The following is a 57,671-nucleotide window of genomic DNA, read 5'->3' on the forward strand; positions in this document are numbered from 1 at the left end:
AATTTGGTTAAAAAGCTTTTTTCTTATTTCATTATTTCCAATAGCTATGAAAATATCATATTTTGGCAAAGAGCTTTCAAATTTTTTACCCTTAAAATCATCTAAAAAAATACATTCTTTATAGCCCAAATTCGTAGCGACATCAGCACAAACAAGCCCATGTCCGCTCGCACCATAAATGTAAATTTTTTCAGTTCTTGCCATTAAATTTCTCCGTTGTAACATGACCTTCTTTGCTTACTCCGCTTCTTTTTAAAACCTTTAAGGCTGTTAAGAACATGATTTTTAAATCTAGTAGAAAAGAAATATTTTTTACATAATACACATCAAGTTCAAATTTTTTTTGCCAAGAAATCGCATTTCTACCATTTACCTGTGCCCATCCTGTGATACCAGGACGCACTTTATGGCGGAGTTTTTGCTCTTCATTGTAAAGGGGTAAGTATTCTACTAAAAGAGGTCTTGGACCCACAAAACTCATATCACCCTTTAATACATTAAAAAGCTGTAAAAGCTCATCTAAGCTTAAACTTCTAACAATCTTCCCAAAAGCCTTCAAACGCAACTCATCACTTAAGAGCTCGCCCTTTTCATCTCTTTCATCACTCATGGTTTTAAATTTATAAATTTTAAAAATTTTTTCATTTAAACCTGGACGATTTTGAGTAAAAATCACACTACCTTGAGTTATTTTTAAAAGCAAAGCAGTGATTAAAATAAGAGGCGAAAAAAGCACCAAAAGAAACAAAGCCAAAACAAAATCAAAAATTCTTTTTATCCATTTCTCATACATTTTTAATCACCCTATCATAAAGTTCTAAATAACGCTGCGCGATAACATTTTCATCGTATTGTAAAGCATCCTTAGCTGCATTTTTACCTAGATTGATTCTTAAACTTTCATCTTCTAATAAAACTTGTATTTTTTCTATTAAATCTTTACTATCTTTGGTCTTAGCCCAAAGCCCATCATAAGCATTTGAAATTGCCTCAACACAACCCTCACAATCACTTACTACAATAACTTTGCCACAAGCTTTCGCCTCTAAAACACTTACTGGAAATCCTTCTTTATAGCTTGGCAAAACAAAGATATCGCAATTTTGCAAAAGTTCCACTATATCACTTCTAGCACCCAAATAAAAAACCTTGCCTGAATTTAAAAATTCCAAACTCGCACAAGAAGGATTATCATCTCTTCCGCCCACTAAAACAAAATTTGCCCTATCTTTTAAATACTCTGCACTTTCATAAAATTCTTTTACACCTTTATGCCACAAAGCCCTAGCTATCATCAAAACAATAGGCTTTTCATCAATTTTTAAATTTTGCCAAAAAGCTTTTTTAGCTTCTTGCTCCACTCTCATAGGAAAGAATTTTTTAAGATTGATACCCACGGATTTAATCACGCAAATTTTATTTTCCTTAAGTCCTAAATTTCGCATAAAATCCGCATTAGCTTGATTTACAAAGATGAAAGAATCAGCGATTTTAAAACTAAGTTTATAAAGAGTATTGATAACAAAACGCACTAAATTTGCTTTAAAACCCTTGTCTATATAAAAAGATCCAAGTCCCTCAACAAGACCGATTTTATAAGGAATTTTGGCATATTTTGCAGCTATTAAACCAAAGGTATTGCTCTTATGAGCTCCACTTTGCAAAAGATCCAAATTTAAGTTTTTTAAAACATTTTTAAGATGTAAAAAATTTTTAAAAACAATTAAAGGATTTAAACTCGCTCTTGAAAGCTCATAAACAACGATATTTAAATTTAAAGCCTTTAATTTTTCGGTATATTCATCTTGTGGCACTATGACAAAAACCTCATCTCCTCTTGCAATCAAAGCTTTAATTATAGGCAATCTAAAATGATATATACTTGCTCCTGCGTGAGTTAAAAAGCCTACTCTCATTGTAAAAACCTTTAAATTTTGAGTTTAAAAACTTTTGCATCTCTAGCATTAATCACTAAATCATACAAATTTTTATCATAATTTCCAAGGAAAAACATTTGCACATAAGCACTATTAAACATAGTTTTATCCATTAAAATAAACTGAGCATAAGGTATGGTGCTATCTTTAAGATAAAAAATATAAAATTGAGCCATATCATCAATAGGAGTGATTTTATATTCACCTTGTTTGATAGAATTAATCTCTATGATACTATTTACGGATATAGTACTATTATTTATTTTAAAACTTCTAAAATCATCACTTAATGCAATACCATTGCTAAGATAAATTTCTCCATTTTTAACATCAAGTGGATAAGCTGCACTAAAAGTAAAAGGTTTATTTATCTCACCTGTCTCCAAATCCACAAAAGAAAAACTAGCCACAGTTGAAAAAATCAAAGACATTCTAGCTGGCATATAGATATACACATCGCGTGTTTTTGGCGTATTGATTTTAAAATCAGGCTTGGAAAGCGAAGCTAAAAACAAATCCACATTATTTTGATTATAATCTTTCATCATGGCTTGTAAAAGATCATTTTTTAAAATATCATTTAAAGGGGCGTAAAAACTTTTTTCTGTGTATTCTACACTAAGTCTTGCCATATTTGCAGCAGCCACTTGATCTTTACTTAGAACAAAAGATGGGAAAAAATTATCCTTGCCTAAATGCTTACCCCCATCAGCCAAAGTTTTGACATCGCTGTAATACCTAATAGGATATCCATAATCCCACCAAGTTACTACATAATCTTCTCTTTGTGCAATTTTTTTAAGCTCATCTAATTTCGTAGCCTCATTTTGAGAAAAAACAGTTGGTGCTTTATAATTGTTGATATGATAGAACATAGGAATTAAACTTAAAAAAGTAAAAATAAAAACGCCTATATTGGCCCACCAATAGGTATTATTGTTTTTTTGTTTTCTTTCTTGCAAAAGACTCATTAAAAAACCAAATCCAAGTGCTAAAACAGGTACTGCATAAATAGTAAAACGAAGTCCACTCTTAAGTGCTAAAAATCCTAAAGCTAACATCGGCAAAGCCAAAATCATACTTTTATGTTTTCTAACAAGGAAAATAAAGCCGATTAAAGATACAAAAAATACAAGCTCGCTTCCGCTAATCCTTTGCATAAAAATACTTAAATCTATACTTTCTACCTCTTGTATGGTTTGATTTACATTAAAATACATAAAACCTTGAGCCAAATTTGCACTCTCATCGCTTCTAAAAATATAAAATTTAAGTTGATAGAGTATAGGATCAATTCCACCGCTTAGTATCAAAAATACCAAAGTTGCCAAACCTAAAATTCCAAGCAAAGCAAAGCTAAAACGCTTATTTTGCAAAACAAAAAGACTAAAAAGTATGACAATGATGGCGCTTTGATAAAACCAAGCTATATTTGAAAGTGTGATAGAAGCTAGGATAATAGCCATATAAATCGTTTTTTCTTTTATATGAAAAACCAAGGTATAAATAAAGAAAAGTCCTAGTAAAGCAACATTTAAAGTATAGCTTGATGGATACCACCAAAGATAAATTCCTACAAACAAAGGCAGTGTTATTAAAGATAATAAATCTTTTTTCAAAATCAGCCTTATCATAAAGAAAACTATCATCATTGCAAGAACTATAACAAGCATATCAGTATCATAATATCCGCTCATCGTGCGATTATAATAGCTATTAGCTATACTGGCTAGCAATGCTGCAACAAACCCCATTAAAGGGCGTTTGTATTCATTAGCAATCAAAATCAAAGGTATAACCACCAAAGAAGATAAAAAAGTACTGATATATATAAAAATGCTTTCTAAAGAAAAAGGAGTTATTTTATAAAACCAATATGTGAGCGTTGAAAGCGAAGAACCATAATAACTCAAATCATTAGGTTGATGAAAACCCGCTATCATATCTCTTGCACCCTCTGCAAAAGCATATCCATCATTTGAGATAATCATAAGCTCGTTATTGAAAAAATATTCATTAAACTCACTTGCCCAAAAAATCCAATAAAACCTACATAAAACACTAAAGACATACGCTAAAATTATAAAAGCCAATAAAATAAAAGTTGGGTTTTTAAAGTATTCTTTTTTTAACATATCTTATCCTAATAAATATTTTAAAGCATTGCGTGCGATTTTTGCTTTATCAAAATCAAGAGCCCTATCCTTGGCCTTTTTCTTATAAGCTTTTCTTAAATTTTCATCCTCGAGCATTGTTTTTAAGCCCATAAACATAGAATTTTCATTATTTACTTCTACTAAAAGTCCAAATTCATCATCTCCAAAAAGCTCTCTTGCACCACTTCTATGATCAGTGCAAACCACCGCACAGTCACAAGCTAGACTTTCGATTAAAACATTTGAAAAACCCTCAAACACAGAAGCAAAAGCAAAAAATTCACACTTAGACATATATTTGTAAGGATTATTATCAAAGCCCAAAAGCAAAACTTTATCTTCTAAATTCAAGTCTTTAATCAAAGCCAAAAGCTCATCTTTTAGCACTCCCTCGCCTAAAATCACAAGCTTTAAATCTGTTTTTAATCTCGCATAAGCACGGATAAGCAAGGCATGATTTTTACCCTCATCAAGCCTTCCCACGCTTAAAATAAATTTATCCTTTAAGCTTATATCTTCAAGTGCTTTTTGTTCTATTTTTTCCAAATCTATAGCATTGTATAAAATTTCACATTTTGCTTTGTCAATTTTAAAATTACACAATAAATCTTCTAAATTTCCCTTAGAATTAGGCAAAATCAAATCAGCCCTTGGGTAAAGCAAAGTAATCAAAAGTTTATTGGCTAAAGAATTGAAATTGTTTTTAGCATACATCACGCTTGGAGTGGTACATTCGTTGATTACAAGGCGAGTTTTGTTGCCAAATATTTTTGCCATCAATGCAATATAATTAGGCCTATTTAAAAAAACAAATTCTGTATCGATATTTAATTTTTGGCAAAGTTTTTTATATTTTAAAGCTAAAAAAGGAAGTTTTAAAAATTTTAAAATAGGATTTTCACTAGGTTTTGAACGCTCTAAAAAATGGATTTTGCATTCAGAAATTTCATAAGAAATTTTATCATTCATTAAAATCAAATGCACTTCAAATTTCAAACTTAAAATCGGAAGTAAAGTTGCCACTACTCTTTCAGCACCCCCACTTCCTAAAGAATAAATAAAAATCGCTAATTTTTGCATAAAGCCACCCGAATTTTTGATAGTTTTTCAATCATTTTACTTGGAATTATACTTAAAGTAAGTAATATCAAAGCAGGAGCATTGATTTTAATGCTCAAACTTTTAAACAAACAATGATAAAGTGCTTTATAATTTGCACTTAATTTTGCATAATACGCTGCCATTTTATAATAACTCGCACAAGTTTTTCTATAATCATCATCCCCAGAAGCTTTTAACTCATTTTCTAAAATTTTCGCAAGCTCTAAATACCCCAAATGCACCCTATGAGCATTTTTACTCGCTCCTAGCGTGACACTATCTTTTCTAAAAACACGATAAATTCTAAAAGCTTTATGGATATAAAAACTTTTTTCTTCGTATAAATTCACCCAAAGCGTGGCTTCGTTGCCATAAAATTCCTCGTTAAAACGCTTATTTTTAAGCAAAGAAGCCTTAAAAACAGAAAAAAATTCCCCACTAAAACGCTGCATTAAAAAATCTTTCTTAGAAATTTCATCCTCTTTTTGCAAACCTCTACCGCTAAACTCATCACTTAAAATTCCTTCTTTTTCTATAAGGCAATTTCCAAAAACATGAGAATAACCCTCATCTACTTTTTGCATTAAAACACCCAAAGCATAGGGTAAAAGCTCATCATCATCATCTAAAAAGGTTATAAATTCACCACTTGCTTTATCCAAGCCATTGTTTTTATTGCCATTAGGGCCTTGTTTGTAGTTTTGATTTAAAAAATACTTAATGCGTTTATCACTTTTTTGCAAATTCTCTACAACGCTTTTAGTATCATCACTAGAATTATCATCGCTTATAATGATTTCTAAGTCTTTAAAGTCTTGATTTAAGATACTCTGAACTGCCTTTTGAAGTAATGAAGAACGATTAAAAGTAGGAACTATAACAGAAAGTTTAGGCATTTTTAACCTCATCAATAAGCTCAAGCCATTGCTTTTTAATATGAGAAATTTCAAAATCTTCACATCTTTTTTTAGCATTTATAACGATATTTTTTCTTAGTTGCTCATCTTTTAATACAAGCTCAAGCTTTCTAGCCAAAGCTATTTCATCATCACAACCCACTAAAAATCCATCCTTATTATCGTTAATTAAGTCCTTAGCTCCATTATAATAAGAAGTTGAAATTCTACACACTTCAAAATACAAACTCTCGATCAAAACCGTTGGCAAACCCTCAACAAAAGAACAAAGACAAAGTACTTTAGCCTTTTCATAGAGCGCTTTTACATTTTCAACACGCCCTAAAAACTTCACTCTTATGCCTAAAGATTTTGCCTTATATTCAAGCTCTTGTCTTAATTCCCCATCACCAGCCACAACAAATTCATAATCCTCTTGCAATTTTTTATCTAAATGCACTATGGCTTTTAAAAACATTTGAGGGTTTTTATTTTGATCTAAACGACCTATAAAAAGTACCAAATTTTCTTTTTCAAAATGCTCATTTAAAGAAATTTCTGTGCTAAAATGACAAGGATTAGGCAAAAGTTTTACCCTTTTTACAAATTTTTCATAATAAATTTTATCACTACTTCCAAGCACGGTCAAAGCATCGCAAAAAGGATAACTCAAGCGTCTTAAAAAACGCCAAATTTTAGATTTTAAATAAGCTTCATTACTATGTTCGCTTATGATTAATGGGGTTTTTAATCCTATCTTAGCAAAAATACAAGCAATATTTGTCGTATCTAAAAAAGAGATAAAAACATCGCTTTCATTTTCTTTTAAAGCTTTTCTTAATGCCAGATATTTTTTAAAACGGCTTGCGATTTTATGATATAAAGTGTCAAATCTAAATTGCTCTAAAGTTATAAGTTTGATATTTTCTTCAAGTTTATAAAAAGAATCGCCCACATGAAATTTGATGATACTTACTTCATGCTGAGTGCAAAGCGCATTTGCTAAAGTCGCTAAAACACGCTCAGCACCTCCTGAATTTAAAGTGGCTATGATAAAAGTTATTTTCACTTTTTATCCTCCTTAAAAAGTTTGCCATGTTCTAAACGATAGATGCTATCACAACGCGTGATGGTTGAAAGACGGTGCGCAATAATAATCATGGTTTTGTCTTTAGAAATCTTATAAATTTCATCCATAATCCTTGCTTCGCTTTCAGTATCAAGCGCAGAAGTAGCCTCATCAAGAACTAGAATTTCAGGATCTAGGTACAAAGCTCTTGCGATGGCTATACGTTGCTTTTGTCCACCGCTTAAATTACTCCCACCATCGCCTACTTTTGTTTGTACTCCTTGGGGTAAATTTTTCACAAAATGTTCTAAATTAGCTTGCTTAATCACCCTTTGAAGTTTTTCTTCATCTACTTCATCTCCAAAGCTGATATTTTTAGCAATGCTGTCATTAAAAAGATAGATATTTTGCGGGATATAACCTATTTTTTGGCGATAATTCTTAACATTTTTCATATTTAATTCATTTTTATCTACAAGCACCCTACCCTCTCTAGGACTTAAAAGTCCTATGATTATATCCACTAAAGTGCTTTTTCCACAACCACTTTCTCCTATAAATGCGATCTTTTCGCCTTTTTTTATACTTAAATTTAAACAAGTAAATAAATTCTTTTTGTCTTTATATCCAAAACTTAAATTTTCTAGTCTTAATTCTTTATCAAAATCAATTTTTTCTTCACCCAAACTCTCTTCTTTTTGCTTTAAAATTTGATAAATAATATCTAAAGAAGAGCGATAATAAAGTAAATCATGATAGCTTGTAATGATACGATTTGCACTTGGCATCAAGCGATAAAGCGCTAAAACAAAAATGGAAACAGTCGCTAAAATTCCGGATATATCGCTTTGATTTTTAAATACTAAAAAAACCACTATAAAAACAAGTACACAAAAGCCAACCCCTTCAAGATAAATTCTTGGCATGGCACTTACGCTTTCATTGGTGATATTTGCCTTAGCAAAAATCTCGCTTTGAGTTTTAAAAAGATTTAAAACGCCATCTTCTTTGGTTTTGAGCTTTATTAATTTAAAATTATTTAAATTTGTATTAAGAATTTCAAAAAAATTCTTCATCGCTTCTTCGCGTTTAAGACCTGCTTTTTTAACGATAGGACTAAGAACTTTGATCAAGATAAAAGCATTTATAATCATAAAAAGACTTAAAAATAAAGTGATTTTATAATTTACTAAAAGCATGAGAGTGTAAAGTAAAAGCACGACAAAAATTTCACTCATCATCAGCAAAAATGATGAAATCATAGTGCTTAGATTGTAAACTTCTCCGGTAATAGACTTTAGAATTTCGGATTGATTTTTTTGAGTAAAATTTTCATAATCTGTATTTAAAAATTTTGCAAAAACTTTATAAGCGATAGCATGATACCTACCCTTTGAAAAGCGGGCTAAGAGGTGAAAATAATAACTATTTAACAAAGCGCGCAAAACATAAAAGACAATAAGCACAACACCAAAATAAACTATAATCTCAAAAACAGGTAAAGCAAGATAGTCTTTAAGCTGGATTAAATACTTATTTCGATCAAAATAAGAAAAATCACTAGCCAAAGTAATAAAAGGCATCACTAAAGAAATAGCAAAACTTTCTATAAAAGAAATAAAAACCGAAAAAAGCAGTAAAGAGAATAAAAATTTTTTATCCTCTTTACTCAAAATAAAAAATATTTTTTTTAGCACTACTTTTCCCAATCAAATGCAGATTTGCAAATAAGATCCAAATCATCAAATTTAGGCTGCCAAGAAGTAAGATTTCTAATCTTGCTTGCATCAGAAATCAAAACTGAAGGATCACCTGCACGGCGTGGGGCAAGCTCGACTTTAAAATCCACCCCACTTACTCTTTTCATCGCATCAATAACCTCTTTTACACTAAAACCATGACCATAGCCCACATTAAAAATATTGCTTTCATTATTTTCTAGATAATCCAATGCCGCCAAATGAGCACTTGAAATATCATCTACATGGATAAAATCTCTTATACAAGTGCCATCTTTTGTATCATAATCATCACCAAATATAAAAAGCTTATCGCGTTTTCCTGCTGCGCATTCTGCTGCTACTTTGATAAGCAAAGTCGCTTTAGGATAGCGCTGTCCTAATTTATAATCCATACAAGCACCTGCAACATTAAAATATCTTAAAATACAGTATTTAAATTCAGGATGAGCCATATTTGCATCACGCAAAACCTCTTCACTCATAAGCTTGCTGCGTCCATAAGGATTGATAGGTGCTAAAGGACTATTCTCGCTTACAACAGGGGTTGTAGGTTCGCCATAAGTAGCTGCTGTAGAAGAAAAGATAAATTTACCCACCCCTGTTTGGATACAAGTTTGGATTAAATTGGTTGTATTAATCGTGTTATTCATATAGTATTTTAAAGGATTTTGCATGCTTTCAAACACTTCAATACTCGCTGCAAAATGCACCACTGCATCAAATTTTTCCCTTTCAAAAAGTGCTTTTACGCCTTCAAAATCACTTAAATCTTGCTCAAAAAATTTAAATTCTCTTATATTTTGCAAATCATCAATAGCAATTTTAGAACCCTTAGAAAGATTATCTAAAACGCAAATTTCATGATTTGTTTTTAAAAACTGCCTTAAAGTATGAGAGCCGATGTAACCTGCACCACCACTAATAAGAATTTTCATTTTTTACCTCGATGATTTAAAATTAAAAATCAATTTTAATATATTTATTTTAACGATTAAATTTTCATCTTAGAAATTTCATTTTCACAAGCTTTACAAAAAATTTCCACATAGGCACGATTTGCTTTTTTTGCTTTTAAAAATTCACTCATAGAATTTAAAAAATAAGCATAATCCTCATCGCTTACATTACCCTTGATCAATTCGTATTTTAAAAAAAGCATATAGGTGTTTAAAACATCACTTTCGCAATACTCGTGAATTTTTTCAATCTTATCTTCATAATAAAGCTTCATCACCTCATCGCCATGCACATCGTATTTACCTGGTAAATCTGCCATAGCACAAATCGTATCAAGCTTTAAACCCCTTGTCGAACCAAAACTTTCAAACAAATCACAATGTTTTAATTCTGAAAATCTAGTTTTATAATTATTCCACTTATCACTTTGTGTATCAAGATAATTAGCCGCTTTGATATTGTATTTTAAAGCCCTTAAAACAAGTAAAGGCATATCATAATTTTTACCATTAAAACTGACTAATTTTGGCTCGTATTTTTCAATGAAAGCAAAAAAATTATGGATCATTTCTTTTTCATTTTCTCCATCGATTTTATTTACTTTTATAAATTTTCCATAATGATCGCTAATAACTGCGCAAATGCTTACGATCTTATGATAAGGCAAGGGTAAAAACTCACTTCCGCTTTGCTCTTTTTGCCACTCTAGCGCTTTTAAGCTTACTTCTAAATCTTCTCCTTCAAAAGCCAAAGTTTTGTGAATTAAATCCGTATCTGGGATGCTTTCACAATCAAAAATGCAAATATAACCTTCATTTTTCATCATTTTTAACCTTTTTTCAAATAATTTTGCTAAAATCATAGCAAAAATTTAAAAATTTTAGGTTTTAATGAAAATAGCAATCATTCGTTTATCAGCCCTTGGGGATATTATCCAAAGTGCTGTGGTTTTACAATTTATCAAAAAATTTAAAAAAGATATAGAAATTCATTGGTTTGTGGATGAAAAATTTGAAGGCATACTCAAAAATCATCCCCTAATCGATAAACTTTATGCTTTGCCTCTAAAGGACAAAAAAATCATTCAAAGTTTAAAAATACTTTTAGAGGCTAGAAAAAATAATTATAATGCGGTTATGGATCTTCAAGGGCTTGTAAAATCGGCTATTGTGAGTAGAATTTTAAGTAGAAATAATTTTGGTTTTGATAAAAACAGCCTTAAAGAAAGCTTTGCGCATAATTTTTACAACCAAAAATTAAACATAGATTATAATGAAAATGTTTTTGTAAGATATCTGGGTCTAACTTCTTTCATGCTGAATAAGTATTTTGATCCTAAAGATCTAGCTTTTAAAGAAGATGTTTTTAGCGTGGATGAAAAATTAAAACAACTCTTAAGCGAAAAAATGCAACTTACAAAAAATAAAAAAAACATACTCATCCATGTGGGATCAAGTGAAGAAAATAAAATCTATCCTAAAACCAAGCTTGCACTACTTTGCAAACTCATCATCAAAGAATTTCCTGAAATAAAAATTTTCTTAGGCTGGGGCAATCTTAAAGAATATGAATTTGCTAAAGAAGTCATAGAGCTAGGCGCTATAAGTCAAGACAATATAGAAATAGCTCCTAAATTTAGTCTTGAAGAATTGATAGTTTTTACAAAATCCATGGATTTAATCATAGGAAATGATAGCGGCCCAACGCATCTAGCTTTTGCTTTAAATAGGCCTTCTATAACCATCTTTGGTGCAACGCCAAGCTACCGCAATGCTTTTAAAACCAATATCAATAAAATTATCGATACAGGTAAAAAAATCACAAATGCAAAACATCTTGATAAAAGCGACTTTTGTATAAGTACTATCGAAGAAGAGGATATCTTAAAACTTGTCAAGGAACTTTTCGGAGATGAATAAAGATTATCTTTACCTTAGTGCTTATTATATACTTAAATTTTTAGTCTATACTATGCCTCATTTTATTTTAAATTTCCTTGCTTTTTGTGTTTCAAAGATCGTTTTTAAACTCGATAAAAAACATAGAAAAATCATAGATATAAATTTAAAACTTTGCTTTCCCTATAAAGATGAAAATGAAAGAAAAGAACTTGCTTTTAAAATTTATAATAATTTTGCCAAATTTGGATTAGATTGCATTAAAAACCAAAACACAAGTAAAGAAAAAATTTTAGCTAAAGTCGTCTTTGACAATGAAGAAATTTTAACCCAAGCCTTAAAGGAGCAAAAAGGGGTGATTTTCGCTACTGCTCATTATGGAAATTGGGAGCTTTTAAGTCTTGCTTATGCTGCTAAATTTGGAGCGATTTCCATAGTGGGTAAACAACTCAAAAGTCAAAGAATGACCGAACTTTTAGCTAAAAATCGCACTCAATTTGACATAGAACTTATCGATAAAAAAGGTGGACTTAGAAAAATGTTAAGTGCTATTAAAAACAAGCGTGCACTTGGCATACTTACAGATCAAAATTGCACCGATAATGAAGGGGTTAGGCTTGATTTTTTTGGTAAAAGAGTAAATTATCAAGCAGGAGCTAGCATCTTAGCCAAAAAAACAGGGGCTTTGATCATACCTGCTTATATTTATCAAGGAGAGGATGAAAAATTTCACATTAAATTTTTCAAAACCCTTGATCCTTTAAACTCTAGCCTAGAAGAACTTACAAAATACCAAGCAAAAACTTGTGAAGAAATGATCCAATTTAAGCCTGATGAGTATTTTTTCTTTCATCGTCGTTTTGCAAGCTATGATGAAAAACTTTACAAAGGTATCAAATGAATCTTGAAAAAATAAGCGTTATCATCATAGTTAAAAATGCTCAAAATACCCTCTTTGAATGTTTAAATTCTTTAAAAGAATTTGGAGAAATCATACTTTTAAACAATGAAAGCACCGATGATACCTTAAAAATTGCCAAAGAATTTCAAAAAGATTTTACGCATTTATACATTTACGAAAGCAAATTTATAGGCTTTGGAGCTTTAAAAAATCTTGCTTTAAGCCATACTAAAAATGAATGGATTTTAAACATAGATGCGGATGAGATTTTAGAAAACGAAGCCAAAGAAGAATTAAAAAAACTTGAATTTAAAGAGCAAAATATCCTAGCTTTAACGCGCAAAAACCTTTACAAAGGAGAATGGATAAAAGCTTGTGGCTGGTGGCCTGATCATGTTTTAAGAGTGTTTAATAAAAAACATACAAAATTTAATGAAAATTTAGTCCATGAAAGCTTAATCTTACATCCAAATACTCAAAAGGTTTATCTTAAAAATGGACTAAAGCATTTTGCTTTTGAAAGTATTGATGACTTGCTTGACAAACTTCAAAAATACTCCAAGCTTTGGGCTTTGCAAAATTTACACAAAGAAAGTGGAATTTGCAAGGCTTTGGTGCGTGGGTTTTGGACTTTTTTTAGAAATTATGTTTTAAAAAAAGGAATTTTTTACGGATATAAAGGCTTTATCATAAGTGTATGTAATGGTTTGGGAGCTTTTTTTAAATATATGAAACTATATGAGCTAAAAAAGCAAAAACCAAAAACTTGTGCCCTAATCATCACAACTTATAATCAACCCAAACGCCTTGCTTTAGTACTCGATAGTGTAAAAAATTTAAATCCTTTGCCTAATGAGGTTTTAATAGCAGATGATGGAAGTAAAGAAGATACAGCAAAACTTATACAAGAATATCAAAAAAATTTTCCTTGTGTATTAAAACATATTTGGCAAGAAGATAAGGGCTTTCGTGCTGCAGCAAGTCGCAATAAAGCCATCAATGCTTCAAATAGCGAATATATTATTTTAATCGATGGGGATATGATTTTGGAAAAAAGCTTTATCGCCGATCATTTAAATTTTGCTAGATTAAAAACTATCTTACAAGGTTCTAGAACTATTTTAGACGAAAATGAAAGTAAAGAGATTTTAAAAGGTAATGATTTTAAACTAGCCTTCAACAAAAAAAAATTAAAAAATAAAAAGAATGATTTTTTAGCTTGCCTGATCTATAATTTTTCAAAAACTAATAAGAATTTTTTTAAAAAATCATATCTTGTAAAAGGTAGCAAAACTTGCAATATGAGCTTTTATAAAAGTGATTTTGAAGCCATTGAGGGATTTAATGAAAAATTTGTTGGTTGGGGTAGAGAAGATAGTGAGTTTGTAGCTAGATTTTTATTTAATAATGGCTTATTTAGACGCCTTAAATTTAATGCTTTAGCTTATCATATATATCATGAAGAAAATAGCAAAAATATGCTAGAAAGCAATCATCAAATTTATCTAGATACTATAAAAAATAAAAAAGCGACTTGGAGATAATATGAAAACTGTAGGCATAGTAATCCCTATCTATAATGTAGAAAAATACTTAAGAAAATGCTTAGAAAGCGTCATCAATCAAACTTATGTTAATTTAGAAATTATACTTGTAAATGATGGTAGCACCGATGAGAATTCATTGAATATAGCTAAGGAATATGCCTTAAAAGACAAAAGAATTACTTTATTTGATAAAGAAAATGGGGGACTAAGTTCAGCTAGAAACACAGGGATAGAATTCTTTTACAAAGAGTATGAAACTCATTTTTCAAATGAAATTGATGGTTTTTACACCTTTACCGTTGCAAATGAAAATCCGCAAAATGTTTATAAAATTTACAAAAATAAAAATACTTTTATAGAAAAAAATCTAGAAGCTCCTGATATTGATTATTTAATTTTCTTAGATTCTGATAATTCTTGGGAATTAAACTGCATTGAAGAATGTGTCAAACGAATGCAAGATATTGATATATTATGGTTTGATCATCTGTGTGTTTATGAAAAAGGTATTGAAGATAAAGGACAAAAAACAAGAATGCAAATTTTCTCCTATAAAGAAGAATGCATTATAAACCCAAAAGATTATGCTAAAAGAGCTTTAGAGGTTGGGTCAAGAGATATTTCTTTTAGTTGGGGTGGGATGATTGATTTTAATTTTTTAAAGAAAATTAAACTTAAATTTGTAAATTATATCATCAATGAAGATATACATTTTGGTATGATTCTTTTTGCAAGCGCCAATAAGATTTATGTTCTACCAAAAAGACTTTATAAATGCTTACTTAGATCAAATAGTATTTCAAACCATGATAAAAAAGTAACAAAGGCTAACATTTCTCATTATTTTAAAAATATTTATGAAGCTTTTGATGAAGATGCGAAGTCAGCTAAAGAATATTTAAGACTAGCAAGTAGGGTAATTACTGTTTTAAAACTTATAGACTTTTTTCAAGGTAAAAAAGAAAATGAAAACAGCAAGGCTATAAAAGAAATCTTTCTACCGTTTTATGCCAAAAAAGCATTAAAATTTAAAAAAGTTAATAAAGATCCTTTAAATCTTAAAAATGAACTGGATAAAATCAAGCCCTTTGTAAAAAATATTTTACCCTACGATGCTTGGAAAATCCTTCAGAAAATAAAAAATATCTTTAGTTAATTCCTTGTATAATAATTTTATCTATCATGGAATCTTTTTTAATAGTCCTAAAATGCGTAAGCTTGTGTAAAAAACTTTGTTGTTGAATCTCTTGCCAAAGCTTACTATCAAATTTATTTTTGGCATAAAATTGCAATAAATGGCATTCTATATCACTCATATTTTTATAAGTATTGTTTGAATAACCATACTTTTTTAAAAGCTCGAATATAACATGCAATACAAAATAATAATGATTGGTTATATTTTTTTCTTTTTGCCAATAATTTATTAAAATATCTCGCAATGCTGAAATAAAATGGGAATTGCTCTTAGCAATTATAAAACTACTAAGCATTTTAACCATAAAATCTTCATTCCAATTAAAATAACCATAAGAAAAATATGGACTTTTTATAATTCTTTTTAATTTTTCTCTACTAGGTCTATTTCTTGCCCTTTCAAAAGCAAAAAATTCCCTTGCTCTTAAATTTAGTGGAATTTTATCACTTAAAAATATGCTCGCATCACACCAAATTCCACCGTAAGTTGCTAGCAAAGACACTCTTAAAAGATCAGAAAAAAATACTATAGTTTTTTCTCCAAAAGTTTTTTGTTTGATTTTTTCTAATACAAAATCTGGGAAATCTAAATAATCTTTTATATTTTCTTCGTTTAAAATAATAATCTTATATTCATCTCCCATTTGTCTTTGCACTGATTTAAAACATTGTCTTATCATATCACTTGCATTTTCTTCACCTTGAAACCATAGTTGCCATATGATTTTATCATCTTTAAAATCTTGCTTTTTTTTAAAAATAAATGGAGCAATTTCACCTTTTAAAAAGGGTTGTATATAATTTTCATTTAAATATTTACTTACTTTTGGATGCTCTATTTTGTAAGCTATATGAGCTCTTAATTTTCTTCTTAAAGGTTTTATAGGGATTAGATTGCTCAACTTATATGTTGTATTGTTGTATAAATTCATAGTTTTAAACCTTTTTTTGTTATGCTTTCAAAAAATCAATCAAAGGTTTTATGTATTCATGATCTAAATCATAATGATCTAAACATATCTCTTTTGTTCCACTTCCGCAAGCTTGATTGTAAGCATATATGAGATTTTTATTCAATTCTTTTTCATTCAAGATTGTCCCTTTATCCTTAAGACACTTACTATATTCTTTAAAACAAGTGATAAAATGAGGATATTTTGCTATTTTTGTTAATAAAATTTCAATTTCTTTATTGTCTTTATTGTTTGGAAATAAAAATATTTTTATTTTTTCATTTTGTAAATTTTTTAATTGTTGTTGCAAATTTTCTTTAGTTTTTTGATAATCATCATCCGCATCAAAAATTATACAAATCTTTTCGATTCTCATATCACTTATATCTTCTTTAATTGATTTTAAATCAGAAGAAGAGAGATTATTGCCTCCTATTGGGATGGTTTCAAATTCATCTATTTTAAGATTTTTACATAATAAATCCAAAAAAATTTTATCACTTTTTCCTTCTACATAAATTTTAATCACTTGTTTTACCTTCTAAGCTCTATGCCATTATTTAGCAAATCTTTTAATTGTTCCGATTGATAGTGCTTGCAATAAACATTTTCTTTATATCTATATATATTAAATACACCTAAATCTTTAAATTCTTTTTCATTTGCCACTTTTTCAACACTGGATAAAAACTCTAAACTATGAGTAGATATAAACATTTGAATATTATTCTTTCTACTAAGTTCTATCAAAGATTCTATAAGTTTCTTGGTCGTTTTATAATGCAAACCATTTTCTATTTCATCTATAAGAATATAATTTGCTTCATTAGAAACTAAAGCACATATGTAATTAAAAAATTTTATAAAACCATAACCAAATATTTTAAGTGGAACTTTTTGATTAAAATCTAAACTTTTTATGAGAATTTCTCCATTGATTTCTTCTACATCTTTTATATTTTCATCAAAAATCTGTAAATATTTAACTAATTTTTCTTCTTTATTAGCCATACGGATATTTCTTAAAAAATAAATAGACTCAAAAGAAAATATATTAACTGGAAAATAAATAGCGTTGCTTTTATTGACATATTCTTTAGCTTGATATTGTCTTTCAACAACTCCTGTTTTTTCCTCTATATTTTTAATTTCTCTTATTGTTAAAATATTTTCTTGCTCGTTTTTTTGACATTTATGATTAAAATGTATTGTTATATCTTTATTTTCATTTAAATTATCTGATATTGAAACAATAGATGATTGCATCAAGGATATTTTTAAGGACAATAAGATGTCTTTATTTAGTCTTGTAAATATATTTATCTTTTTATTTAAATCAAAATTATTAAATACAAATTGAATATTTTTTTTATTTAATGGAAAATTTCTAAATACATCATAACTATAAATGAAATTTTTTATGTAATCTTGTGATAAAAGCAAATAAATAGCTTCTAAAATACTTGATTTACCACAATTATTTTCACCTGTAAATATATTGATATTTTTAAATTTATCAATTTCTAATTCTTTTATAAGTTTATAATTTTGAATTTTGATATTATCGATCATAAATTATTCTACCTTAAAAATCAATGTTTTATACTTTTATTTTAGTACTTAATTAATTTTTTATTGATATGATATCAAATGATATTATTATGATATCATATCATAAAAAATATTAAGGTTTATATAAATGGAAGAGTTAACCATCGTTACTGCTTTTTATAATGTAGGTAGAACCACAAGAAGTAACGAACAATATTTGTCTTATTTTGATTTTTGGGCAGGAGTAAAAAATAAAGTAATCATTTACACCACAGATGATATGAAAGAAGCTATTTTAGAGATTAGAAAAAAGCACAAGCTAGAAGATAAAACTATCATCATTACAAAAAATTTAAAAGAATTTGATAAAGAAAACCTTGAAAAAATCGAAGAAACTTTCAGCAAATATGATCAAACCCTAAATAGAAAATATCCAAAAAATATCGAGTGTAATAATCCCTTATATTGTTATTTAGTATTTTTAAAACCTTTTTTTGTAGTTGATGCTATAGAAAAAAAATTAACTAATGAGAATATAATATGGCTTGATTTTGGTTTTAATCATGGAAATGAATTTTTCACTAATAAGGCAGAGTTCAATTTTTTACTAGAAAAACAAGAAATTATCAATGAAGAAAAAATTAACTTTTTTTCTGTCAAGGAGGAAGAGTATAGGAATATTGCTCATGTGTATTTTAATATGGAGCCTTTTATAATGGGGGGGTTGATTTTTGCAAAAAGTAAAAATTGGCATATCTTCAAAGAACATATGAAAAATGCCTTAAATGCTTTTTTATCTTTTGGAATAGTTGATGATGAACAAACTATGTATTTATGGTGCATAAGAAATTACTTAAATAATTATAAAATAATACGATCTTATGAATGGTTTGATGCTTTGTTTAATTTTATCCCAATTGAAATCAAATCACATTTAAGCTTCAAAAGGAAAAATAGCAAATATTATAAAATTATAAAAGAGAAAATTAAAAATTCTAAAAATAAAAATTTGATATATAAAATACAATTATATATCAAATATATCTATTATAAGTTTATAAATAAAAAAATAATAAAATTATAGTTTTTTCCAATTATTGAGAAACTTTACAATTTCTACAATTTCATCTTGCGTCATTACGGGTGAAATTGGCAAAGATAAAACTTCAGCATGAATCTGCTCTGTTATTGGGAAATTTAAATGATTGTATTCTTTATAACACTCTTGTTTATGTGGCGGTATGGGATAATGAATTAAAGTTTGCACCCCATTTTTCATCAAATACTCTTGTAAATCATTGCGATTTTTGGTACGAATAACAAAAAGATGCCAAACATGATTTTCTTCTTCTTCATAAAAAGGCAAAATTATATCTTTATGTTTTATATTTTCTAAATAATATTTAGCAATCTTTCTTCTTTTTTGATTGTCCTCATCTAAATATTTTAATTTAATATCTAAAATTCCTGCTTGAATTTCATCAAGTCTTGAATTTAAACCTGTGTAAAGATTTTCATATTTTTTATGAGAACCATAATTTGCTAAAGCTCTAATTTTCAAAATGAGTTCTTCATCATTACTCACTACACATCCACCATCCCCTAAGGCGCCTAAATTTTTACCAGGATAAAATGAAAAAGCTGCCGCATCGCCTAAATTTCCAACTCTTTTTTTATCATACACCGCCCCATGTGCTTGAGCGCAATCTTCTATGATTTTAAGATTATATTTTTTGGCTATTTTTTGTATTTTAGACATATCTGTTGCTAAGCCATAAAGATGCACCACCATAATAGCCTTTGTTTTAGAAGTGATTTTTTCCTCAATCAAATCAGGGTTTATATTATAAGTATTTATATCAGGCTCTACAAAAATAGGCTTGCAACCATTATCGGTTATCGCTAAAACAGAAGCAATATAGGTATTTGCAGGAACTATAATTTCATCCTCATTGCCAAATCCATAAGCTTTGATAATAAGTCTTAAAGCATCAAGTCCATTTGCAACACCGACACAACCTTTTACACCGCAATATGCAGAGAAATTCTCTTCAAAAATTTTATTTTGCTCACCCAGAAGAAACCATCCGCTTTGTAAAACTTCTCTAAATTTGTTTTCAATTTCTTCCTTAAAGCGCAAATTTATCTTTTGCAAATCTAAAAAATTAATCATACTGTATTACCTCAATATTAAAATATAAATAAGAAATATCACAAATATAGTTAACAAAACAATGGCAGAATAATTACAAAGTTTTTTATATTTTCTATATTTTTCTATTGTTTTGTCCTGTTTAATACATTTTGCAATATCAACATAATCTTTGAAATTAAAATTATATCTTTCTCTTAATATTTTAATATTTTTTTCATTATTATAAAAATTCATTATTTTAGAATAACCCCATATTTGTCTTTCTTTATTATCTGATAAAAGCGCCATTCTACCTAGAAAAAATTCTAAAACATCATCAAAAGGTTTCAACTTCAGTGCCTCAATCTCATCCTTGAATATATTTTTTAAAAGTTTAATGTCTTGACATTGTAAAAAAGTATCCATTAAGGCATAAATTTCCAAATTTTCCCTAGTGTGCGTAGCTAAAATATTACTACTAATATTACTTTTTTTTTCAAGCTCTCTTCGATATTTTATAAGTTGCCTTTCTATGAAAATGGGTTTACCTCTTAAGAGTAAATTGATATGTATTTGCGTATCTTGTTGATTACACATAGAACTTGGCAAAGGAAAGAAATCACAAAAATCTTTTTTTATCATCATGCCAGGAGAAGTAAGTCCATTTCCTTTCATGAAAAGATAGTGCAACAACTCTATTCTATCTTGAAAAACTTCTTTATGAGTGGTTTTAATGATATTATTATCTTCATCAATCCATAAAGTTCTAGGGTATGCAACAATTGCATCACTTGTACTTAAAGTTTTATACAGAATTTCCAAGGCATCAAATTCAAAAATATCATCACTAGCCATAAATACAATATAATCTCCACTAGAGTGTTTAAAAGCAGTATTTAAGGCCGCATTAATACCTTTATTATAAGAATGTTTTATAAGCTTAATTCTGTCATCTGTAAATTTTTCTACCTCTTTTATACTTTCATCACTAGAATAATCATCGACAATGATTAATTCGAAATCCTGAAAATTTTGAGCCAAAACGCTTTCTATAAAAAATCCCACATATTTTTTATGATTAAAACTAGGGCAAAGAATCGAAATTTTAGGCATTTTTTAACCTTTTATAATAAAATTTTATCTTATCAAAAAATATAATAGACTTTCCAATTCTATCTTTTTCTTTTCTAAAAAAATAGTCTCTCGTTGTTTTATACGGCTTTAAAAGTTGATAATTTTCTTCGAAATATTCTTCAATTTTTTTCTGTTCCGCTGCGCAAAAATTATTTTTATTTTTTAAATATTTTTCCCATAAATTATAAGATTCTGTATATCTTCTTTGATTAATAAATTTAATTAAAGAAGCTTGCAGTTTATGTTTTTTTGCCAATTCTTCAGTTTTCCATAAAGTTTTATAGACAGTAAAAAGCTTGGGACTTAATTTACGAGTTATACTTGTATTAATTTGATGATAAAAATAAAAATTTTCCTTCAAAAAAGTCACCTTGCGAGAATTTAAAAAAAACTCTCTACAAGAATACTCATCTCCATTCATTCCTTCTTCATAAAAACCAAATTGTTTTACCATATTTGTTCGAAAAAAGGCAAATCCTGATATTTTCCAATCAATACTTAACTCAAATGCCTCTCTACCTGTTAAAATTCTATTTTCCGAATTTTTCACCCCATTCACACCCGACATAATAAAATTTTTTTCCTTGTTTTCTATAAAATAAAACAAAGTTGGAATTATTATTGCATCTATTTCTTTGTCTTCTAAATCACTATATACATTTATAAATTCTTGCAAACAATTTTCACTAATCTCATCATCAGGACCTACTCCTAAAACAAATTCTCCATCTAAATAGTTTAAAGCTATATTGCAATTAGGTGCAGCCTTTCCACTATTTTTCTCCTTTTCAATAATCCTTATTCTTTTATCTTTTTTTGCAAAATCTTGCAATATCTTTAAGCTATTATCAGTAGATTTGTCATCTACGCAAACTAATTCCCAATTTTGATAGGTTTGTTTTAAAATAGAATTTATACATCTTTCTAAATATTTTTCATGATTATAACAACAAGTGAAAATTGAAATTTTTATCAAACATACCTCCTTTATTCTATAAATTTCTTATATCTTGGTTTAATTTTCGCATATTCTTTTAATTTCAAAGTGAAAAATAAATCTTTATCGTTTTCTTTATAAATTCTAGCACCAAATCTTTTATGAAAAGCAACCACTCTTTCATTATCTTTTCTAACATCAAAATGACTTTTCCGAAACCCTAGTTTATAAAATCCAAACTCATAAACTTGCAAAACCGCTTCAATTGCTACATAATAAGGCGTATTTTTCTTAATAATAAAACTCCCCCAACAAAACGAGTTTTTACAAAAATCATATAATCTTACCACGCCTAACTTTTCTTTGTTTTTATTTGCAATTAGAAAATAAAATTCTTCTCCTTTGGCTTCTCTTTCTTTATAATTTTTAATCCACTCCTTTTGTTTGTTAATATTATATTCAACCTGATTTAAATATTTACCTTTCTCACTTCTTAGCTTCAAGATAAATTCTGCATCTTTAGTTTCAACTAAATATAAATCAATATTTTTTCCAGCTATATAAATTTCATTCATTATATAGCCTTTTATATTTTAGTCTTAAACAATCAATAAAAATAATAGTTACTAGGAGACTACCCCCCCCATTTATACTAAAAAACTGATGCGCCACGCTCCTACCTCCAAATCCTTCTTTTTGTGAAATTAAACCATGATTTAAAAATTCTCCACCATTTTCGGTAGAAATTCCAAAATCAAAATACTTTTTACTTTTAGCAAATTCATCCATTAAAGTTTTAATTAATAAGTCTAAAGCTCCTATTTCTCTAGCCTTTTCATTAGCCGCTAAGTACTGCGTATGAACTAAATTTTCATAAATAAATACTAAAGTTGCTGCAATAATTTCACCATTAAATTTTGCGACAAAAAGTTTGATATTTTGCGGAAATCTTGAATATAAAAGTTTTAATTCCTCTACACTATGCACAGCATTTACTCCATGTTGTTTTTGCAAAACAGAATTTAGAAGTATCAAAAAAATATTAAAATCTTCACTTGAAGCAATTTCAACACCTTCTCTTTTTGCCCTTGAAATTTGCGCTTTTCTCCCCTTTGGCATTTTGCAAATATTTTGCAAATCAATAGCAGTAGAACAATCCACCCTAAAAAGCTCTGCTTTACTTCTAAACAAAGCATATAAATCTTCTTGTGCTGGAATTTTATGATAAATATAAGGAGTGCTTTTGTAGATTAATTTCTTAAAATTATTTTCTTTCATATATTCTTTTAAAACTTCAAAGCATTCAAGCATTTTACCTTGCTTCATATTTTCATCCACTATAAAACCTCCAAAAGTAAGCCCTTGATGAGAATATAAAATATTTTCTACTACATTACATGGCAACAATGCTATGAGTTTTTCATCTTCGTAAAACATTAAAGAATTATCCATAAATCTATCACTATGATAATCCATATAATTTCTATCAAACATAAAAAGCCCATTTTTAGCATCTTTATTAAAATTATTCCAAGTGTCCTTCTTGTTTGTAATATAGGGTATAATACTTATCATTCTTCTATAAGCTCCGCATAACCAAAACCATCTCTTCCCATACCATTACCATCATAAAACATATAAGTAGCATATTTGGTTTTTAGAATAGTTGGATAGCACAACATTTGAGAATCAAAACCTTTATCGGATTTTTGCAGAGAAAAAAAATCATCTTTTCTAGTCCAATTTATACCATCTTTACTTATAGCATAACCTGGTTTATATTCTTTGGTAAAAGTATCACTAGTATAATACATTTCATATCCGAAATTTGTTTTATAAACTTTGGGACGACCAATTCTGTATTCACTTTCATTACATTTAATGCAATCCTCTCCATATAACGGAAAATGAATACCATCTTTAGATTCTATATATTTAATAAAATAAGCAGGATATGGAATATTATTAATAATTTCCCAATCATGAATTACAGAATACCATACTTTAAATACTCCATCTTCATATATTACACTATGAATGCATCTACCAAAAAGACCCTCAGAACTTCTATCTAAAACTGGAAATTCTTGTACTTTTTGAAAATTTTCTCCATTATCACTACTTATAGCCAAACCAGAAAATGCTAAGAATTTAGCTTTTTCAACCAACTGAAAAGCTACATAATACATATAAATTTTATTTTCTATCCTTAAAACATCACCTAGAATTACACCATTATCATCAAACATACCATTTTTTCCTATATTTAAAATAGGTTTTTTGGAAATTTTAATAATTTTTTTAGGATTTTTAGCCTCTAAATCAATATAACCTATGCGTCCAACCCCTATTTCATCTCTAAAAGAAGCGTAAACTCTTATAACCTCCTCATTTAACAAAAAAGGTTGAGGAGTAAGAACGGAATTACTAATCCATTCGCTTTCTTTATTGGGACAAAAAATCAAACCTTTCTTTTCCCATCTCATATTTCACTCCTTAACTTTACAAAATTTCTTAGCAGAAATTTTAGAAGCTTCAGCAGGATTACCTCTATAAATTTTATTTTCTTCGGTATCTTTATTGATGACACTTCCCAATGCTATAAAATTATCCTTAGCAATTTTTACACCATCAGCTATGCAAGAATTTACACCTATAAAAGTATTTTCACCTATTTCACAAAATCCTGAAACAACCACATGAGAACTAATGAATACATTATTCTTAACAATACTTTGATGACCTATATGATTACCACTCCATAAAGTTACATTATCCTCAATTCTTACAAAAGGTTGCAAAGTATTATTTTCCAAAATAAAACAATTTTCACCAATCTGCACATTATGCCAAACAAAAGCTTTAGATGATACATAAGAGGCACACTTATAGCCCAATTGCTTAACTTCTTGGTAAATTTTAGCACGATTATAGTTCAATCTTTCACTTGCCAAAGCTATAAAAATGTGAAATTCTTCTTTAGGATAAAGTAACGATAAATTCTCAAAATCCACTAAGGGTAAATTTTTAAATTTATCCTCATTTCTATATTCTGAATGAACAGCAAACGCAACAATATGATAATTGCTATCATGTGTAAAATATTCATGAGCTAAATTTGCTGTTTCTCCTGCGCCTATAATAACCAATTTATTATTCATTTTACTATCCTTAAAAACTCGTCATAATTTCTAATATATTCTTTTTCGTTATAGAAATCACTTGCCAATACAAGTAATTTTGCTCCATAAGAAAAATTTTTCATCTCTCGCCATATATTTTTTCCTATAAAAAGCCCCACATCTGGACGATTTAAAATTATATTTTTAATATCTTTTCCATCATTTAAAACAAGTTCACATGATCCATCCATCATGATTAAGACTTGCTCTAACTCCTTGTGCGCATGAGCTCCTCTTGGAAAATCTGGCTTGGTATCATAAATATAATAAATTCTTTTCACTTCAAAAGGAATTTCTTTTAAATTCTCCAAAGCTATTAAACTTCCTCTACTATCACTTTTTACATTAAAATTTAATATTTTATAGTTCACAAATTATCCTTGTATTTTTCCACATACCATTCAATAGTTTTTAAAATTCCACTTTCAAAACTTTCCTTAGGCTTCCATCTAAGCTCTTTTTGCAATTTTGAAGAATCGATTGCATAACGTTTATCATGCCCTGCCCTATCTTTTACAAAGGTAATTTGCTCCTTATGGGATCTTGCTTTAGGAAATTTTTTATCTAAAATTTCACAAATTAAAGTAGCAATGTCTATATTTTTCCATTCTTCATTGCCTCCTATATTAAAAGTATCAAAAAAATTTCCTTTACTTTGCAAAGCAAAGTGTAAAATCTTATCAATCGCCTCACAATGATCGTTTACATAAAGCCAATCTCTAACATTTTTTCCATCACCATAGATAGGAATATTCTCCCCATTTAATGCCTTGCGAATTATAGTAGGAATAAGCTTTTCATCATGTTGCTTAGCTCCATAATTATTGGAGCAGTTGGAAATCACCGCATTTAAGCCATAAGTATGGTGAAATGATCTTACTAGCATATCACCAGAAGCCTTAGAAGCAGAATAAGGAGAATTTGGAGCATATGGAGTACTTTCGCTAAAATACCCCTCTTCTCCCAAGCTTCCAAAAACCTCATCGGTGCTAATATGATAAAATAAAGCATTTTCAAATCCTACTTTAGCTTTAAAAGGCTCATCAAACCATATTTTATATGCACCATATAAAAGATTAAAAGTGCCGTTAACATTTGTTTTTATAAACACATCAGGACTACTGATGGAATTATCCACATGAGATTCTGCGGCAAAATGAATGATAATATTAATTTTATGTGCATTAATGATCTTTTCAACCAATTTTATATCACAAATATCACCCTGATAAAAAACATAGTTTTTATTACCGCTAATATCTTTTAGATTTTCTAAATTTCCAGCATAAGTTAATAAATCAAGATTAACAACTTTATCATTTGGGTATTTATTGCAATAAAATTCAATAAAATTCGAACCTATAAATCCTGCTCCACCTGTAATTAAAACATTGTTCATCTTTTAAATACCTTGCTCAAGTAGTTTTCTAAGATAGACTCCGTAGCCACTTTTGTCAAGCAGCTTTGCGCGATCTAACAATCTTCTCTCATCTATCCAGTTATTTCGAAAAGCAATTTCTTCCAAACATGCAATCTTGTATCCTTGTCTAAGTTCTATTGTTTGCACAAATTCTGAAGCTTCTATTAAGCTGTCATGCGTACCTGTATCAATCCAAGCAAAACCTCGTCCTAAAATTTGCGACTTTAATCTATTTTGTTTCAAATATTCTATATTAACATCAGTAATTTCAAGTTCTCCTCTAGAGCTAGGTTTTACACTTTTTGCTATTTCAATAGCCGAGTTATCATAAAAATAAAGCCCAGTTACCGCATAATTGCTTTTAGGATACTGAGGTTTTTCTTCTAAGCTTAAAACCTCACCATTCTTAGAAATTTCAGCCACACCAAAACGCTCTGGATCTTTTACATGGTAAGAAAATATACTAGCATAGCCATTTTTAGAATCATTTTTAGCATTTTGCAATAAATCACTAAATCCTTGTCCATAAAAAATATTATCCCCTAAAATTAAAGCTATATCATCATTTTTTATAAAATTATCCGCTAAAATAAGTCCTTCTGCTAAGCCTTTTGGCTGCTCTTGTACACAATACGAAATTTCCATGCCAAGCCAAGAACCATCACCAAAAAGCTCTTGAAATTTACTCGTATCTTTAGGCGTGGAGATAATCAAGACTTCGCGAATTTTAGCCAACATCAAAACAGATAGAGGATAGTAAATCATGGGCTTATCATAAATTGGTAAAAGCTGCTTACATAAAGTTAAAGTGATAGGATAAAGCCTCGTACCACTACCACCGGCTAAAATAATTCCTTTCAAACACACTCCTTAAGCAAGATCTAAAGTATCTATTTTAGCAATTCTAGCCTTTAAATCTTTTTCCTCTTTCTCCAAAACCTCAAATAATCTTTTACAAAATTCATCGCCTTTTGATTTCAAAGAAAGCTTTTTTATAAGCTCATTGCTTCTTTTTTTGTCTTTGTAATTTTGCCACAAAATTTCTTTATTTTTGTTTTCATATCTACCCTTTTCATTAAATTCATAATGATAAATGCACTCTTTAAAAACACCCATTTTATCGCATTCTAAAAAATTCATATAGCAAAAAAGCACATCTTCTCCATAGCTCAAACGCTCGTATAAATTTATCCTTTCAAAGCTTTTCAAAATCAAATCTTTCCTAAAAAGCTTCGCCCAAACCGACCAACAAAAATGTCTTTGCTTGCCTAAAAATTCGAAAAATTCTTTTTGATTAAAAGCTTCATCTTGTTTAAAACGATAAAATTGTTTGGTTTTGACTCTATGTACAAAAGCATCAAAACAAAGCAAATCAAAGCCTTGTTTTATTTTGGTTAAAGCCACTTCGCAAGCATTTAAAGCCAAAAAATCATCACTATCTAAAAACATGATAAATTCAGCTCTAGATTTTAAAACTCCTAAATTTCTAGTCGCAAAAGTGCCTAAATTTTCATCATTTTGAAAGATTTTTACTCTCTCATCTTTTTTAGCAAATTCTAAGGCTATTTTTACACTCTCATCTTCACTTTTATCATCAATAACTAAAATTTCAATATCTCTTAAAGTCTGATTTATACAGCTTTGCAAAGCTCTTGCGATAAAATCACAAGAATTAAAAAGCGGGATTATAATAGAAAGTTGTGGCATATTTTCCCTAAATTTTGTTAAAATAATAAAAAGAATTTTATCAAATTTTAGGAAATCTATGAAAATTTTTATCCATCTTCCCACTTGGCTAGGCGATGCGGTTATGGCTTCATCTGCTTTATATGGAGTTTATCATCATTTTAAAAATGCTGAATTTATCCTTTATGGATCTTTTGTATCTACGGCACTTTTTAAAGAATTTCCTAATGCTAAAATCATTATAGAAAATAAAAAATCACGCTACAAGCAAGCCCTCTCTTTGCGTAAAAAACTTGGAAAAATAGATCTAGCCCTTTCTTTTAGATCAGCCCTTTCTTCCAAGATCATTTTGCACATCCTGAAAGCAAAAAAAAGATATTTTTTTAACAAATATGATTTTAAAGAAGAACATCAGGTTTTAAAATATCTTTATTTTATAGAAAATTCATTAGAAATTAAAGCTCATTCTAAGGATTTAAAACTTCCTTTTAAATTAAAATTTCAAAATCCTATTGTTTTAAAAAATGGCAAAAAAATCCTAGGATTAAACCCTGGAGCGAGTTTTGGAAGTGCTAAAAGATGGGATGCGAGCTATTTTGCACAAGTTGCTTTAAATTTTAGCAAAACTCATGAAATTTTGATTTTTGGAGCAGGTAAAGCAGAACAAGAACTTTGCGATGAAATTTTTCATATACTAAAAGAAAAAAATGTCAAAGTAAAAAATCTTTGCAATAAAACCACTATCAAAACCCTTTGTCAAAATATCGTTTTTTGTGATATTTTCATCACAAACGATAGCGGCCCTATGCACATAGCTGCCGCTTATAAAACAAAAACCATAGCTATTTTTGGGCCTACTAAATTTACCCAAACCTCACCTTGGCAAAATCAAAATGCAAAATTAGTACATCTAAATTTATCTTGCATGCCTTGCATGCAAAAAACCTGTCCTTTAAAACATCATCGGTGCATGAAAGATTTAAAACCGGAAAAAATTTTAGAAGCAATCCAAAATTTTACTTAAGATTTAATTTTTTCTTAATATAAAAAACATAGAGCAATCTTGAAATATCTCTATAAAGTCTAAAAATTTCTCTTACAATTTTTCTATGAATTTTAAGTTTTTTATTTGTACGTCCAAGATTAGAAATTTCGCTTTCTAATTTACAATTATGTTTTAATAATAAAGGTTTTTTTACGATATTTAATACCTTATGTTTATAAAACATATCCATATAATCATCCACGGGTGTATAAATAAATTTTGCCTTTGATATAAATTTGTTTGCGGCACTAGGTTTTAATACGTAACCTTGAGTTCCTGCAAGTTTTTCAAAACTTAGAATATAATTTTCATTTAAAGGATAAAATTTCTTATCAAACAAATAACAAAATCTTACATATTCATACTCACTCTTTGATAATTCTTCTATGTATTCTTCCCCATTATTTAAAAATTCATCACTAAATTCAACATCATCTTCTAGGATGATAATAGGTTTATCAAGTTTTATACATTCTTGCCAAAGTTTATAATGACTCGCAAAACAAGCCTTTTCTCCATCACTAAGCTCTCTACCTAAAACCCAAGAAGCCCACCAAGGAAAATGTTGTTTAAATTCTAAATATTCTTTATTTTTAGCATCAACGGCTTTAAAGAAAATAAATTCTAGCTTATTTTTTAGACTAGGGTTCTTTTCAAAAAGTTTTTGATTTTGCCTTTGTATGTACTCTTTTCTATACTAAAGAACGCTCTAAATTAATGATAAATGCCTTCATCAAAAGTTCTCATCCACTATCTGACAAAGCGTGTGTATGATTAAGATATGCATTTCTTGAATTCTAGCCGTATCATCACTTGGCACGACAAGATTATGATCGCAAAGCTCATTCATCTTTCCACCTCCTTTGCCACTAAGCCCCAAACAAAGCATATTTAGTTCTTTAGCCTTTTTAAATGCTTCTAAGACATTAGGACTTTTTCCACTGGTTGAAATGCCTATTAAAATATCATTTTCATTTCCCAAAGCTTCTACTTGCCTTGAAAAAACAAACTCAAATCCATAATCATTGCCTATAGCACTAAGTGCTGAAGTGTCTGTTGTCAAAGCTATACCCGCTAAAGCTTTGCGTTCTTTTTTATATCTGCCGCTAAGCTCCGCTGCAAAATGTTGAGAATCCGCGGCACTCCCACCATTTCCACAAATTAAAATTTTTCCACCTTTTTTTAAACACTCACACAAAAGCTCGCCTACTTTTGCGATTTGCCCTTTTAAAATTTCACTTTCCTCGGCAACTTTTTGATGTTCTTGCCATTCTTTTTCTACTAAATTTATCATTTTTTATCCTTGATTTTTTCTATAATCTTACTTGTACTAAACCCCTCTTCAAAATCGATCAATTCAACTCTTGAAACTAAATTTGAACCCACTACAAGCTTATCTTTATAATCGGCTCCTTTTACCAAAATATCAGGCTTTAAAAAGCTTATAAGCTCTAAAGGTGTATCCTCATCAAAAATCACTACAAAATCCACAAAATAAAAAGCCGCAAGCATACAAGCTCTTTGAAATTCTGAATTTATGGGGCGATCTTCACCCTTAAGCCTTTTTACACTTTTATCAGAGTTTAAACCAACGATTAAAATATCGCCCAATCTTTTTGCTTTTTCAAGATATTTTATATGTCCAAAATGCACGATATCAAAACAACCATTTGTAAAAATGATCTTTTTATCGCTTTGTTCCAAAATCTTTAAAAGCTCTTCTTTGGTTTTGATCTTTTTTTCAAAACCTACGCGTTTAAGACTTTTCATCTCATCAAAGGTCACACTCACACTGCCTATTTTGCTCACCACGATAGCCGCTGCTTCATTTGCAATCTCACAAGCTTTAAAAATTTCTACCCCACTAGCCAAACAAAAAGCCAAAACAGCGATGACACTATCGCCTGCTCCGGTTACATCATAAACTTCTAAAGCCTTAGCAGGAGCTATGCGCAAATTCTCATCAAAAAGAGCAATCCCTGCTTCTGAAAGCGTGATGATAGAATAACGCAAACTAAAATCTTCTTTTAGTTTTTTAATACCTTTTTCTAAATTTTCGCCCTCTAAATTCTCAAATTTCAAAACCTCTAAAGCTTCTTTTTTATTGGGTGTTAAAAGCGTTGCTCCACTGTATTTACCAAAATCATTTCCTTTAGGATCGATTAAAATAGGTATATTTAGCTCATTTGCTTTTTGGATAAAAGCCTTACACACTTTAGGCGTTAAAACTCCTTTTGCATAATCACTTAAAACCACAGCTTTAAAATTTTCAATTCTTTTGTTAAACAATTCTACAAGCTCATCTTCTAGCAAAATCGCACTCGTATCCTCTTCATCAAGTCTTAAAACTTGCTGATTATGTGCCATGATGCGATTTTTAAAAGGGGTTTTGCGTCCTTTTTGGATTAAAAATTCTCCTTTTAAATTTTCTTTTAAAAATTTCCCACTCTCATCATCTCCTACGACACCAAGCGCAAAAACATCTGCTCCTAGACTTTTTAAATTTGCATAAACATTTGCCGCTCCGCCTAGTCTTTTATCTTCTTTTAAGGTTTTTGCCACTAAAACAGGAGCTTCAGGACTAATGCGCGAACAATCACACCAAGTGTAATTATCCACCATGAAATCCCCTATGATAAGAATTTTTGGATTTTGATCACTTAAAAATTCAAGCATTCACTTCCTTTTCAAAAAGTCTTTTGATTTCTTCTAAATAATCCCTTATACCCTCTTCTAAACTAAATTTTGGCTTATAACCCCAAGTTTCATCTAATTTTGCTTGAGTATGAAATTGATAAGATTTTGCATAAGGATTAGGGATATACTCGCAAGTTAAATTTGTATGAAGTTCTTTTTGTAAAATATCTACTATATCTTGAAAGCTTCTTGCTACTCCACTTCCTACATTATAAACCCCGCATTTTGATTCAAGAGCGATTAAATTTGCACTGATAACATCTTTAATATAAGTAAAATCTCTAAAAATTTGATCACTTCCTTCAAATAAACGCGGATTTTTTCCAGCTAAAATTTGATGAGCAAACTGCACCACCATCGAAGCGGTTTTATTTTTATAAAACTCACCCTTACCATAAACATTAAAATACCTAAGTCCTACCAAATGGGCTTTATCGTAGTATTTTTTAGCTAGCTTATCCATCATAAATTTGGAAAATGCGTAAGGATTTTTAGGCTCTTCATCCTTGCCTACGGTTTGTGGGCTTTTTGCATCACCATAAACAGAAGCTGAACTAGCATAAACAAGCTTTGCGTGAAGTTTTATGCTGAGTTCTATAAAATCTTTAAAAGTATTAAGATTCGTCTGTAAAACCTTAGTTTGATCAAAAACCGTTGTATCTGAAATCGCTGCTTGATGAAAAATAATCTCTGGCTTAAAATCTTCAATCTTTTTTAAAACTTTTTCATCGTTAATATCGCCTGCAAAAAGTTCTCCATCAAATTCAAGTAAATTTTTAAAATGTCCAAAACTTTGTAAATTTCCATTTTCAAAAGTCGCATTGCTACGCATTTTATCAATGATTAAAATTTCATGTTTTTCTTGCAAATTTAAAGCCAGTTGCGAACCTATAAATCCTGCACCACCTGTGATTGCTATTTTCATCTATCTTCCTTTTTTTTGAAAAAATCTAAAAGTTCGTTTAAATTTTTAAATTGTCTAAAAAAATCGCCTTCTTTTTCTTCTTCATTTACCAAACACAAAGTGCCAATTTGTGCATTTTTTCCAGCTTGCATATCGCTAAGATTATCCCCTATAAAAATGGAGTTATCCATATCTATATCAAATTCTTCCCTAGCTTTTAAAAGCATCCCTGCCTTAGGCTTGCGACACTCACAACCCTCCAAATGAGGACAATGATAAATTTTATCAATTTTTATATTCTCTTTCAAGAATTCATTAAGCATAAAATCACAAAGCTTAAAAAAGTCTTCTTGGGTGTAATATCCTCTTGCAATGCCTGATTGGTTCGTGGCTACAAAAAGCAAGTATTTTTGCGCTAAAAAATATCTACAAAGCTCAAAAATTCCATCACAAAACTCAAAATCCTGAATTTTATAGATATATTTTTTATCTATATTTATAATGCCATCCCTATCTAAAAATAACGCTTTTCTTTTCATAGAATATATTATAATATAATTCAAATTAAAGAAAATAAACATTTTGATATTTTTAAGAAAAATGTTAAAGTTAAAAATATATAATTATTATGTATTAAAACTTTTCAAGGAGAATATAATGAAAAAATTATTAGTAGTTTCTGCTTTAGCATGTCTTGGCGTATCAGCTTTCGCTGCAGATGGAGCTACACTTTTTAAAAAATGTGCAGTATGCCACGGCGCAAAAGCAGATAAAGTTTATCTAAACAAAGTTCCAGCATTAAAAAGCATCTCTTCAGCTGAAAGACTTCAATATATGAAAGAATACTCAGAAGGTAAAAGAAATGCTTATGGACAAGGCGCTATCATGAAAATCAACCTTAAAGGTTTAACTGAAGAAGATTTCAAAGCTATCGAAGCTTATATCGAAACTTTATAATTTTAAGGCTTTCAAAATTTAGAAAGCCTTTATTTTCTCTTTTCTAAAGCTTCTTTTTTTCTTTTTTCTAATTCTATAGCATCGCGCAAAGCATCCTCATCATCATTTAGAGTAGTAAATTTATAATCATCATCAAATTGTTTAGTCCTTATCCCCCAAAGCAAGGTAGCCAGTATAATAAAAAAACCCAGTATTGAAACCCCTATCATCATCATGATTACACTATTCATTTTTTATCCTTAAAGCATTTAAAATCACCATTATACTACTAAAAGACATAGAAAGCGCTGCAATTAAAGGATTAATTAAACCTAAAAATGCCAAAGGTATGGTAAAAGCATTGTAAGCTAAAGAAAGGATTAAATTTTGCTTGATAATCTTATAAGTATCCTTAGAAAGCTTAATGGCGTATTTTAAAGAAAGTAAATCATTTTTTAAAAGCAAAATATCACTATTTTCAATCGCCAAATCACTCCCTTCTCGCAAAGATATTGCCACAGCAGCATATTTTAAAGCCAAGGCATCATTGACTCCATCGCCTACAAATAAAACTTTTTTCTTATGACTTAAATTTTCAATTGCTTGCATTTTATCTTGAGGCAAGCAGGAAGCATAAAAAGAAGTAATTCCTAATTCTTTGGCAATTTTTTCAACCGCTCTTTCATTATCTCCACTTAAAATCATCGTATCAATCTTAGCTTGTTTAAGATAAGATATAAGCTCTTTAGCACCTTCTCTTAATACGCTTGAAAATTCAAAATAAGCAAGAATTTCATTATCACGCGCAAAGATAAAATGAGAATTGTTAAATTCTTTTTTACATTTTATCCCATTATCTTCTAAAAATTTCGAACTTCCGCCCAAAAATAAAGTATTATCAAGACAAGCTTTAATGCCCTTTGCTTGAATATTGCTCAAACCCTTAAAATCCAAATTTAAAAGCTTTGCATTTTTATCTTGTAAAAACTGCGCTACACTTTTAGCAATAGGATGATTTGAAAGCGATACAAAGCTATAAAACTCATTTAAATTTAGCCTTTCATCTAAAAAAACTTCAGCTATTTTTAATTGGGTTTGAGTAAGAACTCCTGTTTTATCAAATACTGCTATATCGCATTTTGAAAGTTTTTCAACCACACTTGAATCCTTAAATAAAATCGCTCTTTTTAAAGCCTGACCCAAAGCGATAAGATTGCTTACTGGAGTAGCTAAAGCTAGAGCACAAGGACAAGCAATGATTAAAACAGAAATCGCATGAACAAGTGAAATTTCGACACTTTCTTGATGATAAAACAGCCAAAAGAAAAAACAAAGCAAGGCAAGAGTTAAAATGGTACGAGAAAAATAAGCAGAAATTTGAGAAACCAAGCTTTCAAGTCTAGCTTTTTTGGTGCTAGCAAATTCCAAAAGCCTTATGATTTGATTTAATTTAGAATCCTTATAAAGCTTATTTGCTTCATATTCTATACTTCCATCTAGCACAATACAAGCTGAATTTACAACACTACCCACGCCCACAAAGCAAGGCTCATTTTCGCCACTTAAAGAAGAAGTATCAATACTTGCTTCACCCTTTTTGCAAATTCCATCTATGAGAATTTTATCCCCACTTTTAAGTAAAATCTTATCTCCGATATTGACCTTTTGAACATCTTTAGGCTCAAAATCTTTGCCATTGAAAACCAAAACTTCATTTTGTAAAAAATCATTTAGGCCATCTACTGTATCCAAAGCGCGTTTTTTGCTAAACATTTCAAGATATTTACCTATAAAAACAAAGCAAATAATCATAGCCACAGAATCAAAATACACATCGCCTACTCTAAAAAACATCGCCCATAAAGAGTATCCATAAGCCAAACTTGCTCCGCTTATAACCAAGCTATCCATATTTAAACTACGCATTTTTAGAGCTTTAAAAGCACTTTTATAAAAATTTGAACCTGTATAAAAAAGCACAGGAGAGCAAAGGATAAATTCAGCAAAATTTAAAATATCTTTAATATCCCTATCCATACCGCTAAAAAATCCCGCATATTTTGCTACTGCTATCCACATGATATTCATCACACAAGCAATGGCAACTATGAGCTTAGAGTAAAATTCTCGCTTGATCAAATCTGCTTTTTTGGAATTTTTAGATGGATCATAAGCACTGGCTTTATATCCTATACTTTCGATAAGATTTAAAATTTGCGCCAAAGAAACACTTTGTTCATCAAAAACAATGCGTGCTTTATGCGAAAGATGATTGATATCTAACTCCAAAATTCCTTCTTGTTTGGTTAAAACTCTCTCATTAAGCCAAACACAAGCGGAGCATTCTATGCCGTGTATCATGAGATAAATTTCGCTAAAACCCTCTTTGGTTTTGGTGATAAACTCATCATAATTTTTGTTAGAAAATTCCAAGCTAACTGGCTTTAGTGCGTTATTGCCCAATCTTTCGTAAAATTCATCCAAGCCACTTTCATGTAAAATTTCCCAAACACTCAAACAGCCCCTACAGCAAAAAAATTTACCCTTAGCTTCTATCATTTGAGATTTTTGATAATCTAGTCTACAATGTTCACATTTCATAATCATTCTTTAAAAAAATATTTTTTATAATTATAGACAAATTTGACAAAAAGTATATTTTTTTACTAAAATCACGGTTTTAATTTGCTACAAAATTACTGCTTTCTTGCGAGGACTTATGGAAAAAGAAAAAAAACAACATCAAAGAACCCACATTCCAGTGGAGGGTTATAAAATTGAAGACTTAAAACTACTTGACTTAGAAAACCTAGTTAAAATAGCTAATGAATGCGAGATAGAAAATCCTAGAGAATTTCGCCGTCAAGAACTCATTTTTGAAATTTTAAAAGCCCAAACCAAAAAGGGTGGTTTTATCCTTTTTACAGGAATTTTAGAAATTTCTTCAGAAGGTTATGGCTTTTTAAGGGGTATGGATTCAAATTTAAGCGATAGTGTCAATGATGCTTATGTTTCAAACTCACAAATTCGTAAATTTGCTCTACGCGTGGGCGATATAGTAACTGGACAAGTTAGAGAGCCTAAGGATCAGGAAAAATACTATGCTCTTTTGAAAATAGAAGCGATTAATTATTTGCCTTTGCAAGAAGCTAAAGAAAGACCTTTATTTGATAACTTAACTCCTATTTTTCCAACAGAAAAAATCAAACTCGAATACGATGCTATGAAATTAACTGGAAGAATTTTAGATCTTTTTACCCCTATAGGTAAAGGACAACGCGGACTCATCGTAGCACCGCCAAGAACGGGTAAAACAGAACTTATGAAAGAGCTAGCAAGTGCGATTGCTAAAAATCATCCTGAAATGCATTTAATCGTTCTTTTAGTCGATGAAAGACCTGAAGAGGTTACTGATATGCAAAGATGTGTAAAGGGTGAAGTGTTTAGCTCTACTTTTGATTTGCCTGCTTATAATCATGTTCGCGTGGCAGAACTAGTTATCGAAAAAGCAAAAAGAATGGTAGAAACAGGCAAAGATGTTATCATTTTGCTAGATAGTATCACAAGGCTTGCTAGAGCTTATAACACTGCAACTCCAAGCAGTGGAAAGGTACTAAGTGGTGGGGTAGATGCTAATGCACTTCATAAACCTAAACGCTTTTTTGGTGCAGCAAGAAATATAGAAAATGGCGGATCTTTGACCATAGTAGCAACTGCACTTATCGACACAGGTTCAAGAATGGATGATGTGATCTTTGAAGAATTTAAAGGAACGGGTAATAGCGAAATAGTCTTAGATAGAAATATTTCAGATAGAAGAATTTATCCTGCGATTAATATCATCAAATCTGGAACTCGAAAAGAAGAACTTTTACAAGGAGTGGCAGAACTACAAAAAATTTGGGCTATTCGTTCAGCGATTTCTCAAATGGATGATATCGAAGCGCTTAAATTTCTTTATTCAAAAATGTTAAAAACTAAAGACAATGTAGAACTTTTATCTATTATGAATGAGTAGAGATGCTTCAAGCCTTAGCGATTAAATACAGACCTAAAACCTTTGATGAACTCATAGGACAAAAAACAGTCAGCACAAGCTTAAAATATGCATTAAATCACAATCGCCTAGCTCATGCTTATCTCTTTTCAGGCTTACGCGGAAGCGGTAAAACTTCAAGTGCCAGAATTTTTTCTAGAGCTCTAGTTTGTGATAATGGCCCAAGTGATACTCCTTGTGGAACTTGCAAACAATGCCTTGCCGCACTTAAAGGTAAACATATAGACATCATAGAAATGGACGCCGCTAGCAATCGCGGGCTAGAAGACATACAAGCTCTTATTGAACAAACTAAATATACCCCTTCTATGGCAAGATTTAAAATCTTTATCATCGATGAAGTGCATATGCTAACACCTCAAGCTGCTAATGCACTTTTAAAAACACTAGAAGAACCTCCAAGCTATGTGAAATTTATCCTAGCGACCACCGATCCTTTGAAATTGCCCGCTACCGTGCTTTCAAGGACACAACATTTTCGCTTCAAACAAATTCCACAAAATGAAATTTTAAATCATTTAAAAGAAATTTTAAACAAGGAAAATGTCAAATTTGAAGAAGAAGCCTTGAAATTTGTCGCAAGAAGTGGAAATGGCTCTTTAAGAGATACTCTTACCTTGCTTGATCAAGCTATTATCTTTTGCCAAAATGATATAAGCACGAGTAAGATTACTGATATGTTGGGTTTTTTAGATCCTGCTAAAATCAAAGAATTTTACCATGCCATTTTAACCAAAAACAAGGATAGAGTTTTTGATTTTTTAGAAGAGCTTAAAGACTATGAAGCCTCAAGCGTGATCGATGAAATGCTTTTTTATCTAAAAGAAAGTTTTTTTGCAAAAAGCAGTGAATTTTCAACTCTCATTTATGAAAGGTTTTTCCGTATCCTAGCAAGAGCAAAAAATCTCATCTATGATGATGATGGCTTTACGCTTTGTGTGATGGCTTTTATGATGATGGAAGCAAGTCATTTAAAAGAAATCGATACACAAATTAATGAAATTCAAAAAAACCTTACAAATACAAATTCTAATCTAGAAAAACAAGAGGTGAAAACCCCTATAGTATTAGAGATTCAAAAATCTTCAACGATTAAAAATGCATACGAAATTTTACTTGAAAAAATCTACGATAGAGATTATGAACTTGGAGAATGCTTTAAACAAAGCACTCAATTTATAAGTTATGAAAATGAAATTTTAACTATTAGTTCAAATGCGCAAGGAAGTAACCGCGATAAGCTTAATAAGGGCTTTAAACTCATTCAAGAACTTTTTAGAAATCATTTTGGCTCTAATGCTAAAATTGTCGTGCAAAAAGCAATCATTATAGATGAGAGCAAATTACAATCCCTAACCCAAGAACTGCCTCAACAAAATAATGAAGCACAAGCTCCTAAAAAAATAGATCTTCACTCTTCTTTTAATGAGCTAAAACAAGGAGCAAAGAAATTTGATCCTCAAGAGGATACAAAAGAAGCTTTAAGAGAATATTTTGGCGAACCCAAAATAGAAAACTAAGTCTCTAAAGCTTAGACTTTTCTAAGTCTTAGAGAATTAAGCACTACACAAAGTGAGCTAAAACACATTGCAAGTGCTGCTAAATGAGGACTTAAAGTGATGAAAGGCACAAAGCCTGCGGCTATGGGAATACAAAGAATATTATAAAAAAACGCCCAAAAAAGATTGAGCTTAATAATATTTTTTGTCTTTTTAGCAAGCTTAAAACACCAAGAAATAAGCCTTAAATCATCTTTCATAAGTATAAAATCTCCAGCATTTTTAGCTAAATCACTTCCTTCTTTAAAACTCATACTCACACTTGCTAAATTTAAAGCAGCTGCATCATTAATCCCATCTCCTACAAAAAGTGAATTTTGCTTATGCTCTTTAATGATTTGCAATTTTTCTTCAGGCAACAATCCTGCCTTAAAATCAGCAATACCCAATAAATTTGCGACACTTTGTACGCTTTTTTCATTATCTCCACTTAAAATAATGCTTTGAATTTTTTGCTTTTTAAAATCCTCTATAAGCTCTTTAGCCCCTTCTTTTAAGGTATTTTTTAGAGTAAGCACCCCTAAGCACTCACCATTTTTAGCAAAATACACACAAATTAAAGCTTCTTCTTTTAAACTCTGTAAAAATTCATCTGCCTTTTCTAAATTTTTTACTCCACTCTCTTGCATAAATTTTAAATTTCCTAGCAAGTATTCTTCATTTTCTTCTATATATTTTACACCCTTGCCTATAAAAATTTCACTACTTCCTTTTAGAATTTGAGCTTTTACCTTAGAAGCTTCAAAGATAGCCTTAGCGATAGGATGAGAACTTGAACTTTCGATTAAGGCTAGCATTTGAAAATCTTTAGCATTTAAATTGTGCCTAAAAAGTTCTAAATTATTTTGCGTTAAGGTGCCTGTTTTATCAAAAAAAGCTGTCTTGATTTTATTTAAATTTTCTAAAGCAGCAGGGTTTTTGATTAGGATAAAATTTTTCATCGCCGCACCTTGAGCGGTGATTAAAGCGATAGGAGTTGCAAGCCCTAAGGCGCAAGGGCAAGAGATTAAAAGGACTGCACAAGCGTGTAAAAAAGCTTCACTTACGCCTACTTTAAAGCTCCAAAATACAAAAACTGCCAAGGCAAAAGCGATTATTGTGATGACAAAATATCTAGAAATTCTATCGACTGAATTTTCCAAAGGAGTTTTGACATTTCCTGCTTTAAAGACAAGATCTTTGATCTGTTCTAAAGTGCTATCCATAGCCTTTTTACTTGCTTTTATATGTAAATTTCCATTTAAAAGTATAGAGCCTGCCTTTATCTCATCATCAACTCTTACACTGCTAGGCAAAAATTCTCCGCTTAAAAAACTCGTATCAATCTCGGCCTTACCTTGGATCACTACCCCATCAACTGCTACGCTTTCACCCTCTCTTACTACTATAATATCTCCATTTTTAACAAAAGCACTTAAAATTTCATTAAGCTCCCCTGCTTCGTTTAAAATTTTAGCCTTTTTTATATCAATTTCATTGAGTCTTTTTTGATAATTCAAAGCCTTAAATTTAGCATTTGTCTCTAAAAATTTACCCAAAAGCACAAAACTTATAATCATGGCCGCACCACTAAAATAAAGGTGCTTTTCATCTTCAAAAAGATTTAAATATATACAAAAAGAGTAAGCAAAGGCACTGATACAGCCTAAAGCGATTAAGGTATTCATATCTAAATTCCAATTTTTTAAACCCTTAATCGCATGAGAAAAAAAAGTCCTACCGCAATAAAAAATCACAAAAAAGCTTAGAAGCATTTGCATATTTTGACTTAAAAAACTTGTGTCAAACATTTCAAAATACATAATCAAAGCACTTAAAACTATGCTTAAAAGCAAATTTTTACGCAAGGAGATGAGTTCTTTTTTACGGTATTCTTCCAAATTTTGCTCATTTTCTAAAATCTCAAAGCCAAGACTTTGAATTTTTTCAATCACATCTTGACTCCTTGCCTCATCTTCGAGTAAAAATACCCCACTAGAATTCACATAAGAAACACTTGCATCACTCACTCCTTGTATTTTCTTACAAGCACGCTCTATGGCATTAGAGCAATTTACGCAAGTCATTTTGCCTATTTTTACACGAAATTCTTGCATTATTCAATCTTTTCTAAAACTTCAAAACCAAGTTCGCCAAGTTCTTTTTTAAATTCTTCTTCTCTTGAGCTATCTAAATTCAAACTTAGCGTGCGGGGATTTGCATCAAGATCTATTTTGATCTCTCCAAAAATATCTTCTAAAGAATTTTTAATCAAATTTGCACAATTTTGACAATTGATATTTGCGACTTTAAATTTCATTTTTACTCCTTAAAGGTTGAATGGTAATATGCCCTATTTCAAATCGGTGTAACAAATCATGCGACAAATCATAAGATAATTGTTCAAATTCTTTTAAATCATCGATATTAACTCGTAAATGCATAGAAGCTACTAACATTTTATTGGTAATTTGTGTGATATGCAAATCAATCACCTCTTCTACTTTAGAATTTAAAAGCAAAGCTTGTTTTACCTCTTCTATATCCACAGGAGAGGTTTCAAGTAAAATATTTACACTTTGCTTAAGAAGTGTTATAGCCCATCTTAAAAGTAAAAGCGATAAAATAATAGCTAAAATCGTATCTATATAAACTATACCGCTAAAATATACAGCAATACCACCTATAATCACTACCAAAGAGCCCAGCAAATCACTCATCATATGCAAAAAGGCTGATTTCATATTGACATTTTCTAAATTTGCGCCTCTAAACATCATAAAAGCATTTATAGCATTGACTAAAAAACCTAAAACAGCTACTATAATCATAGTTTTAGCATCGATACTGCTTGGATTTATAAGCTTTTCTATAGCTTCATAGATGATAAAAATCGCTGATAAAATGATAGTTAAAGCATTGATAAATGCGACCAAAATTTCTAAGCGAAAATAACCAAAAGTCTTTTGATGATCCTGCCATTTTTCTATAGCGATAATAGCTAAAAAACTAAGTGTTAGAGCAAAAACATCTGAAAACATATGCAAAGTATCACTTAAAAGCGCAAGAGAATTAGAAAGTAAAGAGTATATAAATTGAACCAGCATCATTGAAAAAGTCATCAAAAGAGAAATTTTCAATATTTTTTTATCCACACTCCTTGCATCAGCATGATGATGTTCATGAGAGTGATCTTCGTGGTTATGTTTAGATTTATTCACTAAGGGTTCGTGTAGTAAAAATTCATACATTTTATATCCTTTTTGCTTGATATTTTAAGATATTAAACTAAAAAGGATATAAAGATTTATATTTTTCATAAAAATTAAAAATCAAAAAGTTCGCCTAGCCAGCTTTCTCTTTTTTTCTTTTTGTAATAATGATCGTGGCTTTGATGACTATAAGAATGATCATTATATCTAGGCTCTTGTCTTGGAGCTTGGTTAAAACTTGCCGTATTAGGAGTGCTGCGTTCTATGATTTTATCAAGTTCTCCACGATCAAGCCAAACACCACGACACTTTGGACAATAATCAATCTCAACTCCGCTTCTATCGCTCATTACCAAATCAACATTACAAACAGGACACAACATGTATTTTTCCTTTTTTATAAAATTTTCAAAATTATAATAAGAAAGATTAAACAAAAATCAATGCTTTTTAGCATGCCTTGTCATCATAAAACTTTGCTCAAAGAATATAAGCAAGGTAACGCTTACCCCTATAGCCAAAGCCAAAGTTACCGAAAGTGTGGTAAAAAAATAATCAAAAAACTGCACCAAAAATTCAGACTTAGCCTTTAAATCATCACTGCGTATAAAAGAGATAAGATATAAAATAGCCTTATAAGCATAAATACCAGGTATCATAGGAATAAGCGCAGGAAAAGCAATAACCTCAGCAGGGGTTTTAATAATCTTAGCCAAAGCAATACCCAAACAACCCACGCAAAAAGAAGCTACAAAAGTTGCAATTGCCAAAGTTTCAAAATGAAAATATTCTATCAAGGTAAAGCGAAGTCCGTGAGCAATGGCCGCTAAGAGTGCAGATAAAATAAGAGTTTTTAAAGGAGGATTACAAGCATACGCGAAACCAAACCCAGCCATAGCAGCAAAAAACATATCTTTTAAGATAAATTCAATCATTGTAAAATCCCAAATTTTGAAATACTAAGAGTCATATAAATTCCAAGAGCAATACAGCAAATTAAAATAGCTACGCTGATAATACGACTTAAACCCATTAAAATATGATCTTTTAATATATCGATTATAGAATTGATAAAAAATACCCCCGGTATAAGATATAAGATACTAGAACCAAGTGCTGCATCAGAAGTATTTGTATAGCCCATATCTAAACCCAAAAATACAAACCAAGAAGAAACAAAAGAGCAAAGAATGTATTGAATTCTTAAATCTATTTTTATCTTAGTAAGGGCAAATCTTAAAAGCAGTCCTAAAAAAGTCGCAAAAAATACCAAAACCCCTGCGCCAAAATCCCCGCCAAAAAGTCTACAAAAACCTGAATTAGCTATAGAAACAAATAAAAGATTTAATACATAAGAATGTTTTTTTTGAATACTTATAGCATTAAAGGCTGATTTTGCTTTTTCAAGTTCGTATTTGTGATCGTATATGGCCCAACTTAAAGCACTTAATTCAAAAATAAGTTTAAAATTAATATGAGCATGATGATTAGGTATCACATAGGTTCTTTGTATGGAATTATCTTCAATATCTACAATATTTAAAGTGATATGGTGAAAAAAGAAATTAATATTGATCTCATATCCATAAACTTGAGCTATCCTGCCAACGCATTTAGCAACTCTAGCTGTGTAGGTTCCTGCGCTTAAAAGTGTTTTGGTATAGTCGATTAGAAAATTTGTTAAACTTTGAATATCAGGCTTTTGCATATTTATAATTTCTTTAAAATCAAATTTATATAATTATAACAAAATTTCAAAGCAAAGGAAATAAAATGTCAAAAATCGGTATTGTGGGTTTGGGTTTTGTGGGTGCAGCAAGTGCTTATAATATTGTTGTGCAAAATATTTGCTCCGAACTTTATTTATATGATATCAAGCAAGACTTAGCCTTAGCACACGCGAGAGATTTAGAAGATATGTCTGCGATTCATTCTTCTTATACGAGAATAATTCATGCTACAAATTTAGAACAACTAGCAAGTTGTGATATTATCATCCTAGCTTTCAGAAAAGAAAATTTAAAAGAATTATCCAGTCGTTTAGTTGAGCTTCAAAACAATATCACCGAGCTTAAGGATATTGTTTTGAGTTTAAAACATGCAAATTTTAAGGGTAAATATATCGTTGCTACAAATCCAAATGATACGATTACTTATTATACTCAAATTCTAAGCTCTTTACCTAAAAACCATGTTTTTGGAAGTGGAACCAATCTTGATAGCTCTAGACTTAAAAAAATTCTAGCCAAAGATTTAGATCTTAATCCTAAAGATATCACCGCTTATATGATAGGAGAGCATGGGGATTCGCAATTTGCCGCCCTTTCTACGGCTAGTGTTTTAGGGCAAAATTTACTAACATTTTGCGATAAGATGGGTAAAAAATTAGATATAGAAAATATCGAAAAAGCAGTTGTTGATGAGGGGTATTTTATCTATAAACGCAAAGGAAGAACCGAATTTGGCATAGGAACTTCTTGTGCAAATTTAGCTAAAGCTGTTTTAGAAGATAGAAAAAGCTTGTATCCTGTAAGTGTGGTTTTTGATGATTTAGCATTTTCATTGCCTGCTATCATAGGAAAAAATGGGGTAGAAAAAATCTTTGAACTAGATTTTAACGAAAGAGAAAAAATCAAGCTAGAAAATTCAAAACTGCAAATTAAAAATGCTATACAAAGTGTGAGCGATAAAATTTAAGCCTTTTTAGCAAAAGGCTTTTTTATTTTTATATAAATTAAACTTGCCAAAACTATAAAAATAATTATAACAATAAGAATTTGAGTCAGATAAGCTTTAATCAATTCTTCATTTTCTCCTATATAATAACCCAAAAATGCGAGTATACTTACCCAAATAGCACTACCTAGTGCAGTAAAAAGCACAAAATTAACAAGTTTCATTTTAACCAAACCCGCAGGCATGGAAATATACTGACGAATTCCTGGCAAAAGCCTACAAGTAAAAGTGGAAAATTCTCCGTGTTTATTAAAAAATTCTTCAAATTTGGCAAATTTAGCTTCATTGATACCAAAATATTTACCCCATCTAAGTACAAATTTTTTACCCCAAAAAAAGCAAATATAATAATTAATCAAAGCTCCTAAAACAGAGCCTAAAACTCCACTTAATATACAAAAAACTATATCAAGCTCGCCCTTATGCGCTAAATATCCTGCTGGAATCATCACAACTTCACTTGGAAAAGGTATAAAACAACTTTCTAAAGTCATTAAAATAATAATGCCTAAATATCCCCAATCACTAGCAGTTTCGATAATAAAATGAATGATTTCTTGCATATTAGCCTTATAGAAGAAAAATTTCCAAAATTGTAACTTAAAAAAATAAACAAATTAAAGCAAGTATTTAAAATCATACTTTCTAACTAAGATTTATACAGAAGCTATCTTAGCTAGTCTAGTAAAAGACCAGCTTTAGTAGGCAAGATAAAAATTAATGTAAATTAGATTTTATCACAGATTTTAATATCGATGATTTTATCACCTTGACGAATAGAATCTAGCACTTCCAAACTTTCTTCATCTTTTGGATCAATTTGCCCAAAAACAGTATGAACTCCATCTAAATGAGCTTGAGGGCTGTGGCAAATAAAAAATTGAGAGCCACCCGTATCGCGTCCTGCGTGTGCCATAGATAAGGTTCCACGCTCATGTTTATGTTCTTGATCATCGCATTCGCAAATGATTTCATATCCAGGCCCACCTATACCATTGCCGTGTGGACAACCCCCTTGTATGACAAAATTTGGGATCACACGATGGAAATTTAAATCTTTATAAAATCCCTCATTAGCCAAAGTAGCAAAATTACAAACCGTTTGCGGAGCCTCATCGCCAAAAAGTTTTAATTTCATTGTGCCTTTTTCAGTTTCTATAAGAGCAAATTTGTATTCATTTACTTTGCTTGTGTCGATTGTTTTTATCATTATTTCTCCTTAATCTATATTTGTATAAACAGCTTGAACATCATCATCATCTTCTAACTTATCTAAAAGTTTTTCTATATCGCTAAGCTGTTCTTCGCTAAAGCTTACAGGATTGTTTGGTATATACTCAAGTCCTGCTTTTTTAAGAACTAAACCCTTAGTCTCTATAGCAGAACTTAGCTCACCAAAGGCAGTATAATCACCGCTAATTACTAACTCTTCTTCATTTTGTTCTAATTCTTCAAGCCCTGCATCGATCAAATCAAGTTCTAATTCTTCTAAATCTCCTGCAAATTTTTCAAGATGAAAAACCGCTTTTCTAGTAAACATAAAGCCTAAAGATCCATTTTGTAAAACTTCTCCACCATTTTTGCTAAAAATGGCTTTAACATTAGCCACGGTGCGCGTAGGGTTATCGCTCATACATTCAACTATAACCAAAGCTCCATGTGCAGCTTTTCCTTCATAATGAATGTTTTTAATATCTGCGCTATCTTTTCCACTCGCACGCTTAATAGCCGCATCTATATTATCTTTTGGCATATTATTTGCTTTTGCTGTGGCTATAGCACTTCTTAATTTTGGATTCATATCAGGATCAGTGCCACCTTCTTTAGCAGCTACTTGTATGGCTTTAGCAAGCTTAGGAAAAAGCTTACTCATTTTATCCCATCTAGCCTCTTTAGAAGCTCTTCGGTATTCAAACGCTCGTCCCATAAATTCTCACTTTCTTTAAAGATTTTTAAACTTAAAAGTATAAACTAAAAAGGCTAATTAAAGCTTTAAATGGTATGATTTTACCATTTATTTTTAGGGAGAAGCTTTTTGAATATCGCAAAAAAAGAACTTTTTGTTGCTTGGTTTTTCTTGATTGCTGCTATTGTATTTGAAGTTTTAGGCACTAGTTTTTTAAAAATGGAAAATCAAATTTTAGGCTATATATTTATGGCTTTATTTATAGCTTTTTCTTATTTTTTTATGGGCAAGGCGATTAAAAAAATTCAAGTAGGCATAGCCTATGCTGTATGGGAACTTTTAGGGATTATTCTTATACTTTTAGTTTCTTTTATAGTTTTTAAAGAGAGTTTAACCTTAACTCAAATTCTAGGCATTATTCTTTCTATCGTTGGAATTATCATGATTAATATAGGCGAGGTTAAAGAATAATGTATATTTTTATTATTGTTCTATCGGCATTGTTAGATATCGTAGCAAATTTATTGCTAAAAAAATCAGATGGTTTTAAGAATAAAATTTGGGGCTTAGCTGCGATTGTCAATGCTATACTTGCTTTTTTTCTACTTTCTTTTTCTTTAAAATATGTTCCTTTAAGCATAGCTTACTCAACTTGGGGTGCTATAGGCATCATAGGAACTTGTCTTGGTGGATGGATTTTATATAAAGAAAAATTAAACAAAATAGGAATTTTAGGTATCATTATCGTGATAATAGCAGTATTTTTGCTAAATTATTAAAACAGCAAAATGCTGTTTTAATGTTCCATTTTGTTTTTTGCTTCAATACCCATTAAAGAAAATGCGGTTTTAATACTAAGAGCAACCAAAGAAAATAATTTAAGCAAATCATTTTCATTTGCAGAGCCTACAACTTTATTTTCATTGTAGAATTTATGAAAATTTGCAGCTAAATTTTTAAGATAATCAGGAATTTTTTGCAAAGCTCTAGCCTCAAAAGCATCGTTTAAAACAGCCTTTAAATTCAAAGCTTCAAAAAGCAAATTTACGCCATCTTGATTTAAACTTTGTAAATCAGCTTTCATTACATCATCGATTTTTTTACCAGCTTTAGCAAACACTTGATGAATTCTAGCGTGTGCATAGTTGATATAATACACAGGATTAGAACTATCTTCTTTTTGCAAATCACTGATATCAAATTCCAAATGCGTATCGCATTTTTTGCTCAAAAAGATATAACGCAAAGCATCACTTCCTATCTCATCAACCACATCGCTCATCAAGATAAAATTTCCTGCTCTTTTACTCATTTTATAAGGTTCTCCATCTTTAAGTAGGGAAACCATTTGTGCTAAAATAATCTCAAGATTATTAGAGTCAAATCCCAAAAATTCCATCGCAGCTTTCATTCTAGGGATATAACCATGATGATCTGCTCCCCAAATATTAATACACTTTCCATAACCACGACTCATTTTATCTTTATGATAAACAATATCTGCTGCCAAATAAGTCCCGCGTCCATCTTCACGGATAATTACCCTATCTTTTTCATCGCCTTTTTGCGAAGAAGCAAGCCAAATTTTACCTTCTTGCTCGTAAATTCCTTTATGCTCTTTTAAAGATTCTAAAGTTGCATTTAAAGCATCATAATACGATCTTTCGCTTACATAGCTGTCAATTTTAATCTTTGCTTGTTCTAAATTTTGTTTAATCAAAACAAGCATTTTATCTTTTGCCCAATCAGCCAAACTAGGGATATTTTCTTCGCTAAAAAATTCTTTACCAAATTTTTCAAAAGCTTCTTTTGCTAAATCCGCTATATACTCGCCTTTGTAATATTGCTCTGGATATTCAACATTTTCATGAAGTATATTTTCTTTCACACTTAGTAAAATAGAAAGCCCTAGTAAATAAATTTGATTACCCGCATCATTGACATAGTATTCTGTATTAAATTTATAGCCCAAATGTCTTGCAAGTCTTGTTAAGGTATCACCAAAAACCGCACCTCTTGCATGCCCTATATGTAAAGGGCCTGTAGGATTAGCACTGACATATTCAAGCAAAAAACTTTCAGTTTTATCCTCTCCTTTGGAAAATTCATTTGGATTTTGTAAGGCTTTATTTGCAAGCTCATTTAAAAAGGTTTTTGATAATCTAAAATTCAAATATCCATTGAGTGCTTCAACCTTATCAAAATAGCTATGTTCTTGAAATTTAGCAGCTAGTTCATTTGCTATAGAAATAGGCGATTTTCTTAATTCTTTAGCTAAAGAAAAAGCCAAAGGGGTAGCAAAATGAGCTAGATTTTTATCCTTTGGATTTTCAAGTGCAAAATCGCACTCTAAAATTTTTTTAATTTCATTAAAAATAATATTTTTCAAAAACTAAGCCTTAAGATTTTTTTACTTCATCTATATTTGCATCAGTATTTGCATGATTGGTTGTATTTTGCTTTTCTTCGATTTTATGCGCATTTTTTGCTGCTTCATCCTCATTGCTCATTTCATCTTTAAAAGTCTTAATACCCTTACCCAAGCCTTTTGCAAGCTCTGGTATCTTTTTGGCTCCAAAAAGTAATACAACAATTAATAAAATAATTAACCAATGACTTGGACTTGACCAACCACCCATTTTATTCTCCTTTGTTCCAAATATTTTGAATTTGCTCTAGATTTTGCCCTTTAGTCTTAAACTTATGGGCAATTAAAATTGCTCTTAATGCTTCGTAACTTTCCTCTAGCTTATCGTTAATGATAAAATAATCATACTCATTAAGCTCTTTCATTTCATCACTTGCATTTTGCAATCTCTTCTCTAGTTGCAATATTGTATCAGTATTTCGCTTAATAAGTCTTTTTTTTAATTCATCTTTATTTTTTGTAGTGATAAAAACAGAAATGATTTTTTCAGCCATTTTCTTTTTGACTATCTTAAAACCTTGTACATCTATATCAAAAACAACTATTTTTCCATCATTTAAAGCATTTTGTGTATGTTCAAGCGAAGTGCCATAAAAATTTTCATGCACTTTAGCCCATTCTAAAAATTGCTCCTTATCTATACCTTGTTGGAATTCATCATGTGTGATAAAATAATAATCCACTCCATGCTGCTCACCTTCTCTTGGCAAGCGTGTTGTTGAAGAAATAGAAAAATAAAGCTCTTCTTGAAATTCATTAAAAAGTCTTTTTAAAAGAGTAGATTTTCCAGCTCCACTTGGCCCTGAAACCAACAATATAAAAGCACTCAATTTTTATCCTCATTAAAACTAATGCTAATATTTATATTCATATTCATACCCTTAAGTGCTGCTTTTAAGGTATCATCTTTAATGCTTGAAGTAATAGCCCCTGCTATACTTTGGCTTAATTCATTAACAATTTCTTCACCTGCTTCACTTGCTAGTTGATCTTCTTTGATTTTTAATTTCTCGCTTTTATTATCTTCTAAAGTAGATATTTCTTCGCCTAAAGCTTCTTGTATATCGCTTTCTTTTAAACTATCAAAATCATTGATTTCTAATTTTGGAGCAACGATTTCCTCATCATTATTTGGAAAATCTTTATCGTCTAAAATAGGCTCTTCTTTAAAATCCTCTAAAACCTTAATACTATCATCGCTATCAATATCGTATTCAAGCTCATCAAGTTGTGCTAACTCTTCTTTGATTTGATCTTGAGTGCTTAAGCTACTCATTTCTTCAAATTCATCATGTTCATTTAAATTTTCTTGATCTTCTACAACAGGCAAGAAATCCTCTACAGCTTCATCCTCTTCTTTTCTTTGACCTAAAAATTCAGCATCTTCTGGAATATCATCAAAATCGATTTTTCTTTCTTGCTCTTCAACGATAGGAAAATCATCTGTAATAAAATCTTGCGATTGGGTTTTCTCAAGTTTTTCCTCTTTTCCTGACACTTCAAATTCTGCTTCTTCTTTTGTATCTAAATTATTATTTACAATTGCTTCTTGAGCTTCAGAGTTTTCATTATCTTGCACTAAGTCATCATTTAAATTATCAACTTGATCTTCAAGTTCTTGAGTATCTTCTATTTTATCTTGTTCATCTTGGTTTGCATCTTGTTCTTGTGTATCTTGCTCTTGAATTTCAAATTCTTCTTTATTTTCTTCGCTAGTTTTATCATCTAAAATATCATCTTGAAATGCTACTTCCAAAGCTTGCTCATCTTCATTTTTTTCCTCTATATGATTAGCTGTGGTTTGTTCTGACGCTTCATTCTCTTCTTGATCTTCATCAAGACTTAAATCATCTAAATTTAATTCTTTATCGGTATTTTCACTAGCAATTTCTTTCTGGTTTGTTTCTTCTTCCATGTCATCTAAAGCTAAAGATTCTAAATTTTCTTCCATAGAAAGCTTATTTTCTTGCGTATCTTCAGTATTTTCATCAGGCAAGTCATCTAAATTTAAACCATCTAAATCTAAACTGATATTAGCGTAAGGATTTTCAGCTTCTTCGATTGGCAAAATAATGTCATCTGCGATTTTAAGATTTTCTTGATTGAGTAAATTTAAAAAGTCTGTAGGTAAAAATGGTTTATGCAAAATTAAGGCATCAATATCCGCACTTTGATTACGCGGCGCTAAAAAAATTAATTTATCGCATTTTTCTTTAAGAATTTTCAAAGGAGCAGGTGTATCACTGTCAACTATAATCACATCATAATGACCTAAATTTTCATCATAGGCATTAATTTCCTCAAAATCATAAGACATTTTTTTTGCACTCAAGCTTATAAGTCTTGATACAACAGGGTTTTCATTCAAAAGTAAAATTTTCATCACTTTAATCCTTAAAAATAATTGCTATTCTATAACATTTTCATTTATCCTTTGCTTAGGCGAAAAACAGAGTTTGCATATGAGCAAAAACCTCCAAAATCAAATCTTTAAAATATTGCATCATCACAAGCAAAATAGCTATTAGAACTACAAATCCTAAAGCTATCTTGATAGGATAACCAATTACTAAAAGATTAAATTGTGGCATAGTTTTCATTAAAAGCCCAAAAATAGTATCTGCCAAAAGAGAAATTCCAAGTATTGGAAAACTCATCGTAAAACCTATAATGAAAATATTCAACATCCCCATATTTAGATAATGCATTAAATTTTCATGAGGATAAAAACCGCCAAGATTTATATAACCCAAAGAATGACTTAGAAATAAAAGCATTAAATGATGACCATCAAAAGCAAGAAAAAATAATAAAGCAATCAAATGCAAAATTTGAGAAGTAATAGGCATATTTGTTCCAGAACTTGGATCTAAAACGCTTGCCATAGTAAATCCCATAGTAAAAGCTATCTGCTCGCCCGCCATCATAACAATAGCAAAAACAATCTGCAGCATAAGCCCTGCTATCATTCCAAAAACAATTTCACTTAAAAGCTGTATAATAAAAAAACTATCTAAATGCAAAATTTCAAGTTTTGCTAAAGGGAATAAATACATTGTTAAAAATAATGCAAAAGTAGTTTTGATAATCATAGGGATAGAATTATGAGAAAAAAAAGGAAAAAATACTATAAGCCCACTCATTCTAGCAAAAAGCAACATAAAGGTAGCTACATTTTTATCTCCTAAATAATTAACAAATTCCATTGGTATTTAAAATATAAGTTTTATCACAAAATTGAGCAAGCTTAGAATCATGAGTAACAAAAAACAAAGCAGCATCATTTTCTTTAGCATAAGAAACCAAAAGCTCTATGACATTTTTAGCATTATCAAAATCTAAATTTCCTGTAGCCTCATCGGCAAAAATAATTTTTGGTTTTTTACAAAGCACTCTAGCTATACTCACGCGTTGTTGCTGACCTCCGCTTAATTTACCTATTTTTTGTTTTAAAAGCTCGTGAATGCCTAGTTTTTTTAAGATTTTTTCATCTAAATCTTGGTTTGATAAAACACTAGCAAGTTCTATATTTTCTAAAGCTGAAAAACCTTTAAAAAGATAATGGGTTTGAAAAATGATGCCCAAGTCATAACGACGAATTTTCAGTCTTTCATTTTCACTTATCTTGTAAAGATTTTGACCCTTAAAAAAAACTTCGCCCTTATTTGGCTTTAATAAAGAAGAAATTATATGCAAAAGAGTAGATTTTCCGCAACCACTACTGCCTTGTATAGCAATGCAATCTTTTTGATTTAAAGAAAAATTTAAATTTTCAAAGAGCGGATAATCAAAGCTGTGACCTAAATTTTCCGCTCTTAATAATTCCATTTTGATACTTTAAAGCTGTGCAGCAACTTCAGCAGCAAAATCTTCGGTTTTCTTTTCTAAACCTTCTCCTACTTCAAAACGAATAAATTCAACGATTTTAATTTTTCCACCTAATTCTTTTTCTTTTTCAGCAATTACTTGTTCAATGGTTTTTTTATCATCCATTACATAAAATTGACCCATTAAAGTAAGTTTGCTGTCAAGTTGAGAATTATCCGCTATAAAGCTATTCATTTTACCAGGAATAATATTGTCCCAAATTTTCTCAGGTTTGCCTTGAGCTTTGAGCTCTTCTTTTATATTTTCTTCTGCTTCTTTTAAAATCGCATCGCTAAGTTGTTTGCGGCTTGCAAATTTAGGAATTTTATGCTCTGGTTTGTTTGGATCTTTAAGTCTGCGTCTTTCTTCATTTTCTTTTTCAAGCTCTGCAACTAAAGCTTTGTATTCATTTTCTACAAATTCTATATCCAAATCTTCATAGCTTAAATAGCTTGGCTTCATAGCAGCTATATGCATACAAAGTTGTTTTAAGAAATCTCTTGATTTATTTGCTACCTCAGCATTATCACAAGCTGCAGCGATGATAACACCCACACGACCATTAGTATGGATATATCCATTTACCACACCATTTGCACTTGCTTTTAAGCTAGCAAATCTTCTTACAACTAAATTTTCACCGATAGTTGCAATTTGACTTTTTAAATATTCTTCAAATTTTACGCCGTTGATTGTACTAGAGTGAAGCTCTTCAACACTTTGCAAGCTATTGTTTTGAATGTGTGCTGTTGTATCTTTTGTTAAAGCAATAAATTGATCATTTTTAGCCACAAAATCTGTTTCTGAGTTAATCTCACTTACTGTTGCGCTTGTAAAATCATCACTTACCTTAACACTTACCAAGCCTTCTGCGGCAAGTCTATCAGCTTTTTTAGCAGCTTTACCTAAGCCTTTTTCTCTTAAAAGTTGAACTGCTTTATCAAAGTCTCCATTTGTTTCACTCAAAGCATTTTTACAATCCATCATCCCCGCGCCTGTACTTTCGCGGAGTTCTTTTACCATTGCAGCAGTAATTTCAGCCATTATTCTTGCTCCCCATTAAAATCTTCTTCACTCATTGCTTCATCTAAAACTTCTTTTTTTTCTTCATCTGTGATTTCTTTTTCTTCACTTGGCAAAGCTTCACCATCTTGTTCTCTTAACGCTTTTCCTTCATTGATAGCTTCAGCCATTTCTTGGCAGAAAAGTTGCACTGAGCGGATTGCATCATCATTTCCTGGAATAGGATAAGTTACAAGATCAGGATCGCAGTTTGTATCTAACGGAGCTACTACAGGGATTCTTAGTCTATTTGCTTCTTGAACTGCAATTTTTTCTTTTACTGTATCTATAACAAAAATCATATCTGGTTGTGTTTTCATATAACGAATTCCACCAAGATAAGCCAATAATTTTTCTTTTTTTCTTGTAAGCATTAAAGCTTCTTTTTTGGTTAAAAGTTTAATACTTCCATCTTCTTCCATTTTTTCAATAACTTCTAATTTTCTAATTGATTGGCGAATAGTTCCAAAATTTGTCATCATACCGCCCAACCATCTGTGATTTACATAAGGCATACCGCATTTTTCAGCATATTCTTTAATCGCTCCACCCGCTTGTTTTTTTGTACCAACAAAAAGTATAGTTTTTCCTTCAGCAGCAGCATCGCGAACGATATTGTAGGTATATCTAAAATATCTCAAAGTTTTTTGTAAGTCTATTACATAAATACCTTTTCTCTCACCAAAAATAAATTTTTTCATTTTTGAATTCCAGCGTCTTGTTTGGTGTCCAAAGTGTACACCACATTCCAATAAATCTCTCATACTTACCATGAGTTTCTCCTTATAATTTAGCTTTATTCCTCCGCATCCCTTATCTATAAAACAAGCTAAAAGGACTTGATGCGTGTGAAATGAAGCTAAAATTATATCAAATTTAAGTTTAGTATTTACTTATAAATATACTCTTTAGTAAGGCTAAGATTATTATTGATTTCTTTCGTAATTAAAAATTGAAACAAATCTACACTTCCAACGCGAAATGCAGAAGCACAAGAACGAAGATACAGATCCCACATTCTTACAAATTCTTCATCATATTTTTCTCTGACTTGAGGTAATACTTGATTAAAATTCTCACTCCATATATCTAAAGTTTTAGCATAGTGTATTCTCAAGCTTTCTGCCAAAAGAAGATGAAAATCCCACTCACTCATAGCACTTACAACCTCTCTTAACGATGGCAAATAACCTCCTGGAAAAATATATTTATCTATCCAAGCATTAGTTTTTCCTTCAAACATTGCCAAAATTGAATGCAAAAGCATAGAACCTCCTGGTTTTAATACTTGTTTTGCCTTCATGAAATAAAGTCCTAAATTTTCTTTACCCACATGTTCAAACATTCCCACTGAAACAACCTTATCAAAATAATCCTCAAATTCTAAATCTTGATAATTTTGAAGTCTTATCTCCACTCTATCTTCAAGCTTAAGCTCTCTTACTCTTTCTTGGGCTTTCTTGCATTGCTCTTCTGAAATAGTAACTCCAACAACCTTAACTCCATATTTTTGTGCCGCCATAATAGAAAGCCAACCCCAACCACAACCTATATCCAAAAGCTTTTCGTTAGGTTTTAAATCGAGTTTTTTAAGAGTATGCTCTATTTTATTGATTTGAGCTTCATAAAGAGTATCGCTAGAAGTCTTAAAATAAGCGCAAGAATAACTCATCGTATCATCAAGCCAAAGTCTATAAAAATCATTGCCTATATCATAATGACTTTTGATGTTTTTACTTTCTTCTTTTTGGGCTATTTTACTCAAGATATCTTCTTTATTTTTTAAAAAACGTTTATTGGAAAAATAATACAAAACTTTAGCTATTTCATCATAATCACCCTCTATTTCTAACTTGGACTCCATATAATGTTTTGCAAAAACTAAACTCGTATCACTAAATAATTTTAACAAAGGTATTTTTTCTTTGAAAATTAAAGAAAATTTAGCAGGTTGATTGCCCACATAAAATTCTTCTTGATCCCAAAATACAATTCTAAAATTTCCATAATTCCATTTTGAAAGAATAAATTTAATCATTTGTTTTTCAAGCATGATATACTCCAATTAATAAAAATTATTATTTGATAGTATCTCTTAATTAGGTTTAAAATTTAATAAAATCGAAGAAAAGAAGGATTTTTGCCACAGATGTAAAATAGTGGCAAAAATTTTATAATATTAATGTAGTTTAGACCAAACAGAACGCTTCCAGCCTATAGCAAAAATACTTAGAATTACAAAGAATATCATTATATAAATTCCTGTGCTTTCTCTTTCTTCTTTTTTGCTATCGCCCACTTTTTCAAGATAAGAAACAACTTTAACTTGTGCATCTTCTGTTAAACCTACTCTTGGCATAGCAGTTCCTGGAAGAAGTTTTTGAGTATTATTGATAAAATCATGTAAGTATTGCTCCCCGCGAGATCTAATCATCATAGAAAGATCAGGTGGAACCGAACCTAAATAATTTGCCAAGTCATTATGGTTAGATGGGGTAAAGAAATTATCATACTTAATATCATGACAACGACCACAAGCTTCTATAAAAGTACTTTTATCTTTAGCAAAAGCAATTTCTTTTTCAACTAAAGCTGATTTCTCGTTAGCGTCTTCAATTTTTGAGTACTTAAGCTCTGCCTCTTGTTTAATTGTAGCATTTTCCTTAGCTTCAAATTTAAGACCTACTTCTTTTAAATAAGCAATAACATCGGCTATATTTGCATTTACAAGCTCTTCACTATCTCCTGAAACCTCACTATTGTAAGCAGTCATAATGAAAGCATCACCAAATTTATGATCTACCTTCAAAGCAAGAGCAGGATTCATGATCAAAGCAGCTAAAAACTTCTCATCAAAAATAACACCTGCTGAGCTAAGATCTGGT

General features: G+C 30.2%; 61 protein-coding genes and 1 pseudogene (2 of these 62 cut by a window edge). 12 read left to right on the plus strand and 50 right to left on the minus strand.

Annotation, left to right across the window (positions count from 1 at the left end):
• The 10 genes in view from pglD to KAR67_RS03060 are tightly spaced (at most 56 nt apart) and all read right to left on the minus strand, a layout consistent with a single transcriptional unit that may run on beyond the window.
• Positions 1-204, minus strand: partial view of a UDP-N-acetylbacillosamine N-acetyltransferase gene (gene pglD, locus KAR67_RS03015; RefSeq protein WP_002780649.1) — the 5' end (the start) only. 384 nt of this gene lie to the left of the window's left edge; 204 of the gene's 588 nt are visible here — the first part of the coding sequence; its start codon is at positions 202-204; the stop codon falls past the left edge of the window.
• Positions 191-793, minus strand: a complete 603-nt coding sequence (gene pglC, locus KAR67_RS03020) for an undecaprenyl phosphate N,N'-diacetylbacillosamine 1-phosphate transferase (protein WP_002777206.1) — start codon at positions 791-793, stop codon at positions 191-193. The genes pglD and pglC overlap by 14 nt, the downstream gene beginning before the upstream one ends.
• A complete protein-coding gene (gene pglA / locus KAR67_RS03025; protein ID WP_002777209.1) occupies positions 786-1,916 on the minus strand; it encodes a N,N'-diacetylbacillosaminyl-diphospho-undecaprenol alpha-1,3-N-acetylgalactosaminyltransferase in 1,131 nt (376 codons plus the stop codon). The genes pglC and pglA overlap by 8 nt, the downstream gene beginning before the upstream one ends.
• An 11-nt stretch (positions 1,917-1,927) precedes the next feature.
• On the minus strand, positions 1,928-4,072 hold the full coding sequence (locus KAR67_RS03030) for an STT3 domain-containing protein (protein ID WP_002787735.1): 2,145 nt from the start codon (positions 4,070-4,072) through the stop codon (positions 1,928-1,930).
• 3 nt (positions 4,073-4,075) lie between these two features.
• Positions 4,076-5,173, minus strand: coding sequence for a glycosyltransferase (locus KAR67_RS03035; protein WP_002786294.1), 1,098 nt, complete (start codon positions 5,171-5,173; stop codon positions 4,076-4,078).
• A complete protein-coding gene (locus tag KAR67_RS03040; RefSeq protein WP_002777213.1) occupies positions 5,161-6,090 on the minus strand; it encodes a glycosyltransferase family 2 protein in 930 nt (309 codons plus the stop codon). Before KAR67_RS03040 ends, KAR67_RS03035 begins: the two co-directional genes overlap by 13 nt.
• Entirely contained in the window at positions 6,083-7,159 is a 1,077-nt protein-coding gene (locus tag KAR67_RS03045; protein ID WP_002787737.1) for a glycosyltransferase, read from the minus strand. The genes KAR67_RS03040 and KAR67_RS03045 overlap by 8 nt, the downstream gene beginning before the upstream one ends.
• Entirely contained in the window at positions 7,156-8,856 is a 1,701-nt protein-coding gene (locus KAR67_RS03050) for an ATP-binding cassette domain-containing protein (RefSeq protein ID WP_192801054.1), read from the minus strand. Before KAR67_RS03050 ends, KAR67_RS03045 begins: the two co-directional genes overlap by 4 nt.
• Positions 8,856-9,836 carry a UDP-glucose 4-epimerase GalE gene (gene galE / locus KAR67_RS03055; RefSeq protein ID WP_139865541.1) on the minus strand — a complete coding sequence of 327 codons (981 nt, stop codon included), beginning with the start codon at positions 9,834-9,836 and terminating at the stop codon, positions 8,856-8,858. The genes KAR67_RS03050 and galE overlap by 1 nt, the downstream gene beginning before the upstream one ends.
• Before the next feature lie 56 nt (positions 9,837-9,892).
• Positions 9,893-10,684 carry a 3'-5' exonuclease gene (locus KAR67_RS03060; protein ID WP_031263840.1) on the minus strand — a complete coding sequence of 264 codons (792 nt, stop codon included), beginning with the start codon at positions 10,682-10,684 and terminating at the stop codon, positions 9,893-9,895.
• A 64-nt stretch (positions 10,685-10,748) separates the two neighbouring features.
• On the opposite strand from KAR67_RS03060, the gene waaC reads away from it, so the two are divergent.
• Genes waaC through KAR67_RS03080 form a run of 4 tightly spaced genes read left to right on the plus strand, consistent with a single transcriptional unit; the run spans position 10,749 to position 15,360 of the window.
• Positions 10,749-11,777: a lipopolysaccharide heptosyltransferase I gene (gene waaC, locus KAR67_RS03065; protein ID WP_002787741.1), complete on the plus strand. Its 1,029-nt coding sequence runs from the start codon at positions 10,749-10,751 to the stop codon at positions 11,775-11,777.
• Entirely contained in the window at positions 11,770-12,657 is an 888-nt protein-coding gene (locus KAR67_RS03070; protein WP_002777219.1) for a lipid A biosynthesis lauroyl acyltransferase, read from the plus strand. The genes waaC and KAR67_RS03070 overlap by 8 nt, the downstream gene beginning before the upstream one ends.
• Entirely contained in the window at positions 12,654-14,201 is a 1,548-nt protein-coding gene (locus KAR67_RS03075; protein WP_192801055.1) for a glycosyltransferase, read from the plus strand. The genes KAR67_RS03070 and KAR67_RS03075 overlap by 4 nt, the downstream gene beginning before the upstream one ends.
• Before the next feature lies 1 nt (position 14,202).
• Entirely contained in the window at positions 14,203-15,360 is a 1,158-nt protein-coding gene (locus tag KAR67_RS03080) for a glycosyltransferase family A protein (protein ID WP_057040220.1), read from the plus strand.
• Here the strand turns inward: KAR67_RS03080 and KAR67_RS03085 are convergent.
• From KAR67_RS03085 to KAR67_RS03095, 3 genes are read right to left on the minus strand one after another with little or no spacing between them, the layout of a single operon-like run.
• A complete protein-coding gene (locus tag KAR67_RS03085; protein WP_002814732.1) occupies positions 15,353-16,333 on the minus strand; it encodes a capsular polysaccharide synthesis protein in 981 nt (326 codons plus the stop codon). The two genes, KAR67_RS03080 and KAR67_RS03085, sit on opposite strands and share 8 nt — an antisense overlap.
• A 19-nt stretch (positions 16,334-16,352) precedes the next feature.
• The gene (locus tag KAR67_RS03090) at positions 16,353-16,883 is read right to left on the minus strand and encodes a DUF3226 domain-containing protein (protein ID WP_002799664.1); all 531 of its coding nucleotides are present in this window, start codon (positions 16,881-16,883) and stop codon (positions 16,353-16,355) included.
• Positions 16,884-16,888: 5 nt separating this feature from the next.
• Positions 16,889-17,926, minus strand: a complete 1,038-nt coding sequence (locus KAR67_RS03095; protein WP_002799665.1) for an AAA family ATPase — start codon at positions 17,924-17,926, stop codon at positions 16,889-16,891.
• Positions 17,927-18,053: 127 nt separating this feature from the next.
• Between KAR67_RS03095 and yibB the strand changes: the two genes are divergently transcribed.
• Positions 18,054-18,989, plus strand: a complete 936-nt coding sequence (gene yibB, locus KAR67_RS03100) for a protein YibB (protein ID WP_002837562.1) — start codon at positions 18,054-18,056, stop codon at positions 18,987-18,989.
• Here yibB and KAR67_RS03105 read toward each other — a convergent pair.
• The 11 genes from KAR67_RS03105 to KAR67_RS03155 all read right to left on the minus strand — a co-directional run bounded on the left by KAR67_RS03105 (position 18,984) and on the right by KAR67_RS03155 (position 28,419).
• Positions 18,984-20,078: a DegT/DnrJ/EryC1/StrS family aminotransferase gene (locus KAR67_RS03105; protein WP_002794374.1), complete on the minus strand. Its 1,095-nt coding sequence runs from the start codon at positions 20,076-20,078 to the stop codon at positions 18,984-18,986. The genes yibB and KAR67_RS03105 overlap by 6 nt on opposite strands.
• Positions 20,079-20,084: 6 nt before the next feature.
• On the minus strand, positions 20,085-21,152 hold the full coding sequence (locus KAR67_RS03110; protein ID WP_070263198.1) for a glycosyltransferase family 2 protein: 1,068 nt from the start codon (positions 21,150-21,152) through the stop codon (positions 20,085-20,087).
• Positions 21,145-22,149, minus strand: a complete 1,005-nt coding sequence (locus KAR67_RS03115) for a glycosyltransferase family 2 protein (RefSeq protein ID WP_002794370.1) — start codon at positions 22,147-22,149, stop codon at positions 21,145-21,147. Before KAR67_RS03115 ends, KAR67_RS03110 begins: the two co-directional genes overlap by 8 nt.
• Positions 22,150-22,160: 11 nt before the next feature.
• Positions 22,161-22,685: a GNAT family N-acetyltransferase gene (locus tag KAR67_RS03120; RefSeq protein ID WP_002794368.1), complete on the minus strand. Its 525-nt coding sequence runs from the start codon at positions 22,683-22,685 to the stop codon at positions 22,161-22,163.
• Positions 22,678-23,604, minus strand: coding sequence for a GNAT family N-acetyltransferase (locus KAR67_RS03125; RefSeq protein WP_223212627.1), 927 nt, complete (start codon positions 23,602-23,604; stop codon positions 22,678-22,680). The genes KAR67_RS03120 and KAR67_RS03125 overlap by 8 nt, the downstream gene beginning before the upstream one ends.
• A 77-nt stretch (positions 23,605-23,681) precedes the next feature.
• Complete coding sequence (locus KAR67_RS03130; RefSeq protein WP_057040300.1) at positions 23,682-24,596, minus strand: hypothetical protein; 915 nt, start codon at positions 24,594-24,596, stop codon at positions 23,682-23,684.
• A gap of 3 nt (positions 24,597-24,599) precedes the next feature.
• Complete coding sequence (locus KAR67_RS03135; RefSeq protein ID WP_002794362.1) at positions 24,600-25,271, minus strand: acetyltransferase; 672 nt, start codon at positions 25,269-25,271, stop codon at positions 24,600-24,602.
• Entirely contained in the window at positions 25,268-25,663 is a 396-nt protein-coding gene (locus KAR67_RS03140; RefSeq protein WP_002794360.1) for an FdtA/QdtA family cupin domain-containing protein, read from the minus strand. Before KAR67_RS03140 ends, KAR67_RS03135 begins: the two co-directional genes overlap by 4 nt.
• A complete protein-coding gene (rfbB, locus tag KAR67_RS03145; RefSeq protein ID WP_002794358.1) occupies positions 25,660-26,691 on the minus strand; it encodes a dTDP-glucose 4,6-dehydratase in 1,032 nt (343 codons plus the stop codon). The genes KAR67_RS03140 and rfbB overlap by 4 nt, the downstream gene beginning before the upstream one ends.
• A gap of 3 nt (positions 26,692-26,694) precedes the next feature.
• Positions 26,695-27,573, minus strand: coding sequence for a glucose-1-phosphate thymidylyltransferase RfbA (gene rfbA, locus KAR67_RS03150; RefSeq protein WP_002782985.1), 879 nt, complete (start codon positions 27,571-27,573; stop codon positions 26,695-26,697).
• Between the two features lie 9 nt (positions 27,574-27,582).
• On the minus strand, positions 27,583-28,419 hold the full coding sequence (locus KAR67_RS03155; RefSeq protein ID WP_002799677.1) for a glycosyltransferase family 2 protein: 837 nt from the start codon (positions 28,417-28,419) through the stop codon (positions 27,583-27,585).
• Positions 28,420-28,477: 58 nt separating this feature from the next.
• On the opposite strand from KAR67_RS03155, the gene waaF reads away from it, so the two are divergent.
• Positions 28,478-29,422, plus strand: coding sequence for a lipopolysaccharide heptosyltransferase II (waaF, locus tag KAR67_RS03160; protein ID WP_070263200.1), 945 nt, complete (start codon positions 28,478-28,480; stop codon positions 29,420-29,422).
• Here waaF and KAR67_RS03165 read toward each other — a convergent pair.
• The 5 genes and pseudogenes from KAR67_RS03165 to KAR67_RS03185 form a co-directional block, all read right to left on the minus strand.
• Positions 29,415-30,177, minus strand: a pseudogene (locus KAR67_RS03165) (glycosyltransferase family 25 protein). The gene waaF and the pseudogene KAR67_RS03165 overlap by 8 nt on opposite strands.
• Complete coding sequence (gene gmhA / locus KAR67_RS03170) at positions 30,177-30,737, minus strand: D-sedoheptulose 7-phosphate isomerase (protein ID WP_052778106.1); 561 nt, start codon at positions 30,735-30,737, stop codon at positions 30,177-30,179. The pseudogene KAR67_RS03165 and the gene gmhA overlap by 1 nt, the downstream one beginning before the upstream one ends.
• A complete protein-coding gene (gene rfaE1, locus KAR67_RS03175; RefSeq protein WP_002831599.1) occupies positions 30,734-32,119 on the minus strand; it encodes a D-glycero-beta-D-manno-heptose-7-phosphate kinase in 1,386 nt (461 codons plus the stop codon). The genes gmhA and rfaE1 overlap by 4 nt, the downstream gene beginning before the upstream one ends.
• Positions 32,112-33,065, minus strand: coding sequence for an ADP-glyceromanno-heptose 6-epimerase (rfaD, locus tag KAR67_RS03180; protein WP_002831601.1), 954 nt, complete (start codon positions 33,063-33,065; stop codon positions 32,112-32,114). The genes rfaE1 and rfaD overlap by 8 nt, the downstream gene beginning before the upstream one ends.
• Positions 33,062-33,625 carry an HAD family hydrolase gene (locus KAR67_RS03185; RefSeq protein WP_002820231.1) on the minus strand — a complete coding sequence of 188 codons (564 nt, stop codon included), beginning with the start codon at positions 33,623-33,625 and terminating at the stop codon, positions 33,062-33,064. Before KAR67_RS03185 ends, rfaD begins: the two co-directional genes overlap by 4 nt.
• Before the next feature lie 76 nt (positions 33,626-33,701).
• On the opposite strand from KAR67_RS03185, the gene KAR67_RS03190 reads away from it, so the two are divergent.
• Positions 33,702-34,001, plus strand: coding sequence for a cytochrome c (locus KAR67_RS03190; protein WP_002777238.1), 300 nt, complete (start codon positions 33,702-33,704; stop codon positions 33,999-34,001).
• 29 nt (positions 34,002-34,030) lie between these two features.
• On the opposite strand, the gene KAR67_RS03195 is transcribed toward KAR67_RS03190, so the two are convergent.
• Both KAR67_RS03195 and KAR67_RS03200 read right to left on the minus strand, forming a co-directional pair.
• Positions 34,031-34,231, minus strand: coding sequence for a cbb3-type cytochrome oxidase assembly protein (locus KAR67_RS03195; protein ID WP_002777240.1), 201 nt, complete (start codon positions 34,229-34,231; stop codon positions 34,031-34,033).
• Entirely contained in the window at positions 34,224-36,587 is a 2,364-nt protein-coding gene (locus KAR67_RS03200) for a heavy metal translocating P-type ATPase (protein ID WP_131260483.1), read from the minus strand. The genes KAR67_RS03195 and KAR67_RS03200 overlap by 8 nt, the downstream gene beginning before the upstream one ends.
• A 112-nt stretch (positions 36,588-36,699) precedes the next feature.
• Between KAR67_RS03200 and rho the strand changes: the two genes are divergently transcribed.
• Both rho and KAR67_RS03210 read left to right on the plus strand, forming a co-directional pair.
• The gene (gene rho, locus KAR67_RS03205; RefSeq protein WP_002780613.1) at positions 36,700-37,998 is read left to right on the plus strand and encodes a transcription termination factor Rho; all 1,299 of its coding nucleotides are present in this window, start codon (positions 36,700-36,702) and stop codon (positions 37,996-37,998) included.
• A gap of 2 nt (positions 37,999-38,000) precedes the next feature.
• On the plus strand, positions 38,001-39,557 hold the full coding sequence (locus KAR67_RS03210) for a DNA polymerase III subunit gamma/tau (RefSeq protein WP_002831605.1): 1,557 nt from the start codon (positions 38,001-38,003) through the stop codon (positions 39,555-39,557).
• An 11-nt stretch (positions 39,558-39,568) separates the two neighbouring features.
• On the opposite strand, the gene KAR67_RS03215 is transcribed toward KAR67_RS03210, so the two are convergent.
• The 6 genes from KAR67_RS03215 to KAR67_RS03240 all read right to left on the minus strand — a co-directional run bounded on the left by KAR67_RS03215 (position 39,569) and on the right by KAR67_RS03240 (position 44,495).
• A complete protein-coding gene (locus KAR67_RS03215) occupies positions 39,569-41,692 on the minus strand; it encodes a cation-translocating P-type ATPase (protein WP_002833017.1) in 2,124 nt (707 codons plus the stop codon).
• A complete protein-coding gene (locus tag KAR67_RS03220) occupies positions 41,692-41,895 on the minus strand; it encodes a heavy-metal-associated domain-containing protein (RefSeq protein ID WP_002777252.1) in 204 nt (67 codons plus the stop codon). The genes KAR67_RS03215 and KAR67_RS03220 overlap by 1 nt, the downstream gene beginning before the upstream one ends.
• Complete coding sequence (gene czcD / locus KAR67_RS03225; protein ID WP_002822511.1) at positions 41,885-42,826, minus strand: CDF family cation-efflux transporter CzcD; 942 nt, start codon at positions 42,824-42,826, stop codon at positions 41,885-41,887. The genes KAR67_RS03220 and czcD overlap by 11 nt, the downstream gene beginning before the upstream one ends.
• Positions 42,827-42,900: 74 nt before the next feature.
• Entirely contained in the window at positions 42,901-43,170 is a 270-nt protein-coding gene (locus tag KAR67_RS03230; RefSeq protein ID WP_002777256.1) for a zf-TFIIB domain-containing protein, read from the minus strand.
• A gap of 57 nt (positions 43,171-43,227) precedes the next feature.
• Positions 43,228-43,722 carry a threonine/serine exporter family protein gene (locus KAR67_RS03235; protein ID WP_002780608.1) on the minus strand — a complete coding sequence of 165 codons (495 nt, stop codon included), beginning with the start codon at positions 43,720-43,722 and terminating at the stop codon, positions 43,228-43,230.
• Positions 43,719-44,495 carry a threonine/serine exporter ThrE family protein gene (locus tag KAR67_RS03240; RefSeq protein ID WP_002780607.1) on the minus strand — a complete coding sequence of 259 codons (777 nt, stop codon included), beginning with the start codon at positions 44,493-44,495 and terminating at the stop codon, positions 43,719-43,721. Before KAR67_RS03240 ends, KAR67_RS03235 begins: the two co-directional genes overlap by 4 nt.
• A 65-nt stretch (positions 44,496-44,560) precedes the next feature.
• Here KAR67_RS03240 and KAR67_RS03245 point away from each other — a divergent pair, with 65 nt between their 5' ends.
• A complete protein-coding gene (locus tag KAR67_RS03245; RefSeq protein ID WP_002777262.1) occupies positions 44,561-45,484 on the plus strand; it encodes an NAD(P)-binding domain-containing protein in 924 nt (307 codons plus the stop codon).
• Here KAR67_RS03245 and KAR67_RS03250 read toward each other — a convergent pair.
• The 3 genes from KAR67_RS03250 to KAR67_RS03260 form a co-directional block, all read right to left on the minus strand.
• Positions 45,481-46,086, minus strand: a complete 606-nt coding sequence (locus tag KAR67_RS03250; protein ID WP_002777264.1) for a DedA family protein — start codon at positions 46,084-46,086, stop codon at positions 45,481-45,483. The two genes, KAR67_RS03245 and KAR67_RS03250, sit on opposite strands and share 4 nt — an antisense overlap.
• Before the next feature lie 164 nt (positions 46,087-46,250).
• Positions 46,251-46,733, minus strand: coding sequence for a peptidylprolyl isomerase (locus tag KAR67_RS03255; protein ID WP_002806584.1), 483 nt, complete (start codon positions 46,731-46,733; stop codon positions 46,251-46,253).
• Between the two features lie 9 nt (positions 46,734-46,742).
• The gene (locus tag KAR67_RS03260) at positions 46,743-47,450 is read right to left on the minus strand and encodes a YebC/PmpR family DNA-binding transcriptional regulator (protein WP_002787769.1); all 708 of its coding nucleotides are present in this window, start codon (positions 47,448-47,450) and stop codon (positions 46,743-46,745) included.
• Positions 47,451-47,558: 108 nt separating this feature from the next.
• Between KAR67_RS03260 and KAR67_RS03265 the strand changes: the two genes are divergently transcribed.
• Together KAR67_RS03265 and KAR67_RS03270 are read left to right on the plus strand one after the other, a co-directional pair.
• A complete protein-coding gene (locus KAR67_RS03265; RefSeq protein ID WP_002783013.1) occupies positions 47,559-47,900 on the plus strand; it encodes a multidrug efflux SMR transporter in 342 nt (113 codons plus the stop codon).
• Entirely contained in the window at positions 47,900-48,208 is a 309-nt protein-coding gene (locus tag KAR67_RS03270; RefSeq protein WP_002777309.1) for a multidrug efflux SMR transporter, read from the plus strand. The genes KAR67_RS03265 and KAR67_RS03270 overlap by 1 nt, the downstream gene beginning before the upstream one ends.
• A 17-nt stretch (positions 48,209-48,225) precedes the next feature.
• On the opposite strand, the gene argS is transcribed toward KAR67_RS03270, so the two are convergent.
• The 10 genes from argS to KAR67_RS03320 form a co-directional block, all read right to left on the minus strand.
• On the minus strand, positions 48,226-49,818 hold the full coding sequence (argS, locus tag KAR67_RS03275) for an arginine--tRNA ligase (RefSeq protein WP_004283831.1): 1,593 nt from the start codon (positions 49,816-49,818) through the stop codon (positions 48,226-48,228).
• Between the two features lie 10 nt (positions 49,819-49,828).
• Positions 49,829-50,068 carry a twin-arginine translocase TatA/TatE family subunit gene (locus KAR67_RS03280; protein ID WP_002777313.1) on the minus strand — a complete coding sequence of 80 codons (240 nt, stop codon included), beginning with the start codon at positions 50,066-50,068 and terminating at the stop codon, positions 49,829-49,831.
• Between the two features lies 1 nt (position 50,069).
• Entirely contained in the window at positions 50,070-50,687 is a 618-nt protein-coding gene (gene gmk, locus KAR67_RS03285) for a guanylate kinase (RefSeq protein ID WP_002825320.1), read from the minus strand.
• Positions 50,684-52,240 carry a hypothetical protein gene (locus KAR67_RS03290; protein WP_162284668.1) on the minus strand — a complete coding sequence of 519 codons (1,557 nt, stop codon included), beginning with the start codon at positions 52,238-52,240 and terminating at the stop codon, positions 50,684-50,686. The genes gmk and KAR67_RS03290 overlap by 4 nt, the downstream gene beginning before the upstream one ends.
• A gap of 55 nt (positions 52,241-52,295) precedes the next feature.
• Positions 52,296-53,063, minus strand: coding sequence for a flagellar biosynthetic protein FliR (fliR, locus tag KAR67_RS03295; protein ID WP_162284667.1), 768 nt, complete (start codon positions 53,061-53,063; stop codon positions 52,296-52,298).
• On the minus strand, positions 53,050-53,685 hold the full coding sequence (locus KAR67_RS03300) for an ABC transporter ATP-binding protein (protein WP_002777321.1): 636 nt from the start codon (positions 53,683-53,685) through the stop codon (positions 53,050-53,052). Before KAR67_RS03300 ends, fliR begins: the two co-directional genes overlap by 14 nt.
• Before the next feature lie 9 nt (positions 53,686-53,694).
• Positions 53,695-54,768 (minus strand): translation elongation factor Ts, encoded by a 1,074-nt coding sequence (tsf, locus tag KAR67_RS03305; RefSeq protein ID WP_002784397.1) that lies wholly within the window; start codon positions 54,766-54,768, stop codon positions 53,695-53,697.
• Positions 54,768-55,559 carry a 30S ribosomal protein S2 gene (rpsB, locus tag KAR67_RS03310; RefSeq protein ID WP_192801056.1) on the minus strand — a complete coding sequence of 264 codons (792 nt, stop codon included), beginning with the start codon at positions 55,557-55,559 and terminating at the stop codon, positions 54,768-54,770. Before rpsB ends, tsf begins: the two co-directional genes overlap by 1 nt.
• A 116-nt stretch (positions 55,560-55,675) precedes the next feature.
• Positions 55,676-56,839, minus strand: coding sequence for a cyclopropane-fatty-acyl-phospholipid synthase family protein (locus KAR67_RS03315; RefSeq protein WP_002777326.1), 1,164 nt, complete (start codon positions 56,837-56,839; stop codon positions 55,676-55,678).
• A 126-nt stretch (positions 56,840-56,965) separates the two neighbouring features.
• A protein-coding gene (locus KAR67_RS03320; protein WP_002777327.1) for a c-type cytochrome crosses the window boundary here: on the minus strand, positions 56,966-57,671 show its 3' portion. Its footprint extends 419 nt past the window's final position; 706 of the gene's 1,125 nt are visible here — the last part of the coding sequence; its start codon lies off the right edge, out of view; it ends in the stop codon at positions 56,966-56,968.

It is taken from the genome of Campylobacter sp. JH32, assembly GCF_017846535.1.
Taxonomy (GTDB): domain Bacteria; phylum Campylobacterota; class Campylobacteria; order Campylobacterales; family Campylobacteraceae; genus Campylobacter_D; species Campylobacter_D coli.

Bases quoted from the DNA above. Each gene is read 5' to 3' on its own strand.
- KAR67_RS03075 (WP_192801055.1), top strand. From the start codon at position 12,654: ATGAATCTTGAAAAAATAAGCGTTATCATCATAGTTAAAAATGCTCAA.
- yibB (WP_002837562.1), top strand. From the start codon at position 18,054: ATGGAAGAGTTAACCATCGTTACTGCTTTTTATAATGTAGGTAGAACC.
- rfaE1 (WP_002831599.1), bottom strand. From the start codon at position 32,119: ATGCTTGAATTTTTAAGTGATCAAAATCCAAAAATTCTTATCATAGGG.
- KAR67_RS03220 (WP_002777252.1), bottom strand. From the start codon at position 41,895: ATGAAATTTAAAGTCGCAAATATCAATTGTCAAAATTGTGCAAATTTG.
- rpsB (WP_192801056.1), bottom strand. From the start codon at position 55,559: ATGGTAAGTATGAGAGATTTATTGGAATGTGGTGTACACTTTGGACAC.
- KAR67_RS03120 (WP_002794368.1), bottom strand. From the start codon at position 22,685: ATGAATGAAATTTATATAGCTGGAAAAAATATTGATTTATATTTAGTT.
- KAR67_RS03135 (WP_002794362.1), bottom strand. From the start codon at position 25,271: ATGAATAATAAATTGGTTATTATAGGCGCAGGAGAAACAGCAAATTTA.
- KAR67_RS03250 (WP_002777264.1), bottom strand. From the start codon at position 46,086: ATGCAAGAAATCATTCATTTTATTATCGAAACTGCTAGTGATTGGGGA.
- KAR67_RS03105 (WP_002794374.1), bottom strand. From the start codon at position 20,078: ATGATTAATTTTTTAGATTTGCAAAAGATAAATTTGCGCTTTAAGGAA.
- KAR67_RS03195 (WP_002777240.1), bottom strand. From the start codon at position 34,231: ATGAATAGTGTAATCATGATGATGATAGGGGTTTCAATACTGGGTTTT.
- KAR67_RS03230 (WP_002777256.1), bottom strand. From the start codon at position 43,170: ATGTTGTGTCCTGTTTGTAATGTTGATTTGGTAATGAGCGATAGAAGC.
- KAR67_RS03070 (WP_002777219.1), top strand. From the start codon at position 11,770: ATGAATAAAGATTATCTTTACCTTAGTGCTTATTATATACTTAAATTT.
- KAR67_RS03290 (WP_162284668.1), bottom strand. From the start codon at position 52,240: ATGAAAATTTTACTTTTGAATGAAAACCCTGTTGTATCAAGACTTATA.
- rfbB (WP_002794358.1), bottom strand. From the start codon at position 26,691: ATGAACAATGTTTTAATTACAGGTGGAGCAGGATTTATAGGTTCGAAT.
- KAR67_RS03190 (WP_002777238.1), top strand. From the start codon at position 33,702: ATGAAAAAATTATTAGTAGTTTCTGCTTTAGCATGTCTTGGCGTATCA.
- gmhA (WP_052778106.1), bottom strand. From the start codon at position 30,737: ATGATAAATTTAGTAGAAAAAGAATGGCAAGAACATCAAAAAGTTGCC.
- KAR67_RS03200 (WP_131260483.1), bottom strand. From the start codon at position 36,587: ATGATTATGAAATGTGAACATTGTAGACTAGATTATCAAAAATCTCAA.
- KAR67_RS03040 (WP_002777213.1), bottom strand. From the start codon at position 6,090: ATGCCTAAACTTTCTGTTATAGTTCCTACTTTTAATCGTTCTTCATTA.
- KAR67_RS03080 (WP_057040220.1), top strand. From the start codon at position 14,203: ATGAAAACTGTAGGCATAGTAATCCCTATCTATAATGTAGAAAAATAC.
- KAR67_RS03130 (WP_057040300.1), bottom strand. From the start codon at position 24,596: ATGAGATGGGAAAAGAAAGGTTTGATTTTTTGTCCCAATAAAGAAAGC.
- rfaD (WP_002831601.1), bottom strand. From the start codon at position 33,065: ATGAAAATAGCAATCACAGGTGGTGCAGGATTTATAGGTTCGCAACTG.
- tsf (WP_002784397.1), bottom strand. From the start codon at position 54,768: ATGGCTGAAATTACTGCTGCAATGGTAAAAGAACTCCGCGAAAGTACA.
- KAR67_RS03060 (WP_031263840.1), bottom strand. From the start codon at position 10,684: ATGATGAAAAATGAAGGTTATATTTGCATTTTTGATTGTGAAAGCATC.
- fliR (WP_162284667.1), bottom strand. From the start codon at position 53,063: ATGGAATTTGTTAATTATTTAGGAGATAAAAATGTAGCTACCTTTATG.
- pglC (WP_002777206.1), bottom strand. From the start codon at position 793: ATGTATGAGAAATGGATAAAAAGAATTTTTGATTTTGTTTTGGCTTTG.
- KAR67_RS03110 (WP_070263198.1), bottom strand. From the start codon at position 21,152: ATGCCTAAAATTTCGATTCTTTGCCCTAGTTTTAATCATAAAAAATAT.
- pglA (WP_002777209.1), bottom strand. From the start codon at position 1,916: ATGAGAGTAGGCTTTTTAACTCACGCAGGAGCAAGTATATATCATTTT.
- KAR67_RS03280 (WP_002777313.1), bottom strand. From the start codon at position 50,068: ATGGGTGGTTGGTCAAGTCCAAGTCATTGGTTAATTATTTTATTAATT.
- KAR67_RS03245 (WP_002777262.1), top strand. From the start codon at position 44,561: ATGTCAAAAATCGGTATTGTGGGTTTGGGTTTTGTGGGTGCAGCAAGT.
- KAR67_RS03155 (WP_002799677.1), bottom strand. From the start codon at position 28,419: ATGCCACAACTTTCTATTATAATCCCGCTTTTTAATTCTTGTGATTTT.
- KAR67_RS03240 (WP_002780607.1), bottom strand. From the start codon at position 44,495: ATGCAAAAGCCTGATATTCAAAGTTTAACAAATTTTCTAATCGACTAT.
- KAR67_RS03210 (WP_002831605.1), top strand. From the start codon at position 38,001: ATGCTTCAAGCCTTAGCGATTAAATACAGACCTAAAACCTTTGATGAA.
- KAR67_RS03300 (WP_002777321.1), bottom strand. From the start codon at position 53,685: ATGGAATTATTAAGAGCGGAAAATTTAGGTCACAGCTTTGATTATCCG.
- KAR67_RS03035 (WP_002786294.1), bottom strand. From the start codon at position 5,173: ATGCAAAAATTAGCGATTTTTATTTATTCTTTAGGAAGTGGGGGTGCT.
- KAR67_RS03095 (WP_002799665.1), bottom strand. From the start codon at position 17,926: ATGATCGATAATATCAAAATTCAAAATTATAAACTTATAAAAGAATTA.
- waaC (WP_002787741.1), top strand. From the start codon at position 10,749: ATGAAAATAGCAATCATTCGTTTATCAGCCCTTGGGGATATTATCCAA.
- czcD (WP_002822511.1), bottom strand. From the start codon at position 42,826: ATGTATGAATTTTTACTACACGAACCCTTAGTGAATAAATCTAAACAT.
- galE (WP_139865541.1), bottom strand. From the start codon at position 9,836: ATGAAAATTCTTATTAGTGGTGGTGCAGGTTACATCGGCTCTCATACT.
- KAR67_RS03125 (WP_223212627.1), bottom strand. From the start codon at position 23,604: ATGTTTGATAGAAATTATATGGATTATCATAGTGATAGATTTATGGAT.
- waaF (WP_070263200.1), top strand. From the start codon at position 28,478: ATGAAAATTTTTATCCATCTTCCCACTTGGCTAGGCGATGCGGTTATG.
- KAR67_RS03215 (WP_002833017.1), bottom strand. From the start codon at position 41,692: ATGCAAGAATTTCGTGTAAAAATAGGCAAAATGACTTGCGTAAATTGC.
- KAR67_RS03030 (WP_002787735.1), bottom strand. From the start codon at position 4,072: ATGTTAAAAAAAGAATACTTTAAAAACCCAACTTTTATTTTATTGGCT.
- KAR67_RS03235 (WP_002780608.1), bottom strand. From the start codon at position 43,722: ATGATTGAATTTATCTTAAAAGATATGTTTTTTGCTGCTATGGCTGGG.
- KAR67_RS03085 (WP_002814732.1), bottom strand. From the start codon at position 16,333: ATGAATTTATACAACAATACAACATATAAGTTGAGCAATCTAATCCCT.
- KAR67_RS03185 (WP_002820231.1), bottom strand. From the start codon at position 33,625: ATGTTTATTTTCTTTAATTTGAATTATATTATAATATATTCTATGAAA.
- KAR67_RS03260 (WP_002787769.1), bottom strand. From the start codon at position 47,450: ATGGGACGAGCGTTTGAATACCGAAGAGCTTCTAAAGAGGCTAGATGG.
- KAR67_RS03255 (WP_002806584.1), bottom strand. From the start codon at position 46,733: ATGATAAAAACAATCGACACAAGCAAAGTAAATGAATACAAATTTGCT.
- KAR67_RS03270 (WP_002777309.1), top strand. From the start codon at position 47,900: ATGTATATTTTTATTATTGTTCTATCGGCATTGTTAGATATCGTAGCA.
- KAR67_RS03315 (WP_002777326.1), bottom strand. From the start codon at position 56,839: ATGCTTGAAAAACAAATGATTAAATTTATTCTTTCAAAATGGAATTAT.
- rho (WP_002780613.1), top strand. From the start codon at position 36,700: ATGGAAAAAGAAAAAAAACAACATCAAAGAACCCACATTCCAGTGGAG.